Raw genomic sequence first — 56,499 nt, 5'->3', positions numbered from 1 at the left:
GGATGCGTATATTACGCTTTCCTCTTTCAGAGTCAAGCGTTTATTTTCGCTTTTCATCTGGCTGACAAGCCGGTTTGTAAGCCGTTGTGCCGTGTCAGTGGAGGCGCAGTATAGGGATTTTCTGGAAGCTGACAACCCCTATTTTCAATTTTTATTTCAACCGTCGATTTTTTATTCGAAATCGCTACAAACAGCCAGTTTTTCAAGCCTTGGGAAGCCATAACGCTGCAAAACGGGTGCTAATTGTGCAATCTCAGGCGTAAGCCCCATACAGAACGCAATGTTCTCATCAGAAGATAATGCTTTCGGAGATTCATGCTCTAAAAGCCATACGGTACGGCGAGCAATCGCAGCACCTGAATCAATCAGCCTGGTGCCTTCCGGCAGGACTTGCAGTAACTCTTCTTCTAATAGAGGGAAATGAGTGCAGCCTAATACAACTGTATCAGGTGGCTCTTTCATTCTTAGCCATGGACGAAGGATCTTACGCAGTTCTTCAAGGTCGACAGGGTACCCGTGTAATTTGGCCTCTGCTAACTCCACCAGCTCTGCCGAACCGAGCATTTCGATTTTGCATTCTGACGCAAAGCGCGCAACCAGCTCGTGAGTATAAGGACGGCGAACCGTACCGCGCGTTGCAAGCAAACCGACAACACCGTTAGTCGTCAGACGCGCAGCAGGTTTAATAGCAGGGACAACGCCTACGACAGGGAAAGCGAATTTTTCACGTAGCGCAGGAAGCGAAACGGTACTCGCCGTATTACAGGCGATGATGGCGAGCGCGAGTGGGTAACGTTCCTGAACCGCAGTAACAATTTCAACTACGCGCTCAACAATGAACTCTTCGCTTTTCTCACCGTAGGGAAATGCCACGTTATCGAAGGCATATATATAGTGCAGGTCAGGCAAAAGCTGCCGGACTTCGTCATACACAGAAAGCCCACCGACACCGGAATCGAAAACCAGTACGGTGGGACGTGTATTAGAAGGTATAGCTGCCAGTGAGGTAGTATTCCCGTCCTGGGGTTTGATAGCCATAAACCGTCTCGTAATCTTTATCGAACAGGTTGGCAATTCTACCACGAACGGTTAGCTGTGAGGTGACAGGATATGATGCGGAAACATCAACAGTGCTGTAACTCGGCAAAACCTGCTGAGTCGGGCTGTACGAAGAAGTATTGTTATCGTAGCGTTTGCCGTAGTACTGCCACGCAACATCCATATCGACATTAAACATACTCCAGTCGAGCTGATACTTCGCCTGACGTTTGGCGCGACGAGCCAACACCTCATCAGTCTGGTCATCACGCGGGTCCATATACTGAAGCGTCACTTTATGGGTAAAGATGCCGGTATCAACGCTGCCCGTCCATTCCAGCCCTTTGATGGTCGCGGACTTGATGTTGTCGTAATTCCCTTCGAAAGATCCCGGGGCAGAATAGTAGGTAATGAGGTTTTCTATCTGGTAATGATAAGCCGACAAGCGCCAATCTACTGGCCCTGTCAATCCTTCAAGTCCGGCTTCCCATTGTTTAGACTCTTCTGGCTTCAGGTTTGGATTTGAGTCGATACCAAAACGTGTCGAACCAAACTGCTGCCCAAGCGATGGCGCGAGGAACCCGGTACCATAAGAGACCGTCGCACGATAACCTTCAACAAATTCCCAGCCAGCGGCCGTCTGCCATGTGCCGTGCCAGCCAAATTGTTCGTCATTATCTTCACGACCAGAGGCTTCCAGCGTCACATCACCAAACTGCTGCTGACCGCTGAGGTAAACACCCGTGTTATCGCGCTTATAGGTATCAGACATCGCAGTGTCTGAAGACGTCAAGCGCTGCTGCTGCCAATCAACGCCTGCACTGACTGAGCCATTTCCTACAACAAAGTTATTACCCCACTGAATGTTACGCTGGGTCATATTGTCGAGAGTGGTACCGTCGTTATAGCGGCCATTCACGCTGCTATAGTTGTAGTCTTTTACTTTTTGATAGCTAGCCAACAACTGGGAAGAGTAAAGGCCAGAATGGAAGCGCATGCCCGCATCGAATGTCTGGTTGTAAAGTTGCTCTTCATCGCCACCACCGGCATACCCATACGACCCCTGGTCGTAATCAGTATTGTTGGTATAACCGTAACCACGGAAGAAACCATCAAACTCGTCACTGAACTTATGCTCAAGCCCACCCCAGAAAGATTTGCTGCGATAGCCATCACGATCGCTATCGCCGCTATAAGGTGAGTCCGGCAAGACGTTGAAGCCTTTGGTCGTTTCATACGAACCAGCCACCGTCGCCACGGTGTCGCCAAAGCGATGACGCAAAGTACCGTCGTATTGCTGATAGCCGTTCGAGCCTACACCCGCATTGATTTGCGATTTATCTTCATCGGTTTGCGTGATGATATTCACCACACCGCCAATTGCGCCCGATCCATAAACAGCTGAGCGAGGGCCGCGAATGTATTCGACGCGTTGCACCAATGAAAGGGGGATTTGATTGATATCAGCAGTGTTAGAGATTCCTGGACGAGCGATAGGAATACCATCTACCAGCACTAACACATGGCTTGCATTGGTTCCGCGAATAAACATAGAAGAACCTTGCCCAATACCGCCGTACTGCGCGATATCCACGCCAGGCAAACGACGCATCACATCGTTAAGCGATTTTGCCTGCCATTGGTCAATATCTTCCCGGGTAACAACATCAGTCGGAGCCAACACCGTATTAACCGGTTGCTGAAAACGATTTGCCGTCACCACCAGGTTTTCTTCAGAATTGCTGTCTTGCGCCCAGCCAGAAAAAGCCGTTACGGACAACGCCGTAAGCAGCGAAAGTTTTTTTAACTTCATTTAAATAAGCATCCGCTTTTAAATCAAGGATGCCGCAGACATAACCGATAGCACGCGATAGTTATGACAAATTGCGACGTATACCGGCAGGTCTTCGGGCTTGGATGTGTTTTATTTACGGATGATGACTTCCCACTTTATTAAGCAGTGTCTGCACATGGCGTTCATCCCACTATTCCTTACCGCTGCGCGTCAGCCCCAGAATTGCACTGGGTTCCCTTTTAACTCATGTAAAAAGGCCGGAAACGCTATGCTACGATTTTGTTAATAAGCTTGTCTATAAGCATCAAAATGCAACAGCGCTGGACATCACGAGCCTAATCCCTACAATCGCCGCGTAGTTTGACTTTATTAACAGGTAGCCGCTTATGACTCCAGAACATCTCCCGATAGAACTTTACGACGCGCAACTGGCCGAAAAAGTCGCCCGATTGCAAAGCATGATGGCCCCTTTTGCAGCTCCCGCGCCGGAGGTGTTCCGTTCGCCAGTCAGCCATTACCGGATGCGCGCTGAATTCCGCATCTGGCACGATGAAGACGACCTGTACCACATCATGTTTGACCAGGAAACTAAGCAACGTATTCGGGTCAATAGTTTCCCGGCAGCAAGTGAACTTATCAACGCACTAATGCCAGCAATGCTCGATGGTGTGCGCGATATTCCCGCCCTGCGTTTTAAGCTTTTCCAGATTGATTATCTGACTACCATGAGCAATCAGGCTGTGGTTTCGTTGCTTTATCATCGCAAGTTGGGTGAAGAGTGGCAGCAACACGCTGAAGCATTGCGCGATAATCTGCGTGCTCAGGGTTTCAACGTTCATTTAATTGGACGCGCGACCAAAACCAAGATCGAACTGGATCAGGATTTTATTGATGAGCGTTTAACCGTTGCCGGTAAAGAGATGATTTATCGCCAGGTTGAGAACAGCTTCACTCAGCCAAACGCGGCAATGAATGTTCATATGCTGGAATGGGCACTGGATGCAACTCAGGGTTCCAGGGGCGACCTGCTGGAATTGTACTGTGGTAACGGTAACTTCTCGCTGGCGCTAGCACGTAACTTTAACCGTGTACTGGCGACTGAAATCGCCAAGCCGTCTGTCGCTTCCGCGCAATACAACATTGCAGCGAATGAAATCGACAACGTGCAGATTATCCGCATGTCAGCAGAAGAGTTTACTCAGGCGATGAATGGCGTGCGTGAATTCAGGCGTCTGGAAGGGATCGACTTGAAAAGCTATCAGTGCGAAACCATTTTCGTCGATCCACCGCGCAGCGGTCTGGATGCAGACACGGTGAAGATGGTGCAGGCATACCCACGTATTCTCTATATTTCCTGCAACCCGCAGACCCTATGCGAGAATCTGGAAGTATTAAGCGAAACCCATAATGTTTCGCGCCTGGCGCTCTTCGACCAGTTCCCGTATACGCATCATATGGAATGCGGCGTGTGGCTGACACGCAAATAGCAAAACGGACGCCTCGGCGTCCGTTATTATTTCTGGCTAAGAATACTATTCAGTTACCTGCGCTTTACGGGCGCGAACTTTGAAACCAATCCAGAACAGCAATGCAACTGAAAGCACCGCAGGCAAGAAGTTAGAACCAATCACCGGATACTCAGCCCGCACAACTGCGCTATATAACAAGACACCTAGCACAAAGCACGCCGCAGCAATACTTGGCAGGCCAACAGGCATCGTGCGGTTCAGGTAGCGTTGATGCAAACAGTACACCGTCAGCACCAGCGTGATCATCGGGAAAATGGAAAACGGCACAACCGAGCTAAATAGCGCGGCAAACGTGCCGTTAATTGCCAGGCCTGCAATAAACGCCAGCCCGAGCGTACCTCTCTCTTGTAACTGTTTCATTGCTCTTCCTTTACTCACTCTTCAGATATTTGAGCTAATGCCACTTTTTCTTGCTCCCGGCGATACCAGTAGTACGCACCTTTTGAAATCATGCGCAACTGGAGTACCAGGCGCTCTTCAAGCTGACGACGCTGATCGGCATCAACGTCCAGCGCTTCGGCACCAGCACTAAAGACAATCGTAACCATCGCTTCTGCCTGCGCTTCAGTAAAACTACGCGGCATGCGATTTTCGAGTTCAAGATAGTCAGCAAGTTCCGCAATAAAGTGCTGAATTTCACGGGCGACAGCGGCACGAAATGCGGCAGATGTTCCAGAACGCTCACGTAACAACAAACGAAATGCGTTGGGATTATTACCGATAAATTCCATAAATGTTGAGACAGAAGTACGAATTACGCTCCCGCCTTTGGCAATTCGCTGGCGAGCCTGGCGCATTAACTGGCGCAGCATCAGGCCGCTTTCATCAACCATCGTTAAACCCAGTTCGTCAACATCACGAAAGTGGCGATAAAACGATGTTGGCGCTATACCAGCCTCACGGGCGACTTCGCGCAAACTCAGGCTGGCAAAACTTCGTTCAGCACTTAACTGGCTAAACGCGGCTTCGACCAGAGAACGCCTGGTTCTTTCTTTTTGTTGCGCTCTTACACCCATCATATTGCCTGAATCTCTTAATCGAACTCGCACTATACCAGAGAATAACTTAACTGGTTTTATACAGGATTGTGAATGATTGTTTACGCGAGCCGCTTCGCGTAAAGCAGCAAAAAGCACAAGGATAATTGGGTTATCCCGCTGTTGATGTTACCATTGTGTTGCTTTTATGTATAAGAACAGGTAAGCCTTACCATGTCACACACCTACGATTATGACGCAATAGTAATTGGTTCCGGTCCTGGCGGCGAAGGTGCCGCAATGGGGCTGGTGAAACTCGGAGCAAGGGTAGCCGTTGTTGAGCGCTACCATAACGTGGGTGGCGGTTGCACTCACTGGGGAACCATCCCCTCAAAAGCGCTGCGCCACGCAGTCAGCCGCATTATCGAATTTAACCAAAACCCTTTATACAGCGACCACACACATCTCCTCCGTTCATCCTTCGCCGATATTCTTAATCACGCTGATAGCGTCATTAACCAACAAACTCGCATGCGCCAGAGCTTTTATGAGCGTAACCGCTGCGAAATGTTGCAGGGCGACGCACGCTTTGTAGATGCACATACTATCTCGCTGGAATGTCACGATGGCTCGGTGGAGATGATCACCGCAGAGAAATTCATTATTGCTTGCGGCTCGCGCCCTTATCGTCCGCCAGAAGTCGATTTCAGCCATCCGCGGGTGTACGACAGCGATTCCATTCTTAACCTCCACCATGAACCACGCCACGTCATTATTTATGGTGCAGGGGTGATTGGTTGCGAGTATGCGTCGATCTTCCGTGGCATGAACGTCAAAGTTGATTTGATTAATACCCGCGATCGCCTGTTGGCGTTTCTCGATCAGGAGATGTCCGACTCGCTCTCTTACCACTTCTGGAATAGCGGCGTCGTTATTCGCCACAACGAAGAGTTTGAGAATATCGAAGGCGTGGAAGATGGTGTCATTGTGTCGTTAAAGTCTGGCAAAAAAGTGAAAGCTGACTGCCTGCTTTATGCGAACGGGCGCACGGGTAATACCGATTCGCTGTCACTGGAAAATGTTGGGCTGGAAGCAGATGGCCGTGGTCTGTTGAAGGTCAACAGCATGTACCAGACTGCACAACCGCATATTTATGCCGTTGGCGATGTGATTGGTTACCCGAGCCTGGCATCTGCGGCTTACGATCAGGGCAGAATCGCGGCCCAAGCTCTGGTTAAAGGCGAAGCAACGGCGCATCTGATTGAAGATATTCCGACAGGTATTTATACCATTCCGGAAATCAGCTCCGTCGGGAAAACCGAGCAGCAGTTAACGTCGATGAAAGTGCCGTATGAAGTGGGCCGGGCGCAGTTCAAGCACCTTGCGCGCGCGCAAATCGTTGGCATGAACGTAGGCACGCTAAAAATTCTCTTCCATCGTGAGACGAAAGAGATTTTAGGGATCCACTGCTTTGGTGAGCGTGCGGCCGAAATTATTCACATCGGCCAGGCAATTATGGAGCAGAAAGGGGGTGGTAACACGATTGAGTACTTTGTTAACACCACCTTTAACTACCCGACCATGGCGGAAGCCTATCGAGTAGCGGCTTTAAACGGCTTGAACCGCTTGTTTTAACTCTGGCTCAAAATGGCCATCCATATGCGTGCGGATGGCCTCAGCGAGTTGCTCATAGCGACCACGCAGTGGAGAACCCGGACGATAAACCAGACCGATAGTACGACGCGGCTCTGGTTTATAACATGGCAGGTAAACCACACCGTCCCGGCAGCGCTCGTTTGGAACTGCCAGCGCAGGTAACAATGTTATCCCACTTCCGGCTGCCACCATGTTACGCAGCGTTTCAAGGCTGGTTGCACGGAAATGCGTGTCTTCTTCCGCTCCCGCTTGAAAACAGAAACCTAATGCCTGATCGCGCAGGCAGTGCCCGTCTTCCAGCATCAATAGCTTTTCACCTGCAAGATCCGATAATGGAACGCGATCACGGTCCGCCCACGGGTGGTCCTGGTAAATCGCCAGCATCATTGGCTCATCAAACAGCGGCACTTCAATAAAGGCTTCACTCTCTTTCACTAAAGCGAGAATCGCACAGTCGAGTTTTCCGCTATCAAGCTGCGCTAACAACTGATGGGTCTGCGCCTCGTGCAGGTACATTTCTAGTTTCGGGAAAGTTTTATGCAGCATCGGGATAATCTGCGGCAGCAGATAAGGCCCAACGGTTGGGATCAAACCGATGTGCAGCGGCCCGGACATTGCCTCGCCCTGCTGACTCGCCATCTCTTTAAGGACTTTTACTTCTCGCAGCACAGTGCGAGCCTGGTCCACCAGCAACAAACCCGCCTGAGTGAACAACACTTTACGGCTAGTGCGTTCAAGCAACATCACGCCGAGTTCATCTTCAAGTTTACGAATCTGACCGCTAAGCGTTGGCTGACTGACATGGCAGGCATCCGCTGCCCGACGAAAGTGACGATGCTCAGCCAGCGCCACCAGGTATTCTAGATCACGAATATTCATTCTCTATCCTCCGTCGCCATGATAGCCCATGGCGATAGAAATCATAGCAACGAACGATTATCCCTATCAACCATTGATAATGAATAATAGTCATCAACAGCACAAACCATCCATGACCCGGTTGTGCCGTAGGGGGAAACCCCTTGTTCTCCGAACAAAAACTGAAGCCAACTTGAATTATTTAGCGGACATTATGTCCGCTCTTTTTTTATCCGCTAAAACAAAAAAGCCCGGCACAAGGCCAGGCTCATTTTATGTGGCAAAGCTTCTACACCAGACGCTGCTTCGCGTCGGCAATCGCCAGCGCAACCTGCTGTGGAGACACGCCGCCTTTGGCTGAACGCTTATCCAGGCAAGATTGCAGCGACAAAATCGGGTAAACATCATCCCCGATGGTGGCGCTGAATTTCTGCAAATCAGCCAGCGCCAACGCTTCCAGCGCTTTGCCCTGACGAATCGCCTCGACCACCGCTTCGCCCACGATATGATGCGCTTCGCGGAACGGTACACCTTTGGCGACCAGATAATCAGCCAGCTCAGTGGCGTTGGCGTAACCCTGCTCAGCCGCTTCTTTGCAGCGCGGGCGTTTCACCTGAATACCATCGAGCACCAGCACGGACATATGCAGGCAATCCAGCCAGGTATCGAGCGCGTCGAACAGGCCTTCTTTGTCTTCCTGCATGTCTTTGTTGTAAGCCAGCGGTAAGCCTTTCAGCGTCATCATCATGCCGGTCAATGCACCCTGTACACGGCCACATTTACCGCGAATCAGCTCCAGCGCGTCCGGGTTTTTCTTCTGCGGCATCAATGACGAACCAGAAGTCACACGGTCAGACAACTCAACAAAACCCGCTTCACCGGTATTAAAGAAAATCAAATCTTCAGCAAATCGAGAAAGGTGAACCATGCCGATGGACGCATCGGAAAGCAGTTCCAGGACGTGGTCACGGTCAGACACGCTATCCAGACTGTTGCGAGTCGCCGAAGCAAAACCTAACCAGCCGGCCAGTTGCTCACGATCGATTTCATACGCCGTACCCGCCAGTGCGCCGCTGCCCAACGGGCTAACGTCGAGGCGCTCAAGCGTGCTGTGCAAACGGCTTTCATCACGCGCCAGCATTTCAACGTAAGCCAGGCACCAGTGCGCAAAAGTCACCGGCTGCGCACGTTGCAGGTGCGTGTAACCCGGCATCACTGCATCCTGGTTATTTTCAGCGGTTTCAACCAGCGCATGTTGCAGTTGGCGAGTCGCACCCAACAATTCACTGATTTGCATTTTGCACCACAGTTTAAGATCGGTAGCAACCTGGTCATTACGGCTACGGCCAGTGTGGAGTTTTTTACCCAACGCACCGACTTTGTCAATGAGTTTGCCTTCCACCCAGCTGTGAATATCTTCCGCATCGCTCTCAAGGATCGCCTGCGGATTGGCATGCACTTCTTCCAGCAGGAAATTCAATGCCTGCTCAAGTTCGACCTGCTCAGCAACAGTCAGAACACCCACGGTAACCAGCGCTTTGGACCAGGCGACAGAACCCACAATGTCTTGCTCCGCCAGTCGGTAATCAAAGCGTAATGAGTCATTGAACGATTTGAACCGCTGATCTGCTGCCTGAGTAAAACGTCCACCCCAAAGTGCCATAGTGATGCTCCATTGATTAAATGATTCGACTACCGTCAGGCGTTATCGTCGAAGGCAGTTTGGACACGGCCAGCGCGCAGGAACCGTAGCGTACATGAAGTACGTGAGGATTATGCGCTTCGCTTACCCCTTCGGGGCCGACCTTTGGTCGTTCAAAACACAGAGTGTTTTGTCCAAGCACTGCCCGGGTTCAAAATGACAAGTAAGATAGCCTGATTACTTCTTAAGTTCGTTTAAAGCACGAATACGTGATGACAAAGAGAACAGACGGATAAAGCCGCCCGCGTGGCTGTGGTCATACACTTCGTCTTCGCCGAACGTTGCGAACTCTTCGCTATAAAGGCTGTTCGGAGATTTTTTCTGCTTCGCAGTGACATGGCCTTTATACAGCTCAATAATCACTTCACCGTTCACTTCTTCTGCCAGCGATTCCGCAGATGCCTGCAGAGATTTACGCAGTGGTGCGAACCAACGGCCGTCATAAACTACGTAGGACATTTCCAGGCCCAGTTGTTCACGCCATTTGAAGCTATCGCGATCCAGAACCAGCTGCTCAACGCCACGCAGTGCAGCCATCATAATGGTGCCCCCTGGAGTTTCGTAGCAGCCACGGGATTTAATCCCTACCAGACGGTTTTCGACGATATCAATACGACCGATGCCGTGCTTAGAACCAATCTTGTTCAACGTTTCCAGGCACTGGAACGGCGTCATCGCTTCGCCGTTAACGGCAACGACTTTGCCTTTCTTAACCGTAACGGTAACTTCTTCAGCCTGATCTGGTGCTTCTTTAGGATCAACAGTCCAGACCCAGCAATCTTTGTTCGGTGCATTCCACGGGCTTTCCAGCACGCCGCCTTCGGTAGAGATGTGCCATGCGTTTTCGTCACGGCTGTAGATTTTCTCAAGAGAAGCGGTAGTCGGGATGTCACGCTCTTTCAGGTAATCAAGCAGTGCTTCACGGGAACGCAGGTTCCACTCACGCCATGGCGCAACCACTTTCAGATGTGGTGCCAGTGCCGCCCATGCGGATTCGAAACGTACCTGGTCGTTACCTTTACCGGTCGCACCGTGGCACAGCGCATCTGCGCCCACTTTATTTGCCACATCAACCAGCGCTTTAGCGATAAGCGGACGCGCCATAGAAGTACCCAGCAAATAGGTGCCTTCGTACAGTGCGCCGGTCTGCAATACCGGATAAACGTAATCACTGATGAACTCTTCACGCGCATCGACGACGTAGCACTCAGTTGCACCGGAGCGCAGTGCTTTTTGCTCAACGCCTTTCAGGTCTTCACGGTCCTGGCCGATATCCACCACACATGCGACCACTTCACAGCCGCCGTAGTTTTCCTTCAGCCATGGAATAATGGCTGAAGTATCAAGGCCGCCAGAGTATGCGAGAACGATTTTTTTGATGCCGTGATTTTGCATTGTCTTATCCTTCAAAAACTTATTTTAAAATTAAGCTAAGATCCGGGTGCCAATGGCTACACCGTTAAATAATGATGGTAACTGCTCCGCGTGACGCCAGGATGCGATATCCACCGGGCGACCCAGCGTGCGTGCTGCATCCAGCGCCGCGTTAACTTTCACTATCATGCCGTCGGTAATAATGCCCTGAGCGATTAACTGCTCAGCTTTCGCCGCCGTCATTTCTGCAATACGTTGCCCTTTGCCATCCAGAATGCCGCTGACATCTGACAGCAGAATCAAATCCGCACCAAGCGTTGCGGCCAAAGCGGTCGCCGCCTGGTCAGCATTCACGTTCATCAACTCACCTTCAGCAGTGACGCCAATAGAGCTGACAATCGGCAGGAAACCAGAATCTAAAAGCGTGGTAATCAGCTTAGCCGAACCCGGTTTTGCAAGCCCTACATGGCCCAGTTCTTCATCCAGTTTTGTGACCGTCACACTGTCGCCATCACCGAGACAAAGACCCACACCATTGATGCCATGCTTTTTCGCCCACGCCAACAAGGTTTTATTCGCCGTCCCAGCAAGCGCACCAGTAATGATGTCAATCTGGTCAGCAGGCGTGACACGCAGGCCGTTTTTCTTTGTCACTGGCAACGAGAGCTTTTTCATCAACTCGTCCACCAGGCAACCGCCACCGTGCACAATCACCAGCGGGCGTTGGTGGGATTCGCGATAGTTCACCAGCGCCGTAAATAGGCGCTCGAGCGCTTCTTCGCTATCGAGCAGTACGCCGCCTAATTTGATAATTAATGGATTCATCATGTCACCCGGCATCAATTAAATAAGAGACTGCGTTTCGGCAAAGCCAAAACGAATATTCAGGCATTGCACAGCCTGAGCTGATGCGCCTTTCAGAAGATTGTCTTCCGTGGCGACGACAATCAGATGCTCACCCTGCACCGCAAAACCGATATCGCAGAATGGCAACCCAACCACATTTTTCAGTGCCGGCACACCTTTGTCATACAGGCGCACTAACGGTTTATTCTGGTACGCCTGATTAAAAACATCGGCGATTTGTTGCTGCGTCACACCGGCGTTCAGACGGCAGGTGATGGTTTCCAGAATCCCACGCGGGAAATTGCCCAGGTGAGGTGTGAAAATCACCGGAGTACCAAGATGCGTCGAAATTTCTGGATGATGGCGATGGTTAAAAATGCCATACGGTTGCAGGCTCACTTCGCAGAAGCTGTTGGAAATCGGGGCCTTACGCCCTGCACCACTGACCCCGCTGGTTGCGTTAATCACTGGCCATTGCGTCAAATCCAGCAACCCGGCATCAATCAGCGGTTTTAACGCCAGTTGCGCCGCCGTCGGGTAGCAACCTGGGACTGAGATCAAACTAGTTTCTTTCAGTTTGTCGCTCTGCCATTCAGCAAGGCCATACACCGCCTGCTCCAGTAGTTCCGGATGTTGATGGGTAAAACCGTAATAGCGCTGATAGAACTCAGCATCGTTAACGCGGAATGCACCAGAAAGGTCGATAACAACACAGCCTTTTGCCAGGAATTGTGGCGCCAGATCGTGACTCACTTCGTGTGCCGTGGCGAGGAACACCACATCGACGCCGTCAGTAAATTCGCTGATATCCGACATCGCCTGTAACGGCATGTCGACAATACCTTTTAATTGCGGATGCAATTCAGATATCAATTTTCCTGCGTCATTACTTTGCGCTGAAACCGTCAAAGCGGTTATGTTCATATGAGGATGGCGATTCAAATAGTTCACAAGCTCTGCGCCTGCATAACCGCTGGCACCAACAATCAGCGTATTCAACATCTCGGCTGTACACCTTCTTAGGTTGTGTCTGCTAAAGGTGTCAGCTGGTAAGCCATCACCCAACGTGCAATTACGTGGTTAAATCTACCGGAACATGGGGTTCCCTTACGGCAGTTAATATTGTATTTTTATTCAATATAAATGCATGATTATGTATACCAACCCGAGCTAAGGCCTGTCAACAGTGAAGATGAAATTACCTCCTTTTATCGAGATTTACCGCGCGTTGATCGCGACTCCTTCCATCAGCGCTACCGACAGCGCGTTGGATCAGAGCAATGAGTCTTTAATCAATTTATTGGCTGGATGGTTCCGCGACCTGGGCTTCAATGTTGAAGTACAATCGGTTCCTGGTACGCGCAATAAATTCAATATGCTGGCGAGTACCGGAAACGGTGCCGGTGGCTTACTGCTGGCAGGGCATACCGATACGGTGCCGTTTGATGATGGCCGCTGGACACGCGACCCGTTCACGCTGACTGAGCACGAAAACAAGCTGTACGGTCTCGGCACTGCCGACATGAAAGGCTTCTTTGCCTTTATTCTTGATTCATTGCGCGATGTGGATGTGACGCAGCTTAAAAAGCCACTCTATATTCTGGCGACAGCTGATGAAGAAACGACGATGACGGGCGCTCGCTATTTCTCTGAGACCACCCATATTCGCCCGGACTGCGCAATCATTGGCGAACCGACATCATTGCAGCCCGTCCGTGCGCATAAAGGCCATATCTCTAATGCGATTCGGATTCTTGGCCAGTCCGGTCACTCCAGCGATCCTGCTCGCGGTGTGAATGCAATCGAACTGATGCACGATGCTATCGGCCACATCATGTCGCTGAAGAACACCCTGAAAGAGCGTTATCACCATGATGCCTTCACCGTGCCGTATCCAACACTAAACCTCGGTCATATCAGCGGTGGCGATGCCGCCAACCGTATTTGTGCTTGTTGTGAATTGCATATGGATATTCGCCCGCTGCCGGGTCTTACGTTAAACGACCTGAACGGTTTGCTTAACGAAGCACTGGAGCCGGTTAGCCAGAAATGGCCTGGCCGCCTGACGATTTCTGAGCTTCACCCACCGATTCCGGGCTATGAATGCGCCAAAGACCACCAGTTAGTACAAGTCGTTGAGAAACTGCTGGGTGCGCAAACCGAAGTCGTGAACTACTGCACCGAAGCGCCATTTATTCAGACGCTTTGCCCAACGCTGGTTCTTGGCCCGGGTTCTATCAACCAGGCGCATCAGCCAGACGAATACATCGAAACGCGGTTTATTGAGCCAACGCGCAAACTTATTACCCAGGTTATTCATCATTTTTGTTGGCATTAAAAATAGCGATTCAGGGGGTTTTGCCCCCTTTTTACGCTGCTTTTTAGCGGATCCTCATAAGAAACGCTTATCCACGAAGTTAGTAATTAAATTTCATGAATTAGCGCAATTTATTCGTTTGCTGAAACGATTTCGTAGCAATTGACGAATGAGGACTTACGTGGCTTTATAAAGACGGTGTTGAACCTTCACGGGTGAAATTAAATTACATATCAGATTGGATAGGGTGTCTGGGGTCATATGAACGAACAGTATTCCGCTTTGCGAAGTAATGTCAGTATGCTCGGCAAGTTGCTCGGGGATACCATCAAGGATGCGTTAGGTGAAAACATTCTTGACCGCGTAGAAACAATCCGCAAATTGTCAAAGTCTTCACGGGCTGGCAATGAGGCAAACCGCCAGGAGCTGCTAACCACGTTACAGAACCTATCTAACGATGAACTACTCCCTGTAGCCCGTGCATTCAGCCAATTCTTGAATCTGGCCAACACCGCCGAGCAATATCACAGCATTTCAGCCAATGGCGAAGCCGCCAGCAATCCCGAAGTTATCGCTAAGACACTCCAAAAATTAAAAAATCAGCCGGACCTTAGTGAAGCTGCCATTCGTGATGCTGTTGAGTCTTTGTCACTGGAATTAGTTCTGACCGCACACCCAACCGAAATCACCCGTCGCACCCTGATTCACAAACTGGTTGAAGTAAATAGCTGCCTCAAGCAACTCGACCACAGCGACATCGCCGATTACGAACGTAACCAGATTATGCGCCGTCTGCGCCAACTGGTCGCTCAGGCATGGCACACCGATGAAATCCGTAAGCACCGCCCTTCCCCTGTAGATGAAGCAAAATGGGGCTTTGCGGTAGTAGAAAACAGCCTGTGGGAAGGGGTTCCAAACTACCTGCGTGAGCTGAACGAGCAACTCGAAGACAACCTGAATTACAAACTGCCTGTCGATTTTGTTCCGGTACGTTTCACTTCATGGATGGGCGGCGACCGCGACGGCAACCCGAACGTGACTGCTGATATTACCCGTCACGTTCTGCTGCTAAGCCGCTGGAAAGCAACCGACCTGTTCTTGCGCGATATTCAGGTACTGATTTCCGAACTCTCGATGGTGGAATGCACGCCAGAGTTGAGTGAACTGGCCGGCCCAGACGCTGCACAAGAACCGTATCGCTGCATTATGAAAGGTATTCGTCAGCAATTACTGGCGACACAAGCCTGGCTAGAAGCTCGCCTGAAAGGCCAGCGCCTGCCAAAACCTGAAGGTTTGTTAACCCAAAACGAACAGCTTTGGGATCCGCTCTACGCGTGTTACCAGTCGCTGCAAGCGTGCGGAATGGGCATTATAGCCAACGGTCAGTTGCTTGATACCCTGCGCCGCGTGAAAAGCTTCGGCGTGCCATTAGTGCGCATTGATGTGCGCCAGGAAAGTACTCGTCATACCGAAGCACTCGGCGAAATGACGCGTTACCTGGGCATTGGCGATTACGAAAGCTGGTCTGAAGCCGACAAACAAGCATTCCTTATCCGCGAACTGAATTCCAAGCGCCCTCTGCTGCCACGCCAGTGGGAGCCGAGCGATGACACCCGCGAAGTGCTGGAAACCTGCAAAGTGGTTGCCGAAGCACCGCGTGGTTCTATCGCCGCGTATGTTATCTCCATGGCGAAAACACCTTCTGACGTGCTGGCCGTTCATCTGCTACTCAAAGAAGCTGGCTGCACCTTCGCTCTGCCGGTTGCGCCGCTTTTTGAAACCCTCGATGACCTGAACAACGCCGACGACGTCATGACTCAGTTGTTGAATATCGACTGGTACCGCGGCTTTATTCAGGGCAAACAGATGGTCATGATTGGCTATTCTGACTCTGCGAAAGATGCAGGCGTGATGGCGGCATCTTGGGCGCAATACCAGGCTCAGGACGCACTGATCAAAACCTGCGAGAAAGCCGGAATCACCCTGACGCTGTTCCACGGACGTGGTGGTTCTATCGGCCGTGGCGGTGCGCCTGCGCACGCAGCTCTGCTTTCTCAACCGCCGGGCAGCCTGAAAGGCGGCCTGCGTGTGACTGAACAAGGCGAGATGATTCGCTTTAAATACGGTCTGCCAGAAATCACTATCAGCAGCCTGTCGCTCTACACCAGTGCGATTCTCGAAGCCAACCTTCTTCCACCGCCAGAGCCGAAGAAAGAGTGGAAACATATCATGGAGGATCTGTCTGTAACCTCGTGTGATATGTATCGTGGATATATTCGCGAAAATGAAGACTTCGTGCCGTACTTCCGTTCGGCAACGCCTGAGCTGGAACTGGGTAAACTGCCGCTGGGCTCACGCCCTGCGAAGCGTAAACCTAACGGTGGCGTTGAGTCTCTGCGTGCTATCCCATGGATCTTCGCCTGGACGCAAAACCGCCTGATGTTGCCAGCCTGGCTGGGTGCCGGTGCTGCGCTACAAAAAGTGGTCGAAGATGGCAAACAAGACGTGCTGGAAACCATGTGCCGCGACTGGCCATTCTTCTCGACTCGCCTTGGCATGCTGGAAATGGTGTTTGCAAAAGCTGACCTGTGGCTTGCGGAATATTACGATCAGCGCCTGGTGAAACCAGAGCTGTGGGGGCTCGGCACACAATTGCGTGACCAACTGGAAGCTGATATCAAAGTGGTTCTGGATATCGCCAACGATTCGCACCTGATGGCTGACCTGCCATGGATTGCCGAGTCTATCCAGTTACGTAACATCTACACCGACCCATTGAACGTGTTGCAGGCTGAATTGCTGCATCGTTCACGTCAGTTGGAAGATAAAGGTGAAGAGCCAAATGCGCAGGTGGAACAAGCATTGATGGTGACGATTGCAGGTGTTGCAGCAGGTATGCGTAACACTGGTTAAGCCTCATAAAAAAATCCCCGCATCAGCGGGGATTTTTACGTCTGATACCGCCTTACTTCAGGTCGAAGCGATCCAGATTCATCACTTTCACCCATGCCGCAACGAAGTCTTTCACAAACTTCTCTTTAGCGTCACCGCAGGCATAAACTTCCGCCAGTGCACGCAGCACAGAGTTGGAACCGAAGACCAGATCCGCGCGTGTCGCTGTCTGCTTCACTTCGCCGGTTTGACGGCAACGGCCTTCAAACAGTTCTGAAGAGTCATCAGTCGCCTTCCATTCCGTGCCCATATCCAACAGATTGATAAAGAAATCGTTACTGAGCACACCTAAACGCTCGGTGAATACGCCATGCTTGCCGCCATCAAAATTCGCACCCAGCACACGCATACCACCAACCAAAACGGTGAGTTCCGGTGCAGTCAGCGTAAGTTGCTGTGCTTTATCAATCAGCAGGGATTCTGTTGTCGCCGCATCCACACGAGCACGGTAGTTACGGAACCCATCGGCTGCAGGCTCCATCAGGTTGAACATCTCGATATCTGTCTGATCCTGGCTGGCATCCACACGCCCAGGAATAAACGGCACGCGAACGCTGATACCAGCCGCTTCCGCCGCCTGTTCAACACCCACAATACCCGCCAGCACGATGATATCGGCCAGTGACGCTTTACCAGACGCTTTCTGAATTGCTTCTAACGCAGGCAATGCACGCGCCGCTAAAGCATTCACATCCCAGTTGCGCTGAGGTGCCAGTGCCAGGCGTGCGCCATTGGCTCCGCCACGTTTATCGCCGCCACGGAAAGTCGACGCCGACGCCCAGGCTACAGAAATCAATTCACTGACAGAAAGGCCAGAATGGGCAATTTCTGCTTTCAGGTGATCGATATCAGCAGGCGTTGGGCTGAATGTCGCTTTCGGCAACGGGTCCTGCCAAATCAGTTCTTCTTTTGGCACTTCCGGGCCGATGTAACGCGCAATTGGCCCCATATCGCGGTGGGTCAATTTGAACCATGCGCGGGCAAAAGCTTCATTGAAAGCTTGTGGATCATTGAGGAAGCGACGGGAAATTTTCTCGAATTCCGGATCGAAACGCAGCGTCAGGTCGGTGACCAACATTGTCGGTTTACGTTTTTTCGATGGATCAAACGGATCAGGGATAATTTCAGGCGCATCGACCGCTTCAAACTGAATTGCACCGGCAGGGCTACGTGTCTGGAGCCATTCGAATTTGAACAAGTTCTCGAAGAAGTAGTTACTCCACTGGGTTGGTGTTTGTGACCAGACAACTTCCAGGCCAGATGTAATTGCATCTGCACCGGCACCACTGCCGTAGCTGCTCGTCCAACCTAAGCCTTGCGCTTCAATCTGTGCCGCTTCCGGGTCAACACCCACATGGGTTGCTTCTGCTGCACCGTGAGTTTTGCCCAACGTATGACCGCCAGCGATAAGCGCTACAGTCTCTTCGTCGTTCATCCCCATATTGCCGAAAGTAGCACGAATGGCAGCAGCGGCAGAGAGTGGTTCACCGCTGGCGTTTGGCCCTTCAGGGTTAACATAAATCAGCCCCATCTCGGTCGCGGCTAATGGGCGTTTAGCAAGTGCCTCCGGGTCGCGATGTTCCAACCAGGCTTTTTCATTACCCCAGTTCACATCCAGATCTGGCTCCCAAACATCTTCACGCCCGGCACCAAAACCAAAGGTGCGGAAGCCGGAGTTTTCCAGCGCTACGTTCCCCGCCAGTATAAACAGGTCGGCCCAGGATATTTTCTGTCCATATTTCTGTTTGATAGGCCACAGCAGGCGGCGAGCTTTATCAAGGCTTACGTTATCTGGCCAGGAGTTAAGTGGAGCAAAGCGTTGCTGACCACGACCTGCGCCACCACGTCCGTCCAGGGAACGGTAAGTGCCGGCACCATGCCAGGCCATACGAATAAATAGCCCGGCATAGCTGCCCCAATCGGCAGGCCACCACGGCTGGGAATCAGTTAGTAATGCTTTTAGGTCGCCTTTCAGCGCGGAATAATCGAGTTTGCTGAATTCTTTGCGGTAATCAAAATCTTCGCCGAGGGGGTTAGAGCGGTTTGAGTGCTGATTGAGGAGATCAACACGGAGTTGTTTCGGCCACCAGTCCCGCGTGCTTGTTCCGGCTCCTGCACTCACATCATGACTGCCCTGATGAAACGGGCACTTCCCTGCTGACAACGTATTATGATCGTTTTCGTTTGTGCTCATCTTCCTGCTCCCTTCATTATTTTAATACCAGGATATACAGCTCTGCAGATAAGTTATAGATGAAAAAAACTACAGATTTGATAGTTATTTCCTGCTGGCTAATGAGCAACATAGCAAAAGTCTTTCGAAGAAACGTCGACAGCAACATAAACTTTCAAAACTTAACATTACAAATGAAATGGGTATTGTGAGGGGGGAGTGGATCCAGAGGGCAAAGTCATGGCCCTTGCGGGCCATTATCAGAATTAAACTGCCGGGCGAACACCCAGAGTGTGGCAAATCGCATAGCTCATTTCGGCACGGTTAAGCGTGTAGAAATGGAAGTCTTTCACACCTTCACGGCTGAGGATTTTCACCATATCCATCGCAATATTGGCGCCGACCATTTTGCGAGTTTCTGCATCGTTATCCAGCCCTTCAAACATTTGTGCCATCCAGTGCGGAACACGCACGTTGGTCATGGTCGCAAACTTATGCGCCTGTTTGTAGTTACTCACTGGCAAAATGCCTGGCACGATTTCGACATCGATACCCGCAGCGGCACAACGGTCACGGAAGCGCAGGTAACTTTCCACATCGAAGAAGAACTGTGTGATTGCACGGTTTGCACCAGCGTCAATCTTGCGCTTCAGGTTAATCAAATCAGCCTGTGCACTTTTCGCTTCCGGGTGAACTTCCGGGTAAGCCGCAACGGAAATATCAAAGTCACCGACATCTTTAAGCAGTGTGACCAAGTCAGAAGCATACATATCTGGCTTGCCACCACCGGGAGGTAAATCACCGCGCAGAGCGACGATATGACGGATACCGCTATTCCAGTAATCCTGCGCAATAGTACGCAACTCGTCGGGAGAGGCATCAATACAAGTCAGATGCGGTGCAGCTTCCAGACCTGTACGGTCTTTAATACCTTTGATGATGCTATGGGTACGGTCACGCTCACCGGAGTTTGCGCCGTAAGTTACGGAGACAAATTTAGGTTTCAGGCTACTCAGTCGATCAATTGAGCTCCACAGGGTCTGTTCCATTTCACTGGTGCGCGGCGGGAAAAACTCAAAGGAAACGTTAATTTGCCCGGCGACTTCGGCCAGACTCTGATTTAGTGCTTCCCGCTGGTTGGCGTGAAAAAAGCTCATACCCTTACCTCATTAATCGCATTTTATTATGTGATGTTGTGTTTTGTTGCTATCCAGACGTTTAGACGTCCAGATAGCAAGATGAAGGAAAAGCATGATTCCGTCAACTGAAAATTCAACACAAGAAATGAGGAATTCTCACCCAAATTGAATTTTCCTCATGTTCGATTGAAAAGAATAAAAAAAGGCCAGCAATCGCTGGCCTCAGTATTTTTGTGTTTCAGCGAGTTATAGCAATTGCGCCAGACGATTGAGATCCGACTGAATAGCACCGGCTGTGACATCACGCCCGGCACCAGGCCCACGAATAACCAGCGGGTTATCGCGATACCAACGGCTTTCGATAGCAAACACGTTGTCGCACGGTAGCAGCGAAGCCAGTGGATGCTCAGTGCGCACAGCTTCCACACCGACACGCGCTTTACCATTCGCATCGAAACGCGCGACATAACGCAGAACCAATCCCATTTCCTGAGCCGCTTCAAAACGCTGAAGCATCTGGTCATTCAACTCATCACCATTTTCAAAGAAATGGTCAATTGAGCCAGTCTCACTGCCGTTTGTAACCAGCGACTCAACACGAACCTGATCCGGCTCGATGTCGTAACCTGCTTCGCGAGCCAGGATCACTAGCTTGCGCATCACGTCTTTCCCGGAGAGATCGACGCGCGGATCAGGTTCTGTTAGCCCTTGCTGCCAGGCCTGGTCCACCAGCTCGGTAAATGGCACCGTGCCATCGAATTGCAAGAACAGCCATGAAAGCGTACCGGAGAAAATACCGCTGATAGCCAGAATGGAGTCGCCGCTTTCGCGTAAATCACGAACGGTATGGTTTACCGGCAAACCAGCGCCCACGGTGGCGTTATACAGCCAGTGGCGGCCCGTCTTGGTAAAAGCGTTACGAATTTCACGGTACTTCTGGCTATTACTGGCGCCCGCAAGTTTATTGGCGCTGATAACGTGGAAACCGTGGCTGGCAAAATCGAGGTATTGATCAGCCAGTTGTTCACTCGCAGTCACATCCAGAACCACCAAATCATCATAAGGATGCGCACGCATCCATTGGAATAGTGATTCTTCATCCTGTTCTACCGCTTCGTCGTTGAAGAAAGCGAGAGCACGGCTGGCATCCAGACCTTCATAATTCAGCAAGCTGCGGCTGCTATCTACTACACCTGAAAGCACGAATTCAAAACCGGTTCGTGCAGAGATAGTTTCTTGCTCGCGGGCAAACAGCTCCAGCCAGCGTGAACCAATGTTCCCTTTGCCGAACAGAACCAGACCAATACGTTTTTCAGCACGGAACAGTGACTTATGCAGACCCTTAATGAGATTTTCTGTTGGGCCAACACGTAGTACCGCAACCAGGCTAATACCATCTTCGGACTGCCAGATAAACTCAACAGGCTGATCTTTCAATTGCTGCCAGAAACGATGGCTGTGAAGTGGGTTACGGCAAACGCCCGCACCAACCATTGCCACCAGAGCTAAGCCTTCACGCAGACGTAAATCGCCCGGAAGAGCTGCTTCCTGAAGAGTTTGTAGTGCGCTGCCAGCAACTTCTGAAGTGTAGCAAAGCTGAAGCAGGTTTCGGTCAGGATGAACGCCAATCGACAACGGGCGAATCTGAGCGCGGTTTAGCAGGGTATCTAGCTCTTTGTGAGCCAGCTTGAAATCTTGCTGTGGAGCAACCTGAAGTTCGATCAGGCAAACATCATCGTGGCTGGTAACGATTCGCGCACCAGTACCAGAAGCCAACACTCGTTCGATACGAGTTGACCCTTGTTCTGGTGAATAGCTACAACGCAGTTGCAGATCGATATCGCTACCAGAAACAGGCTGCAAAGTACGAGCGTGCAGCACTGGGGCGGCAAGACGGGCCAGTTCACTGGCTTCATCCAGACGCAGCAGCGGCAGCAAGCAAGCATCTTTCACTTTACGCGGGTCAGCACTGTAAACCCCGGCAACGTCACTCCAGATGGTCACGCGGGAAACCCCAGCCAGTGCACCAATTTGAGTTGCGGAATAGTCAGAACCGTTACGGCCCAGCAGAACCGTTTCGCCCGCGTCGTTACGGCAGATAAAACCGGTAACCACGAGGCGTTTGTTCGGATGCTGCGCCATAAGCTCTTGTAGCAGCGGCCAGGATAAACCTTCATTGACTTGTGGCTGAGCTGCACGCTCTGCACGCATAAATTCGCGTGCATCCAACCATGCAGCCGGGTGACCTAACTGATTCAGCACCGCAGACATCAGGCGTGCAGACCAAATTTCACCATGGCCTACAACTTCGGAATACACTGCGTCGGTCATTTTGCCATCCAGCAAACCCGCCAGACGCTCAAGATCGTGAATAAATTGACCGATTAAAGTATCAGCAACATCAGGTGCAACAAGGCCACTAATCAGCTCGCTCTGATAACGGCGCAGTGCTTGCTGAACCTGATGGGCAGAAAGGCGATCGCTTTGGCTTAATTTTAACCAGTTAATCAACTGATTAGTGGTACTACCCGCTGCGGAAACAACCATCATGTCGCCAGGTTTTGAATACTCGGCCATGATCCCCGCAACGCGTAGATAGCACTTCACATCTGCCAGACTACTGCCACCAAATTTATGCAGCTGACGACCCGACGCCCCTGCTGGTGCTGAAACACTCATGCTTACCCCTCGGCTGCAACCCGGAACGCATTTTCCAGGTCAGCAATTAAATCTTCGCTATCTTCAATGCCAGTCGAAATACGCAACAAGGTTTCAGAGATCCCCGCTGCAGCACGCGCTTCTGGCGCCATGCCCGCGTGGGTCATCGTCGCCGCGTGTGAAATCAAACTTTCTACTCCACCCAGCGATTCCGCCAGCGTGAAGAGAGTCAGGCTACTCAGGAATCGACGCAGCGTTTGCTCGTCGCCGTTAAATTCAAAACTTAGCATCGCGCCAAAACCTTTTTGCTGACGAGCAGCAATTTCATGGCCCTGGTTTTCAGGCAGCGAAGGATGATACAGCTTTTTCACCAGCGGTTGAGTTTGCAGGAAATTAACAATCGCCTGCGCGTTGCGTTGCGCCACTTCCATACGTGGTGAAAGCGTGCGCAAACCGCGCAATAGCAAATAACTATCGAAAGCACCGCCAGTCACGCCAATGTTATTTGCCCACCAGGCAAGCTCAGTGACAGTTTCGGCATCTTTCGCAATCACTACGCCCGCAACAACATCTGAGTGACCATTCAAATATTTGGTACATGAGTGCAGAACCAAATCCGCACCCAATGCCAATGGGTTTTGCAAAGCCGGGCTCAAGAAGGTGTTATCCACCACACTGATTGCCCCAACTTCACGCGCGGCGGCGCAGATTTTCGCAATATCTACCACTCGTAACAAGGGATTACTTGGGCTTTCGACCAGCACGAGTTTTGGTTTTTCGTTAAGTGCCGCAGTTAAAGCCGCTTCATCTCCTTGATCGACAAACAAAACGCGATAGGCGCCGCGTTTTGCCAGGCTATCAAACAAACGGTAGCTGCCGCCGTAACAGTCATGCGGAGCCACTAACAGGTCGCCAGGCTTAAGGTAAACGGTGGTTACCAGATGGATTGCCGACATACCGGTATTCGTCAGCACAGCGCCAGCTCCGCCTTCCAGCTCTGCCAGTGCGCGCTGAACAACATCACGCGTAGGATTGCCACGACGCGAATAGTCATGCGCGCGCGGTTCGTTAAACCCGGTGAAATTATAAGTACTGGAGAGATGGATTGGCGGTACAACGCAGCCGTATTGCTCGTCATCGTTCAAACCGCTACGTACTGCGATAGTTGCCTGTTTGCGCGTCATGGCTCTCGAATCCTTGCTGGTCGAATAAAGGTCAGGCACCAGAGTAAACACTGCCGAGTTAGACGTCAATACATCTGGACATCTAAACTTCTTTGCGTATAGATTGAGCAAACACGCAATAGCCGTTAAAATTATACGCTTTAGGGTGATAGCGTCGCAGACCGCGAATCAATAAACGCTTACACTACGACCAGATAATCGCTTCTGCCGCGCATATTACCGGTGGAAGCCTAAATACATTGATTAAGAGGATTAAGTATCTCATGGCTGAATGGAGCGGCGAATATATCAGCCCTTACGCTGAGCACGGGAAGAAGAGTGAGCAAGTAAAGAAAATTACGGTGTCCATTCCTCTGAAGGTGTTAAAAATCCTCACCGATGAGCGTACCCGTCGCCAGGTGAATAACCTGCGTCACGCAACAAACAGTGAGCTCCTGTGCGAAGCATTCCTGCATGCGTTTACCGGCCAACCACTGCCAAATGATGCAGATCTGCGCAAAGAGCGTAGTGATGAGATTCCTGAAGCGGCGAAGGTGATTATGCGCGAGTTGGGGATTGATCCAGAGACGTGGGAATACTAATTACAGAATTATCCTTATTCCCTATAGCATTCGAGTCGTAGGTAGGCGGCAAGGGAACAAATCCCCGGGAGCTTACTGAAGTAAGTGACTGGGGTGAGTGAGTGCAGCCAACACCTCTACGGCTTGAATGATGACGGGAATAACAAAAAAGGCGCCGTTAGGCGCCTTTTTCTTACTACCGTCGGCGAAAAATTACTTCTTCGCGCCTGGAACGCTGAAACGCTTGTTGAAGCGGTCAACGCGGCCACCGGTAGCAACATCACGCTGCTTGCCAGTGTAGAACGGGTGGCATTCGCCACATACGTCCAGGTTCAGATCATGACCCACGGTAGAGCGAATCTTGATAACATTACCGCATGAGCAGTTTGCAGTAACTTCTGCGTAGTTCGGGTGAATATTCTTTTTCATGGAAAACCTCTGTATAAGGCCGCGTCGCTCTTCCAGCCCTAACGCCAGACACCACGCGAAGTTGATAAATTAGGTTTTTTGATACCAAAAACTGCGCATCAAAGGCGGCGAATCATACAGAACCCCGCCAACGTATGCAAACTGATCCGCATTTTCTGGAGTACACAGTGTACACTATCTCGTCATTTTTATCAGTTCGGAAATATTGATGCCTGTCGCCCACGTCGCTTTGCCGGTTCCCCTTGCCCGTACTTTTGACTACTTCGTTCCTGAGGGAATGCAGGTGGAGTCAGGCTGTCGCGTCATGGTGCCGTTTGGTAAACGCCAGGCTGTTGGGATTGTCGTCACTGTTAGCGAGCACAGCGAATTGCCGATTAATGAGCTAAAGCCAGTTGCTGAAGTTCTGGATGGCGCTTCGTTGTTTCCTGTGTCTCTGTGGCGCGTTCTGCTGTGGGCGGCTGAGTATTACCACCATCCGCTTGGCGATGTCCTCTTCCACGCCCTACCAGGTTTGCTTCGCGAAGGGAAACCCGCGCACCATGCGCCGTTGTGGTACTGGTTCGCTACAGAAGAAGGCAAAGCTGTAGACCTCAACAGCCTGAAACGCGCACCGAAGCAGCAACAAGCATTGGCGGCGGTACGGCAAAATATCATCTGGCGTCACCAGGTGAGCGAAATGGAAATCAGCGAGCCTGGATTACAAGCGCTGCGGGCCAAAGGTTTATGTGACCTGAAAAGTGCCGCCCCTGCGACGACGGACTGGCGCGATAGCTATTCCGTTGAAGGAGAGCGCTTACGGCTGAACACCGAGCAGGCTACTGCTATCGGTGCTATCCACAGTTCTGCCGACCATTTTGCGGTCTGGTTACTTGCGGGTATTACCGGTTCAGGCAAAACGGAAGTTTATCTTAGCGTGCTGGAAAACGTGCTGGCACAAGGTAAACAAGCGCTAGTTCTGGTCCCTGAAATTGGCCTGACGCCACAAACCATTGCCCGTTTCCGTGAACGTTTTAACGCTCCGGTCGAAGTGCTGCACTCCGGGCTTAATGACAGTGAGCGTCTTGCTGTGTGGTTAAAAGCTCGTAGCGGCGAAGCAGCGATTGTGATTGGCACCCGCTCGTCACTATTCACACCGTTTTGCCGACTTGGCGTCATTGTTATAGATGAAGAGCACGACAGCTCTTACAAGCAGCATGAAGGCTGGCGTTATCACGCTCGTGATTTAGCCGTATACCGTGCACATGCGGAAGATATTCCCATCATCCTTGGTTCAGCGACCCCCGCCCTCGAAACATTGCACAACGTTCAACTGGGGAAATATCGCCAGCTACGCCTGACAAAACGCGCCGGTAATGCGCGCCCGGCAACACAGCAAGTGGTGGACTTAAAAGGCCAGCCACTGAAATCCGGCCTGGCGCCTGCGCTTATCAAAAAAATTGGCCAGCATCTTAAAGCTGACAACCAAGTGATCCTGTTTCTTAACCGCCGCGGGTTTGCTCCCGCTCTGCTGTGCCATGAATGCGGCTGGATAGCGGAGTGCCCGCGCTGCGATCACTACTACACCTATCATCAGGGCCAGCGTCATTTACGTTGCCACCATTGTGACAGCCAAAGAGCTATTCCTCAGCAATGCCCACATTGTGGCTCCACCAATCTGGTTCCTGTCGGTATGGGAACGGAACAGCTCGAACATAGCCTGACACCGGAGTTCCCGGGCGTGCCGATTTCGCGTATTGACCGCGACACCACCAGCCGTAAAGGTGCGCTTGAGCAGCAACTGGCAGAAGTCCATCGCGGCGGTGCTCGTATTCTGATTGGTACACAGATGCTCGCGAAAGGCCACCACTTCCCGGATGTGACTCTGGTAGCTTTACTCGATGTCGATGGCGCACTGTTTTCGGCTGACTTCCGCGCAGCGGAGCGTTTTGCACAACTTTATGTCCAGGTGTCTGGCCGCGCCGGACGCGCCGGTAAGCAAGGCGAAGTCATGCTGCAAACTCACCATCCTGAGCATCCTTTATTACAAACGCTTCTCTCCAAAGGTTATGACGACTTCGCAAACCAGGCACTGAAAGAGCGCCAGGCGGTATTCTTGCCGCCGTTTACCAGCCACATCATGTTCCGCGCAGAAGACCAAAATAACCATCAGGCGCCGCTCTTCTTGCAGCAGTTACGAAACCTGCTTGAGTCCAGCCCGTTACGAGATGATCAGCTCTGGGTTATGGGTCCGGTGCCATGCTTGCAACCCAAACGCGGTGGGCGTTTCCGTTGGCAAATTCTGCTGCAACACCCTTCGCGCGCGCGTCTGCAACGCCTGGTCAGTCATTCGTTGAAGCTGGTCAATACTTTACCGGAATCACGCAAAGTGAAGTGGACGCTGGATGTTGATCCAATAGACGGCTAGCACAAAGCCCTTTGGTTATGCGAAGCGGATCGAAAATTTCAACAACCATCACACTTTTAATGAAATAACTGTAACCAACGAACATCAATTTCTGCTAAGAATGTGGACATGGTCAGACACCACGGACGTTGTCAGCACCTGTACAGTGCACGCGAGGAGAAGAAGTTGAAGCCGAAGAATCAGGTTGCCAATGCAACCATGAAAGATGTTGCCGTTCAGGCGAAAGTCTCAACTGCAACGGTGTCCAGGGCATTAATGAACCCGGACAAAGTATCGCAAAGCACTCGTAATCGTGTGGAACAAGCGGCAATAGCCGTAGGTTATTTACCCCACTCCCTGGGGCGAAATCTAAAGCGTAATGAATCACGCACCATTCTGGTTATTGTCCCGGATATCTGCGACCCCTTCTTTAGCGAAATCATCCGCGGTATCGAAGTGACGGCTGCCGAACAGGGCTACCTGGTGCTGATTGGCGATTGCGCCCACCAAAATCAGCAGGAAAAAACCTTCATTAATCTGATTATCACCAAGCAGATTGATGGCATGCTGCTGCTCGGCTCACGCCTTCCCTTTGATGCCAGCATTGAAGAACAACGCAATTTACCGCCGATGGTAATGGCAAACGAATTTGCTCCTGAGCTGGAACTGCCTACGGTTCATATTGATAACCTTACGGCCGCATTTAATGCTGTTTATTATTTACAGCAGCTCGGCCATCAAAAAATTGCCTGTATTGCAGGCCCAGAAGAGATGCCGCTTTGCCACTATCGCTTGCAGGGGTATATCCAGGCATTGCGTCGTACGGGTGTAGTAATTGATCCGCACTACATTGCGCGTGGTAACTTTACCTATGAAGCCGGTGCCGCTGCATTGTCGCAACTGCTGGCACTGCCAAATCCGCCGACTGCGGTGTTCTGCCATAGCGATGTGATGGCGCTGGGCGCACTGTCTCAGGCCAAGCGAAATGGCTTACGCGTGCCGGAAGACTTATCGATTATGGGCTTTGATGACATCGCACTTTCACAGTTCTGTGACCCACCGCTCACCACCGTAGCTCAACCCCGTTTTGATATCGGGAGGGAAGCTATGCTGTTGTTATTGGATCAACTTAACGGGCACACCGTGAGTAGTGGTTCGCGTTTGCTGGACTGTGAACTCATTGAACGAGGCTCCACCAGCGCACCTGGCAGTAGAAAATGACCCGCTTTAGGACACTGGATTCTGGTCAAAGGGATATCCATTAAGTAACATGGCGGGCTGATAAACGAATAAAATATAGCGAATCAATAGTGGCACAACGAGATTATGTACGCCGCGGGCAATCGGCAGGTACGCGGCGTAAGAAAAGTAACACCCGCAGTAAGCAACGCAGCCTACCATCTGTCTCGCCGACAATGGTCGCAATTGCGGCCGCCGTTCTGGTGACCTTTATTGGTGCTCTCTACTTCATTACTCATCATAAAAAAGATGAAAGCGAAACCCTGCCTGGCCATAAAGTCACAGGAAATGGTCTGCCACCTAAACCGGAAGAGCGCTGGCGTTATATCAAAGAACTGGAAAATCGCCAGACGGGTGTGCGTGCCCCAACCGAACCATCTGCCGGTGGTGAAGTGCAGAATAAAGATCAGCTCACCAGCGAACAGCGCCAGTTACTGGAGCAGATGCAGGCGGACATGCGCCAGCAACCAACCCAACTCAATGAAGTTCCGTGGAACGAGCAGACGCCGGAACAGCGTCAGAGCACCTTGCAGCGCCAAAAAATTATTCAGCAGCAGCAAGCCCAACAGCAACAATTCAATACTCAATCTGTTACGGCACAACCGCGGCCTGTTCAGCAATCACAGCCTGTAGCACAGCAGCCACGCCCGGTGCAGCAGCAACAACGCACCACGGCATCTCAGCAGCCGTATCAAGATTTGCTGCAAACACCGCCGCATACTCAACAGCGTGCAGCGGCGCAAACCGCTCAACCAGCAGCGCCGATTACCCGTGAAGAAGTGGTCAAACAGGCTCCGGCACCTCAGGACAAGCCGAAAGATGAGAAACGCTGGATGGTACAGTGTGGCTCCTTCAAGGGTGCCGAACAGGCAGAAACTGTCCGTGCGCAGCTTGCTTTCGAAGGTTTTGATTCGCGCATTACCACCAACAATGGCTGGAACCGCGTCGTCATTGGCCCAATCAAGGGCAAAGAGAAAGCTGACGGTACAATTAGCCAGTTGAAGATGGCAGGCCACTCTAACTGTATTCGTCTTGGCGCTGGGGGTTGAAACCCCCAAAATCCCCCCCATCTATAATTGCATTCAACCCCAAACACATTTTGGGGATCATATTTCTACCCTAAATAATTCGGGTTGAAGGAAGGCGGCAAAAGAAGGAGTCCCGATGAGCTTACTCAAGTAAGTGATTCGGGTGACTGAAAGCAGCCAACGCACCTGCAACTTGAATTATGACGGGTATAGCTGATGCAATAAGGGGTCTGCTCGTGACAACAATAGTAAGTGTGCGCCGTAACGGCCATGTCGTAATCGGTGGTGATGGTCAGGCCACGCTCGGCAATACTGTAATGAAAGGCAACGTTAAAAAAGTACGTCGCTTATATAACGACAAAGTGATTGCCGGTTTTGCTGGCGGCACTGCGGATGCCTTTACCCTATTCGAACTGTTTGAGCGCAAGCTAGAAATGCACCAGGGCCACCTGGTGAAAGCTGCGGTTGAACTGGCAAAAGACTGGCGTACCGATCGCATGCTGCGCAAGCTCGAAGCGTTGCTTGCCGTCGCCGATGAAAATTCATCTCTTATCATCACCGGTAATGGTGATGTGATTCAGCCAGAAGATGATCTGATTGCAATTGGTTCAGGTGGCCCGTATGCGCAGGCAGCGGCACGTGCACTTCTTGATAACACCGAACTGGGTGCTCGTGACATCGTAGAGAAATCGCTGGGGATTGCCGGTGATATCTGTATCTACACCAACCATTTCCATACTATTGAAGAATTAGCGTCTAAGGCGTAAGGAATCCCCATGTCTGAAATGACTCCACGCGAAATTGTCAGCGAACTGAATAAACACATCATTGGCCAGGACAATGCCAAGCGTTCCGTGGCGATTGCGCTGCGCAACCGCTGGCGCCGTATGCAGCTGAATGAAGAGCTGCGCCATGAAGTTACGCCAAAAAACATTCTGATGATCGGCCCAACCGGTGTCGGTAAAACCGAAATCGCCCGTCGTCTGGCAAAACTTGCCAACGCACCGTTCATCAAAGTCGAAGCCACCAAATTCACCGAAGTGGGTTATGTTGGTAAAGAAGTTGATTCTATCATCCGCGATCTGACCGATTCTGCGATGAAAATGGTTCGCCTGCAATCCATCGAGAAAAACCGCTACCGCGCCGAAGAAATGGCCGAAGAGCGCATTCTTGATGTGCTGATCCCACCAGCTAAGAACAACTGGGGCCAAAACGAAACGGCACCTGAGCCATCTACCGCGCGTCAGTCTTTCCGTAAGAAATTGCGTGAAGGCCAGTTAGACGATAAAGAAATTGAAATCGATCTCGCTGCAGCACCGATGGGCGTTGAAATCATGGCTCCTCCTGGCATGGAAGAAATGACTAGCCAGTTGCAGTCTATGTTCCAGAACCTGGGCGGCCAGAAGCAAAAACCACGCAAGCTGAAAATCAAAGAGGCGATGAAACTTCTGATTGAAGAAGAAGCCGCGAAGCTTGTGAACCCGGAAGAACTGAAGCAAGACGCCATTGATGCCGTCGAGCAACACGGTATCGTGTTCATCGATGAGATCGACAAGATCTGTAAGCGTGGTGGCAACAGCTCCGGCCCGGACGTTTCCCGCGAAGGCGTTCAGCGTGACTTACTGCCACTGGTTGAAGGCTGCACCGTTTCGACTAAACACGGTATGGTCAAAACTGACCACATCCTGTTTATCGCATCTGGCGCATTCCAGGTGGCAAGTCCGTCAGACCTGATCCCTGAATTGCAGGGTCGTCTGCCAATTCGCGTGGAACTTCAGGCACTGACTGTTGAAGATTTCGAGCGCATTCTGACTGAGCCGAACGCGTCTATCACCGTGCAATACAAAGCATTGTTGGGCACCGAAGGTGTGAATATCGACTTCACCGAAGACGGTATTCGCCGCATTGCTCAGGCTGCATGGCAAGTGAACGAGTCCACCGAAAACATTGGTGCGCGTCGTCTGCACACTGTTCTGGAACGCCTGGTTGAAGACATCTCCTACGATGCCAGCGAAATGAACGGCCAATCCATTCTGATTGATGGCGAATATGTGAGTAAGCATCTGGATGAGTTGGTAGCAGATGAAGACTTGAGCCGTTTTATCCTATAATCGCGCTCAACGTATTTTCTTCATTTGAAATGGAGGGCTTATGCCCTCCATTTTTTTATATCTAACAGAGAGAACTATGAGCGAATCGCACTCTGTAAGCACGACTCAAGCCTGGCTTGAAAGCTTGCGCCCACGCACATTACCACTGGCATTTGCCTCTATCATCTGTGGGTCTGCGTTGGCTTTCTGGCAAGGCGTGTTCAACCCCGCAATTGCATTGCTGGCACTGCTGACTGCTGGGTTACTGCAAATCCTCTCAAACCTGGCGAATGACTACGGTGATGCGGTAAAAGGGAGCGACAAAGAAGACAGAATCGGGCCATTGCGCGGAATGCAAAAAGGCGTGATTACCCAGGCGCAGATGAAAAAGGCGCTGATTATCACAGTGGTATTAATCTGCGTTTCTGGCCTGGCGCTGGTCGCGGTTGCTTGTCGTACGCTGGCAGATTTTCTCGGTTTCCTGGTCCTCGGTTTGTTGGCTATCATCGCGGCGATTACCTACACCGTCGGAACTCGTCCGTATGGTTACATGGGCCTAGGGGACATTTCAGTACTGGTCTTCTTTGGCTGGCTAAGCGTGGCGGGGACCTGGTATCTTCAGGCTCATGCTCTCGCCCCGTTAGTGTTTTTACCCGCGACAGCTTGCGGATTACTGGCAACAGCTGTGCTGAACATCAATAACTTGCGTGATATCGATAGCGACCGTGAGAACGGTAAAAACACACTGGCTGTTCGCCTGGGCCCAGTACTTGCCCGTCGCTATCATGCCTGCCTGCTAATGGGTGCTCTGGCGTGTCTTGCGGTGTTTAACCTGGTGTGGCTGCAAAGCCTCTGGGGATGGCTGTTCGTACTGGCAGCACCGTTGCTGATTAAGCAGATGCGTTTTGTGTTACGCGAGAAGGAACCTGTTGCGATGCGCCCAATGCTTGAACGGACAGTAAAAGCCGCATTGCTTGCTAACGTATTGTTTGCGGTAGGAGTTGTGCTCAGCACGGTGTCGCTTTAGCTGACAAATATCAATTAACAATTGATGATTTTGCCAACAGTTGAGATTAAGCGATATACTGACAACTCATGCAGCAACAGAACCTTAATCCTATGAAATATGATACTTCCGAGCTTTGCGACATCTACCAGGAAGATGTCAACGTCGTTGAACCGCTGTTTTCCAACTTCGGTGGGCGGTCGTCCTTTGGCGGGCAAATCATCACGGTGAAATGTTTCGAGGACAACGGATTGTTGTATGATCTGCTCGAACAAAATGGCCGTGGCCGAGTGCTGGTCATCGATGGTGGCGGCTCTGTTCGCCGTGCTTTGATTGACGCAGAACTTGCCCGTCTGGCGACTCAAAATGAGTGGGAAGGCATCGTGGTATACGGTGCAGTACGCCAGGTAGATGACCTTGAAGAACTGGATATTGGTATTCAGGCAATTGCCGCCATTCCGGTAGGTTCAGCAGGCGTTGGCGTTGGCGAAAGTGACGTGCGCGTTAACTTTGGCGGCGTGACATTCTTCTCCGGCGACCATCTGTATGCGGATAACACCGGCATTATCCTTTCCGAAGATCCCCTCGATATTGAATAACCCAATCGAATAACAAAACGGGCGCCCTAAGGCGCCCGTTCTTTTTCTGGTCGAATAAATCGATACCCTAAAAAATTCAAGTTGCAGGACAAAAGGCTTCAGCCTTTTGAACAGCGCTTGCGCTGGCCCCACCGGGGCGAGGCTCAGCCGAGTAACGCGGCAATTGAGTGAATCCCCAGGAGCTTACTAAAGTAAGTGACTGGGGTGAACGAAAACAGCCAACGCCCCTGCAGCTTGAAGTATGACGGGTATTAGACTTCTTCCATCTTACCCAGCAGCGCATGCAGACGATCCTGCCAAACGTGCTGCTGTTCTTTCAGAGAATTGTTTTCGCGCACTAATTCTTCATGGTTGCTCTGAGACTGCTGAACTTGCTGAGACAAATTGTTGTTGGTCTCTTTCAGCTCTTCAATTTCCATTTGCAGCAGGGTAATGGTATCAATCGCCTGCTGTACTTTTGCTTCCAGTTTCTCAAACACTTCAAATGACATTTCTGAACCTCTTCTGAATTGCAAGGCGTTGATGGATGTCTATACCCGTTAGCATTCGAGTTGCAGGTAGGCGGCCAGGGAGCTTATCCCGATGAGCTTACTTCAGTAAGTGATTCGGGTAAGTGAGCGCAGCCAGCGCCCCTGCAGCTTGAAGGATGATGGGTATAAATCCCCGTTCCGGATATTCCCCGAAGACACCTTATGAATATATGCGCTCCACGCAGCGTGTCTCGATTGTAAGTAGCGTAAGTAGCCGTGTCCAGCGAGTTCAAGCGCTCTTTGCATAACATAACGTTTTTCAGCATATGCCGAATGACCATGAGCGCTAAAATCACTATTTGTTAACGCATTGATTACTTCCATGAGCGTTTGCGTTGTCTTTTCTGGGTGATAATGCGCACACTTCAGCGCGAAATCGCTCATTTTTATGACGAACAACACAAATTTAAAGTTCGATATTTCTCGTTTATGTTCGTTAACGATAAATTAACACTATGCCTACATGGCACCTGCGCGGCAGGGAAGCCCGAACAAACAATAATCATTAATTTTGCCTTCAGGACCCTACTATGAGTCAGACAGCTCCATCAACCTTGAAAGGTCAGTGCATCGCCGAGTTCATGGGTACCGCGTTGTTGATTTTCTTTGGTGTCGGATGTGTCGCCGCCTTAAAAGTCGCGGGCGCAAGCTTCGGGCAGTGGGAAATCAGTATCATCTGGGGTTTGGGAGTAGCTATGGCTATCTACCTGACTGCAGGAGTTTCCGGTGCACATCTTAACCCGGCGGTGACTATCGCACTTTGCCTGTTCGCATGCTTCGATAAACGCAAAGTGGTGCCGTTTATTCTTTCGCAAGTTGCAGGTGCGTTCTGTGCCGCAGCTTTGGTCTATGGCCTGTATTACAATTTATTCCTCGATTATGAGCAGACGCACCACATGGTACGCGGCAGTGTGGAAAGCCTGGATTTGGCAGGTATCTTCTCAACCTACCCTAACCCACACATCAATCTTGTGCAGGCGTTTGCCGTAGAGATGGTGATCACAGCCATTCTGATGGGCGTTATTCTGGCGCTGACTGACGATGGCAACGGCATCCCGCGTGGCCCGTTAGCACCATTGCTGATTGGCTTACTGATTGCGGTAATCGGTGCCTCAATGGGTCCGTTGACCGGATTTGCGATGAATCCAGCACGTGACTTTGGCCCGAAACTTTTCGCCTGGTTAGCTGGCTGGGGCGATGTCGCCTTCACCGGTGGCCGCGATATTCCTTACTTCCTGGTGCCTGTATTTGGCCCGATTGTAGGCGCGGCTCTAGGTGCGTTTGGTTACCGTAAACTGATTGGCCACCATTTACCTTGTGATGTTTGTGTTGAAGATGAAGAAAAATCCAGCACATCCACACAACAAAATGCTTCTTTGTAAGACTGACTTCAGGACAAAATTATGACCCACGAAAAAAAATATATTGTCGCACTCGATCAGGGTACAACCAGCTCCCGCGCCGTCGTCCTGGATCATGATGCCAACGTTGTTAGCGTGTCACAGCGCGAGTTTCAGCAAATCTATCCAAAAGCTGGATGGGTAGAGCACGACCCAATGGAGATCTGGGCAACACAAAGCTCCACGCTTGTAGAAGTACTGGCTAAAGCGGACATCAACTCCGACCAAATCGCCGCAATAGGTATCACTAACCAGCGTGAAACCGCGATTGTCTGGGAAAAAGAGACCGGCAAACCAATTTATAACGCCATCGTCTGGCAGTGCCGTCGTACCGCAGAGATCTGCGAGCAGCTCAAACGCGACGGCCTGGAAGAGTACATCAAATCAGCAACCGGGCTGGTTGTTGACCCGTATTTCTCCGGCACCAAAGTGAAGTGGATTCTTGATCACGTTGAAGGTTCCCGCGAACGCGCGCGCCGTGGCGAATTGCTGTTTGGTACGGTCGATACCTGGCTTATCTGGAAAATGACTCAAGGGCGCGTGCACGTTACTGACTACACCAACGCCTCCCGTACCATGTTGTTTAACATCCACGATCTCACCTGGGATGACCGCATGCTCGAAGCGCTGGATATCCCACGCGAGATGCTGCCAGAAGTGCGTAAATCCTCCGAAGTTTACGGCCAGACCAACATCGGTGGTAAAGGCGGTACGCGTATTCCTATCGCCGGGATCGCCGGTGACCAGCAGGCGGCACTCTTCGGCCAGCTGTGCGTGAAGGAAGGGATGGCGAAAAACACCTACGGCACCGGCTGCTTTATGCTGATGAACACCGGAACTCAGGCGGTTAAATCGACTCACGGTTTGTTGACGACGATTGCTTGCGGTCCACGCGGTGAAGTGAACTATGCGCTGGAAGGCGCAGTATTCATGGGCGGCGCGTCTATCCAGTGGCTACGCGATGAGATGAAACTGATTAGCGACGCGACTGATTCCGAGTACTTTGCAACGAAAGTCAAAGACACCAACGGCGTATATGTCGTCCCTGCGTTTACCGGTCTGGGAGCTCCTTACTGGGACCCGTATGCCCGTGGCGCTATCTTCGGTCTGACTCGTGGCGTCAATGCAAACCATATTATCCGCGCAACACTTGAGTCCATCGCTTATCAGACGCGTGACGTACTGGAAGCGATGCAGGCTGATGCTGATATTCGCCTGCACGCTCTGCGTGTGGACGGTGGTGCGGTGGCGAACAACTTCCTGATGCAATTCCAGGCCGACATTTTAGGTACACGCGTTGAGCGCCCTGAAGTGCGTGAAGTCACGGCGTTAGGTGCTGCTTATCTTGCAGGCCTGGCCGTTGGTTTCTGGCAGAACCTGGATGAAGTCAGCGAGAAAGCGGTTATCGAAAAAGAGTTCCGCCCGGGTATCGAAACCACCGAACGTAACGTCCGTTATGCTGGCTGGAAAAAAGCAGTTAAGCGTGCGCTGGCGTGGGAAGACCACGACGAAAGTTAAGTTCTGACACCACCAACCTACTCTCTCCCTATTCCGGGAGAGAGTAGGGGTGAGTGAGTTCTGAATTCACGGCAACACTCCGCCTTCCCCGACGATTCCTCACCTGTGCTAAAATGCGTCGCAATTAAGCTTCTTAAAATGAGTGTGCGATGAGACGAGAACTGGCGATTGAATTTTCCCGCGTAACTGAAGCCGCAGCACTGGCTGGTTATAAATGGTTGGGCCGTGGCGATAAAAATACAGCGGATGGCGCAGCCGTTCACGCCATGCGTATCATGCTTAATCAGGTCAATATTGATGGCCAGATTGTGATTGGTGAAGGAGAAATCGACGAAGCGCCGATGCTCTACATTGGCGAAAAAGTCGGGACCGGCCAGGGTGATGCAGTAGATATCGCGGTTGACCCGATTGAAGGCACCCGCATGACCGCCATGGGTCAGGCCAACGCGCTGGCGGTGCTGGCTGTGGGTGACAAAGGTAGTTTCCTCAACGCCCCAGACATGTACATGGAAAAACTGATTGTTGGCCCTGGCGCTAAAGGCATTATCGACCTCAATCTGCCGCTGGCTGAAAACCTCTATAACATCGCCGTTGCGCTCAACAAGCCACTGAGTGAACTCACCGTAACTATTCTCGCCAAACCGCGCCACGACGCTACCATTGCCGAATTGCAAAAGCTTGGCGTACGCGTTTTCGCCATTCCTGATGGTGATGTTGCGGCATCTATTTTGACCTGTATGCCTGATAGCGAAGTCGATGTGATGTACGGGATAGGCGGTGCACCTGAGGGCGTGATTTCCGCAGCAGTTATTCGCGCGTTGGATGGCGACATGCAAGGCCGCTTGTTAGCTCGTCACCACGTCAAAGGCGATAGCGAAGAAAACCGTGTGATGGGTGAGAAAGAACTTGAGCGCTGCAAAGCGATGGGCATTGAAGCGGGTGTAGTATTGAAACTCGACGATATGGCGCGTAACGACAACGTGATTTTCTCCGCGACCGGTATCACCAAAGGTGATTTGCTGGATGGCATTACCCGTAAAGGGAATATGGCGACCACTGAAACATTGCTGATCCGTGGTAAATCGCGCACCATTCGCCGTATCAAATCTATTCACTATCTCGACCGCAAAGATCCAGACGTACAAACGCATATTCTGTAAGACTGCCGTTTGTCTGAATGAGCTTTCCAGCTTTAACCGGCTGGAAATCTCACAGTTTTCTGGTGAAGATAGGACAATAGACACAGAGGGGAATGAACATCATGGCGGAATGGGTCAAAGGTAAAGTCATCCAGATTGAAAACTGGACGGACGCTCTATTTAGTCTCACTGTGCATGCACCTGTCGCCCCTTTCACTGCCGGGCAATTCACCAAGCTTGGGATGGAAATTGACGGTGAACGCGTGCAGCGCGCCTATTCCTACGTCAATGCGCCGAACGATCCTAATCTTGAGTTTTATCTAGTCACCGTGCCTGAGGGCAAACTCAGCCCACGCCTGCATGCTCTGCAACCCGGCGATGAAATTATGCTGGTGAGCGAAGCCGCGGGGTTCTTTGTACTGGATGAAGTCCCGGATTGCCAGACGTTATGGATGCTAGCGACAGGCACAGCATTAGGGCCCTATCTTTCGATTTTGCAGGAAGGCAAAGACCTGGATCGTTTCGAGAATATCGTTTTGCTTCATGCCGTGCGTTATGCGCAGGATTTGAGTTATTTGCCATTGATGCAAAAACTCCAGCAGCAATACGAAGGGAAATTACGGATTCAGACAGTGGTCAGCCGGGAATCAATTCCGGGTTCATTGACCGGACGCGTGCCCGCACTTATCGAGAGCGGTGAACTGGAAGCGGCTGTAGGTCTGCTGATGAATACCGAAACTAGCCATGTGATGTTGTGCGGCAACCCGCAGATGGTACGTGACACGCAGCAGTTACTGAAAGATACCCGGCAGATGACCAAACATTTGCGCCGCCGACCGGGCCATATGACAGCTGAACACTACTGGTAGTGTTAGCGGTACTTCACTTCGCTTGTATCTTTACCAAAGCGATTCTCGCCCTGGGTGCCAACAAATGCACCCAGGTCCATAATGACCATCACCAGAATCAAGGTTGGGATAAAACGCCCAAGTCCCCACTGCGCTAATGTGCCGAATGTTTCCCAATTACCGGCAAGCAACAGCCAGGCCGGAATAAACAGTAGCGCCCACCAGCCTTTCTTATTGCGATCGTGCAGACGCTTCACAATCACAGCGGCAGTCGGAATCAAAGAACCCGATAAGAAGAAACCGGCGGTGGAATAAGGCATAATTTCAGCACCCGCTAGGGTGAAGAGAATGATCAGCGCGATTAACCAAACGCCAATCCAAATCCAGAAGTCACGGCGTCCAATACGTCCGTTAAAAGAGAACAGCCATTGCTGTATGGTCATGGTAAGGTCCATTTTATTGTTTAGCGCCGTAGTGTACCCTGGCTATGCCGGGTTTTGACAAGCCAACGGAATGCCGATTTAATCGGGAAGCAGAATTCACAGGAGAATTTGTCAATGAGACATCTGTTTGCAGCTCTGGCTTTACTGATGCTACCCGCTGCGGTGGTGTGGGCCGACCCGCCTTCAGACTCCACCTCCCCACTGCAAGCCGCTCCATATTTACTGGCCGGTGCACCAACATTTGATATGAACATTACGCAGTTTCGGGAAAAATTCACCGCAGAAAACCCGTCTTTGCCGATAAATGAATTTCGCGCTATCGACTCCAGCGCCGATGAAGTAAATCTGATGCGCGCTGCCAGTAAAATAAACGAAAATCTCTACGCTTCCACAGCGCTTGAACGCGGTACGTTGAAAATAAAGTCGATGCAGATAACGTGGTTGCCGATTCAGGGCCCGGAGCAAAAAGCGGCGCGCTCGAAAGCCTCTGAATACATGTCCGCACTGATTCGCACCTTTACCCCGTCGCTTTCAAAACCGCAAAGCGTGGCAAAACTCACCAAATTACTTAGCGATGGAAAGAACAAACGTTATTACGCACAAACCGATGGCGCTATTCGCTATGTTGTTGCGGATAACGGTGAAAAGGGACTTACCTTCGCAGTTGAACCGATTAAGCTGACGCTATCTGAAACGCTTAACACCAATTAATATACCCGTTAGCATTCAAGTTGCAGATAGGCGGCAAGGGAGCTTACGTCGATAAGCTTACTTTAGTAAGTGATTCGGGTAAGTGAGTGCAGCCAACACCCCTGTGGCTTGAAGGATGATGGGTATATATGACGAAAAGCAAAGCCTTTAGGCGGTTGAGTCTCTATACTGTTTCACAGACCATGCTGCCCTGAGCGGCAGCGATTCTTTTATTAGTTTGACCTTGTGGAGAATTAAGATGCGACATCCTTTGGTGATGGGTAACTGGAAACTGAACGGCAGCAAGCACATGGTACACGAGCTGATTGCTGGCTTACGCAAAGAACTGGCTGGCGTTGCTGGCTGTGGCGTTGCTATCGCTCCTCCAACAATGTACCTGGATCTGGCTAAACACGCCGCTTCTGGCAGCCACATCATTCTTGGTGCTCAGAACGTTGACCTGAACCTGTCTGGCGCATTCACTGGCGAAGTTTCCGCAGAAATGCTGAAAGATGTTGGTGCTAAATACATCATCATCGGTCACTCAGAGCGTCGTACTTACCACGCAGAGTCTGACGAACTGATCGCTAAAAAATTCGCTATCCTGAAAGAAGTTGGCCTGATCCCAGTACTGTGCATCGGTGAAACTGAAGCAGAAAACGAAGCTGGCAAAACTGAAGAAGTTTGCGCACGTCAAATCGACGCAGTTCTGAAAACTCAGGGTGCTGCGGCATTCGAAGGCGTTGTAATCGCTTACGAACCAGTATGGGCAATCGGTACTGGCAAATCAGCAACCCCAGCTCAGGCTCAGGCAGTTCACAAATTCATTCGTGACCACATTGCTAAAGCTGATGCGAAAGTTGCTGAGCAAGTGATCATCCAGTACGGCGGTTCCGTAAACGACAAAAATGCTGCAGAGCTGTTTGCTCAGCCGGACATCGACGGTGCCTTGGTTGGCGGCGCATCTCTGAAAGCTGACGCATTCGCAGTTATCGTTAAAGCTGCTGCAAAAGCGAAACAAGCGTAAGTATTCTCGCTTGAAAATATTAAGGCTCTGCTCCGGCAGGGCCTTTTTTATTTCAATATTCCGCAATCGTGATCTTGTAGCTGTTCGGCAGAAGCCAGATTCAGACGCAGTAAATTCCGCTCCGTCGCCAACGCTATCCACTCCCCACCTGGCAATTTCGCCATCGCCAGACTGTAACGCCCCATATGTTTGCGAGCTTGTGAAACCTGAGATGCCAACATAATAAACGGACCACGTTGTGAAAATTCAGCCGCGCTGACTTTTCTGGCGATGTATGCGTTTCCAGCCAGCGCCACCGGGAATGCCTGCCATTCGGTGTTCAACGTATTCGCATATTGATCCAATTGCCCACGCACATCCTCCCGTAAGCAAGAAATATGGATGTGTAATTGATTCTGGGTACGCCCGGAGGTGGAGTTAATGGTAAGGGAAATGGCGTTATCAGGAACTTGAGTTCCCCGACGCTGGCTCATCACATTGCGTTCTTGCCAGGCAAGCCAGAAGAAGTTAGCGGTTTTTGGCTGCAATAAATCGGGGCTTTCCATGCCTTTCATTTTTACCGTCGGCATTAGCAGATATTGAAGTGGCCCGTTGATATCTTTCAGCAATACGAAACCCGATTGCAAATCCACTTTGGCGCAAGGCGCCGGGTTATGGTTGTCGCGTTGATTGGGAACACACTGCTGGCTGACGATACGCCACAAAGCATCCGGGTGATGCAGATATTGCCGGAGACTAAACCCACACACCGCGACAACAGCTAACAAAAGGATAAAGAGAATTATCGTACGACGGCGCAGCAGCATACAAAACCTCAGATACAGTGAGAGGGCTGTTCAGCGTAACGCATACTCTGGGATCTCAAAAGCAAAACGGCCCCTTTCGGGGCCGTTGTAAAACTTAACGCTGACTAATCTGGTCGAAGGTCCCGCCGTTGGCGAAGTGCTCTTTCTGGGCTTTCGCCCAACCGCCAAACTCTTCATCAATGGTGAACAATTTAAGTTTAGGGAAGACGTTTTCATACTTCTTCGCCACTTCAGCATTGCGTGGGCGATAGTAGTTTTTCGCTACAATTTCCTGACCTTGCGGGGAATAAAGGTATTTCAGGTACTCTTCAGCCACTTTCTGAGTGCCTTTCTTCTCTGTCACTTTATCTACGACTGAAACAGTAGGCTCAGCAAGAATCGACTCGCTCGGCGTGACGATTTCAAACTTGTCTTTACCCAACTCGTTGGTCGCCAGGAACGCTTCGTTTTCCCATGCAATCAGCACGTCGCCGATACCACGCTCAACAAAAGTACTGGTTGAACCGCGAGCACCTGAATCCAGCACTTCAACGTTCTTATACAGCGCTTTCACGAAATCCTGCGCTTTAGCTTGATCGTTGTTGTTGTGATGCAGGGCGTAACCCCACGCTGCCAGATAGTTCCAGCGCGCACCGCCTGAGCTTTTCGGGTTCGGGGTAATAACTGAAACGCCCGGTTTAATCAGATCGTTCCAGTCATGAATTTGTTTCGGGTTACCTTTGCGTACCAGGAAAACGATGGTTGAAGTGTAAGGCGCGGAGTTGTCTGGCAGACGTTTAATCCAGTTTTTGTCGATACGACCGCGTTCAGCGATGGCATCCACGTCGTAGGCCAGAGCCAAAGTCACCACGTCAGCTTCGATACCGTTGATAACGGATGTCGCTTGTTTGCCTGAGCCGCCGTGAGACTGGCGAACCACCACGTTATCACCGGTTTGTTGTTTCCAGTGAGCACTGAACGCCTTGTTATACTCGTCATAAAGTTCGCGAGTGGGATCGTATGAGACGTTAAGTAACTGAATATCTTTAGCCAGTACGCTGGTTGACGCCAACAGTAATGTAAGTCCAACTCCCCACTTATTCATCGTTCGCTCTCTTTAATCAGATTTGATGAAAGCAGCGTGCCAGAAATTTAACCATTCATTAAAGAATAAAAAAAGATTGGCTATAACAATCGAGCATATACCCAAAATAATTCGAGTTGCATCGCGGTGGCAAGAGAACGAGTCCCGATGAGCTTAGTAAACTAAGTGATTAGGGTGAGTGAACGTAGACAACAAAGATGCGGCTTGAAGTATGACGGGTATATAACAGACAACAAAAAGCCGGGTCTCCCCGGCTTCAACATTCACACTGTGTGAATTAGTAAAGTTTCTTGGCGCAATCCAGCCAGTCACCTTTGAACGGACGCTTCATGCTTTCGATAGCGTCGATGATGTCGTGGTGAACCAGTTTCTCATTCTGAATGCCTACGCAACGACCACCGTGGCCTTGCAACAGCAGTTCGATGGAGTAAGCACCCATGCGGGAAGCCAGAATGCGATCGTAAGCAACCGGCGAACCACCACGCTGAATGTGGCCCAGGACGGTGGCGCGAGTTTCGCGTTTGGTTTCCGTCTCGATATATTGAGCCAGCTCATCGATGTCGCAGATGTGCTCGGTAATAGCGACGATTGCGTGTTTTTTACCTTTAGCGATGCCCGCTTTGATTTCTTCAACCAGGTCTTCGCGATTAAACTCAACTTCTGGCAGCACAACAAACTCACAGCCACCAGCAATTGACGCAGCTAAGGTCAAATCGCCACAGTAACGGCCCATCACTTCCACGATAGAAATACGCTGGTGAGAAGAAGAGGTATCACGCAGGCGGTCGATTGCTTCCACGACTGTTTCCAGTGCGGTGAAGAAACCGATAGTGTAATCGGTGCCTTTGATATCGTTATCAATGGTGCCTGGCAAACCGATGCATGGGAAGCCCATTTCGGTCAGGCGCATTGCACCCATATAGGAGCCATCACCGCCGATAACAACCAGCGCATCGATACCGCGTTTTTTCAAATTCTCGATAGCCACTTCACGGATTTTCTCATCACGAAACTCCGGGAAACGAGCGGAACCCAAGAAGGTACCACCGCGGTTAATCATATCAGACACGCTATAACGGTCCAGATTCACCATGCGGTCTTCATACAGACCCAGATAGCCGTCATAAACACCCACGACTTCCAGACCTTCCGACAATGCTGCACGGACAACACCACGAATCGCGGCGTTCATACCCGGCGCATCACCGCCACTCGTCAACACACCAATTTTTTTGATCATGACTACCTCTGAACTTTTGAATGCAAATTAATCCTGTTGCCGGAAACGGCCTGCGGCATGCCGAGGCGTCGACTCTGCTACAAATAGTATAACAACCGCTTCTTGCTGAATTGATTCAGGTCAGGCCATAAGTCGTACTTTATCCAAAAAACATCGACTACGTCTGACTTTTATAACGAATATTTAAAGCTCAAAATAGCCTTGCTGCTGCGTCGGAACAACCGAGCAGGGGTCCTGGTGAATAATGACATCTGACCCAGGGAAACGACGTAAAATCGCTTGTTCCACTTGTTCGGCAATCACATGCGCCTGAACCAGCGGGAGATTGTCTTCCATTTCGATATGAACTTGAATAAAGCGGGTCGGCCCTGACTGCCGCGTACGTAAATCATGCGCCCCTTTCACACCGGGCCATGCATTGATGATATCAATAATTGCCTGACGTTCGTCATCGGGTAATGCACGGTCTAGCAGAGACTGCACTGCCTCATGCCCCATACGAATCGCGTTATATAAAATATAGACGCCGATCCCTAACGCAAATATTGAATCTGCACGGTGCCAGCCATACCAGGACAGTGCCAGAGCAACCAGAATCGCTCCGTTCATCATAACATCAGACTGATAATGAAGCATATCTGCCCGGACTGCCTGGCTTTGTGTCTTCCGAACTACCCAGCGCTGGAAAGTCACAAGTATCAACGTGCTGAATAATGCAATGACCGTGACTACGACGCCAACTAAAGGTTGTTTCATCTGTGAGGGTTCAGCTAAATGCTGGAATCCAGTCAAGAACAGGAACAGCGCTGAGCCAGAAATAAACATACTTTGCGCGAGTGCTGCCAGCGATTCCGCTTTTCCATGGCCAAAGGTATGTTCTTCATCCGCCGGTTGCAGTGAGTAGCGTACGACAAGAAGGTTAGTCAGCGACGCAGCAATGTCCACCAGCGAATCCACCAATGCCGCCAGAATACTGACCGAACCGGTATACCACCAGGCGAAAATCTTGATCAAAAGTAACAATGATGCCATTACCGTTGCGGCGATGGCTGCACGGCTGACCAGTTTCCCATATTGTTGATTCATAGGGGCTCCAGCAAATGATTGCTGGCTAGTATAGCGGATTCACCTGAACCTTCAGGCAAAAAAAACCCGCCGGTTAAGGCGGGGAAGACAGGGATGGTGTCTATGGCAAGGAAAACAGGGTTTGTTACTGGTTACTATGCTTACTGCTATTACTCAGTGCCTGCATCGAAGACATCTGTTGCAGGTCCGCCAGTTCACGGAATTGATCCATGCGCTGTTGGTGTTTGTCATTTAAAACGGCCTGTTGCTCAGGACTTAACAAGCGGTACATTTGGTTGCGTACTTTCGCCATTTCAACTTGGCGAGCCACTTGTTCTTGTGCCATTTTTTCAGCCTGGACACGCACTGCCGTTTCATCAAAATTATCTGCGGTGACCAGATTATGCATGGTCTCCATTTCGCTTACATTCACGGGTGGGCTATCATGCCGTGCTCGTTGCATTAGATCGCGCATTTGTTGGCGCTGTTGTTCGGTAAGGTTTATCCCATCGAACATATGGCTCTGAAGGTGATTACGCTTTACTAAACCTTCACCGCCCTGGTACCAGTTATCGCTGGCCGGTAAGTCTCTGGCCTGGCAAGCCAAGGTTACCAGAGTCAATGTAGAGGCCATGACGGCAGCGGTAACATTGCGCATCACTTGCTCCTGATATCATCTGTGCTGCGATTCAACGAGATTCAGTCTACGATTCCCGCTGCAAACTAGCGTCAGGGGGTGTAAAACAACGTAAAGTCATAGATTAGCTCGCCTTGATGACGTAATTTCTGCCTCGGAGGTAATTTAACAATGAATAAAATTCTGCTAGTTGATGATGACCGAGAGCTTACTTCCCTGTTAAAGGAACTGCTCGACATGGAAGGTTTTAACGTAATTGTTGCCCACGACGGCGAACAAGCGTTGGAGCTCCTTGATGACACCATTGACCTTTTATTGCTCGACGTGATGATGCCGAAGAAAAATGGCATTGATACGTTGAAAGAGTTGCGTCAATCACACCAGACCCCAGTCATTATGCTAACAGCGCGAGGAAGTGAGCTCGATCGCGTGCTGGGCCTTGAACTCGGTGCAGATGACTATCTGCCTAAACCATTCAACGATCGTGAACTGGTGGCCCGTATACGCGCTATTTTGCGTCGTTCACACTGGAGCGAGCAGCAACAAAACAGTGACAGTGGCTCACCGACTGTCGAAGTCGACGGTTTAAGCCTGAATCCTGGACGTCAGGAAGCAAGCTTTGATGGGCAAGCGCTGGATTTGACCGGTACCGAATTCACCCTGCTCTACTTGCTGGCACAGCATCTGGGCCAGGTGGTTTCACGCGAACATTTAAGCCAGGAAGTTCTGGGTAAACGCCTGACACCTTTTGACCGCGCAATCGACATGCATATTTCCAATTTGCGTCGTAAATTGCCGGACCGTAAAGATGGGCATCCGTGGTTTAAAACATTACGTGGCCGCGGCTACCTGATGGTGTCTGCTTCATGATAAGTAGCCTTACCGCGCGTATTTTTGCCATCTTCTGGTTGACGTTGGCGTTAGTGCTGATGCTAGTGCTGATGCTGCCTAAACTGGATTCGCGTCAAATGACCGAATTGATGGAGAATGAGCAACGTCAAGGCATCATGATTGAACAGCATGTCGAAGCGGAACTTGAAAACGATCCACCCAACGACCTGATGTGGTGGCGTCGTTTGTTCCGGGCCATTGATAAATGGGCACCACCGGGGCAGCGTTTATTACTTGTGACCAGCGAAGGGCGAGTGATTGGCGCCCAGCGCAATGAAATGCAGATCATTCGTAACTTTATCGGCCAGTCCGATAACTCGGATCATCCGCAAAAGAAAAAATATGGTCGTGTCGAATTAGTAGGGCCATTCTCCGTACGAGATGGCGAAGATAACTACCAGCTCTACCTGATTCGCCCTGCAAGTAACTCCCAATCTGATTTTATTAACCTGCTGTTTGATAGACCTTTACTGTTACTCATCGTCACAATGCTGGTCAGTTCACCGCTGCTATTATGGCTGGCGTGGAGCCTGGCAAAACCAGCGCGCAAGTTGAAAAATGCTGCGGATGAAGTAGCCCAGGGGAATTTGCGCCAGCACCCTGAACTCGAATCCGGGCCGCAAGAATTTCTCGCAGCCGGCGCCAGCTTTAACCAGATGATTACCGCGCTGGAAAGAATGATGACAAGCCAGCAACGGCTGTTGTCCGATATCTCTCACGAATTGCGTACCCCATTGACGCGCCTGCAATTAGGCACAGCATTGCTGCGACGTAAAACCGGTGAAAGCAAAGAACTGGAGCGTATCGAAACCGAAGCTCAGCGTCTGGACGGTATGATCAACGACCTGTTAGTGATGTCCCGCAATCAGCAAAAAAATGCGCTGGCGAGTGAGACAATGAAAGCCAATCAGATCTGGTCTGAAGTGCTGGATAACGCGGCTTTCGAAGCGGAGCAAATGGGTAAATCACTGGAAGTGACCTACCCGCCTGGCCCGTGGCTGATGTACGGCAACCCGAACTCACTGGAAAGTGCGCTGGAAAATATTGTCCGTAATGCATTACGTTATTCGCACACGAAAATTGCCGTTAATTTCTCCGTGGATAATCAAGGCATTACTGTCACGGTAGATGATGATGGCCCAGGCGTGAGCCCGGAAGATCGTGAACAAATATTCCGTCCTTTCTACCGCACAGATGAAGCGCGCGATCGTGAATCTGGTGGTACCGGTCTGGGGTTAGCGATTGTCGAAACTGCCGTTCAGCAACATCGTGGCTGGGTGAAAGCCGATGACAGCCCGTTGGGCGGATTGCGGTTAGTGCTTTGGCTGCCGCTTTATCATCGTTAATTTTTCGCCATAAAGAACAGGTCCTTCGGGGCCTGTTTTCCTTCCTGCCATAAATTGATATTCTGCGCGCCAGGTCTTATGGGGGCAGTATGCTAAATATCGTTTTGTTTGAACCAGAAATCCCACCCAATACCGGGAATATTATTCGTCTATGCGCCAATACCGGCTTCCGGCTGCATATCATCGAGCCGACAGGCTTTGGCTGGGACGATAAGCGACTGCGCCGTGCTGGTCTGGATTATCATGAGTTTGCAGCCGTGAATCGCCATCACAACTATGACGCATTTTTAGCGGCGGAAAACCCACAGCGAATTTTTGCATTAACCACAAAGGGTACGCCTGCGCACAGCGCAGTAAGCTATCAGGATGGGGATTATTTGGTGTTTGGCCCGGAAACACGCGGCCTGCCAGCAACGATTCTTGATGCTTTGCCTGCTGAGCAAAAAATCCGTATTCCGATGATGCCGGACAGCCGCAGCATGAATTTATCGAATGCAGTATCGGTGGTGGTGTATGAAGCGTGGCGCCAGCTTGGTTACCCCGGCGCCGTGCTGAGAAGCTAGATTCCGTCGCCGTATTCGAAACCATTGTTAGCACCGTTAAAGTGCTGATCCATATCAATGGCAGGCATATCGCTTTCAGGCTTGCCAACAATTCGCGCAGGAACGCCAGCCGCCGTGGTATGAGGCGGCACTGGCTGTAACACTACAGAGCCTGCGCCAATTTTTGCCCCACGCCCAATTTCAATGTTGCCGAGGATTTTCGCCCCGGCACCAATCATCACGCCTTCACGAATTTTCGGGTGGCGGTCGCCGCTGGTTTTGCCCGTACCGCCCAGGGTAACAGACTGCAAAATCGACACATCGTTTTCAACGATAGCGGTTTCACCGATCACAATGCCGGTTGCGTGATCGAGCATGATCCCACAGCCAATTTTCGCCGCCGGATGAATATCTACCTGAAATGAAACCGAAACCTGATTTTGCAGGAATATCGCCAGAGCCCTGCGTCCCTCTTTCCACAGCCAATGGCCGATACGGTAGGACTGCAAAGCATGAAAACCTTTCAGGTATAACAGCGGAGTGGAATATTTATCGACTGCCGGGTCACGGGTGCGCACTGCCTGAATATCGCAGGCAGCGGAAGCAATCATTTGTGGTTCTGCCGCGTATGCCTCTTCGACAACTTCACGAATCGCAATGGCAGGCATAATCGGGGAGGCTAGCTTATTGGCGAGCATGTAGCTCAGCGCGCTGCCGAGGTTTTCGTGCTTGAGGAGAGTTGCGTGGTAAAAACTGGCCAACATTGGTTCACAATCGGCAAGCGCTCGTGCTTCGGCTTTAATGTTGTTCCACACCAGATCCAGTTCTTCAGACGACATTGATCTCTCCAGACAGAAAAACAGCGCCCGGCACAAAGTACCGGAACGCTTCAGTTATTGCGGTTGTGTTGTTCCATCAATTGTAGTGATACCCAAAATAATTCGAGTTGCATCGCGGCGGCAAGAGAACGAGTCCCGATGAGCTTACATAAGAAAGTGATTCGGGTGAGTTCTCGCAGCCAATAAAGATGCAGCTTGAAGTATGAAGGTATTAACTACCGCTCCGCTCATCCTTGCGAGTACGACCAAGCAAAGTCAATGCTGCCTCGCGCGCGTTTTTTCCGCAATACAATACCTGATAAATTTCCTCGGTTATTGGCATTTCAACGCCAAAACGCGCCGCCAACTCCCGAACTTCTTTGGTATTACGGTAACCTTCAACCACCTGGCCAATTTTCTGCTGCGCCGAATCCACATCCGCACCCTGCCCCAGCGCCATGCCGAAGCGACGGTTACGAGATTGGTTATCGGTACACGTCAATACCAGGTCGCCCAGGCCAGCCATTCCCATGAACGTTTCAGGGTCAGCGCCTAAAGCAGTGCCAAGACGTGTCATTTCCGCAAGGCCGCGAGTGATTAGAGCCGTACGAGCATTCGCACCGAAGCCAATACCGTCAGACATACCCGCACCAATCGCAATCACGTTCTTCACCGCACCGCCCAACTGCACGCCGATGAAATCCGGGTTGCTGTAAACACGGAAGCTTTTGCCGCAGTGCAGCAATTGCTGGAGATCCTGAGCGAAAGTTTCGTCAGTTGCCGCGAGAGCAATTGCCGTTGGTAAACCAGCTGCCAGCTCTTTGGCAAACGTAGGGCCGGAAATCACCGCCAGAGGAATATCATCCCCTAACGCTTCACGCGCCACGTCTTGCAACAGACGACCGGTTTCCGCTTCCAGACCTTTAGTCGCCCAGACGATACGAGCATCTGCACGCATCAGCGGTTTAATTTGACGCAGCACTTCGCCAAATACATGGCTCGGCACCACTACCAGAATATTACGGCTGGCCGCCAAAGCTTTCGCTAAGTCGCTTTCAAGGTGAAGAGTGTCAGGGAAAGGTACGTCAGGAAGAAATGCGGCATTACAGCGATCGGCCTGCAATACAGCAAGGTGTTTAGGGTCATGGCCCCACAGTACAACGTGGTGACCATTACGCGCCAGGGTGATGGCAAGAGCGGTGCCGTACGAGCCGGCACCGATCACAGTCATTGAAGCATTAAGGCTGTTCATCAGGCATCCTGATGGTTTTCAGCACCTTCGCCTTCGCCAGATTGCTGCTGCAGGTAGCTCATGAACAGCGCATCGAAGTTAACCGGTGCAAGGTTCAGCTGCGGGAAGGTGCCACGAGAAACCAGGCTAGTGATTGCTTCACGTGCATAAGGGAACAGAATGTTCGGGCAGTACGCACCCAGGCAATGTGCCATCTGCGGACCTTCGATCCCACCGATGGAGAAGATACCAGCCTGCTGAACTTCACACAGGAACGCAGTGTCTTCGCCCAGTGTTGCGGTCACGGTTACACGCAACACAACTTCATAAACGTCGTCTGCCAGTTGGCTTGAAGCGGTATCGAGATCCAGCTTCACTTCAGGCTGCCAGTCTTTCTGGAATACGTGCGGTGCATTTGGTGCTTCGAAAGAGATGTCCTTGGTGTAGACACGCTGAATCTGGAAAGCCATTTCTGTGTTGTTTTGTTCTGACATTGTTAAACCCTTAAAAAATTAATACGTCCTTTAAACGGCAGTAAGCGACAAAGGAACTGCACTAGCGCAGCAGAGGATCGAGTCCACCACGAGCGTCGAGTGCATACAAGTCATCGCAACCACCAATGTGCTGCGCATCAATAAAAATCTGCGGCACTGTGGTTCGCCCACTGCGTTTAATCATCTCTTCACGCTTAACAGCATCGCCATCAATCGCTAATTCCTGAAACTTGACCCCTTTGCTTTGCAGCAGGTCTTTTGCACGGTGGCAAAATGGACAGGTTGCTTTAGTGTAGATTTCAATATTCGCCATGGTTTTACCCCAGTGTGCGTAGCATTATTTACCGCGAACTAATGGCAGGTTTTCCCCGCTCCAGCCAGCAATACCTTCTTTCAGCAAAGTCACCTTTTCAAAACCAGCTTTCGTCAATAACGCCGCTGATTCCTGAGAGGAAATACCATTACCACAAACAACGATCACAGGCTGCGCTTTATGTTTTTCCAACTCACCGAAGTTGCCACTTTTAATATCAGCGGTCAGTACATTCAATGAGTTAGCGATATGTCCTTTACGGTAATCATCACGCGAACGCACGTCGACGACAACGGCGTCTTCTTTGTTGATAAGGCGTGTTGCTTCACCACGGGTGATGACCTTAACTTTAGAGGTCAAACCTTTAAAGGTCATGAAAAGTACGGCGGCCAGTAAGCCAACCCACGCCAGACTAAGTATGGGATGGCGACTCACGAATTGCATAATTTCTTGCATGGGGGGGTGTAACTCCCGACTAAGTAATATGAAAAAACCAGGTGAGGAGTATACATTTGCGTTGTGCCAAATACAGCCAGTCTGCGCCAGGTAATGTAGATTCTGCGGACTGTTACGAAAAAAATTACCGCAACGACGTAAAACCGATCACAATCCAGCCTCTTTCTTTGATCTTCTGCGGCTATTTACCCCGCAGCCTGTAGTAAAATTACGCAAATTTTGTCTTTGACTTAGAGGTTGTCGCAATGTCAGTTACTAAAAAACCTATGGTTCTGGTGATTCTTGATGGTTATGGTCACCGCGAAGAGCAGCAGGATAACGCTATTCTGAATGCAAAAACCCCGGTTATGGATAGCCTGTGGGCTCAGCGTCCACATACTTTGATCAACGCATCTGGCCTGGAAGTCGGTCTGCCAGAAGGCCAAATGGGTAACTCCGAAGTTGGCCACGTAAACCTCGGCGCAGGCCGTATTGTTTACCAGGATTTGACTCGTCTGGACGTTGAAATTAAAGAACGTACTTTCTTCGCAAACCCTACGCTGACTGCGGCAGTAGACAAAGCTGTTGCTGCTGGTAAAGCAGTACACATAATGGGTCTGGCTTCAGCCGGTGGCGTTCACAGCCACGAAGAACACATTCTGGCAATGATTGAGCTGGCTGCTGAACGAGGTGCTGAAGCAATCTACCTGCACGCATTCCTGGATGGCCGCGATACACCGCCACGCAGCGCTGAATCCTCTCTGAAGAAGTTTGCCGACAAGTTTGCCGCACTGGGCAAAGGCCGCGTTGCGTCTCTGATTGGCCGTTACTACGCTATGGACCGCGACAACCGCTGGGATCGCGTTGAACTGGCTTACGACCTGCTGACTCTGGCTCAAGGCGAATACCAGGCAGAATCCGCTATTGCGGGTCTGGAAGCCGCATACGCTCGCGATGAGAACGATGAATTCGTTAAACCAACTGTTATTCGTGCTGAAGGCGAAGCAGACGCAGCAATGAACGATGGCGATGCGCTGATCTTCATGAACTTCCGTGCTGACCGTGCTCGTCAAATCACCCGTACTTTCGTTAACGCTGACTTCGACGGTTTTTCCCGTAAGAAAGTGGTTAACTTCGGTGATTTCGTGATGCTGACTGAATATGCAGCGGATATCAAAGCCGCTTGTGCTTACCCACCAGCTTCACTGAGCAACACCTTCGGTGAGTGGATGGCGAAGCATGACAAAACCCAGCTGCGTATTTCCGAAACTGAAAAATATGCTCACGTTACCTTCTTCTATAACGGTGGCGTTGAAGAACCATTTGCTGGCGAAGACCGCATTCTGATTAACTCCCCGAAAGTTGCTACTTACGATCTGCAACCAGAAATGAGTTCTGTAGAGCTGACCGAAAAACTGCTGGCAGCGATCAACAGCGGCAAATACGACACCATCATTTGTAACTATCCAAATGGTGATATGGTCGGGCATACCGGTGTTTACGAAGCAGCTATCGCAGCTATCGAAGCGCTGGACCAGTGTATTGCTCAGGTTGTTTCCGCCGTTGAAAACGTAGGTGGGCAGTTGCTGATCACCGCTGACCACGGTAACGCAGAGCAGATGGCTGACCCGGCTACTGGCCAGGCGCACACCGCGCATACCAGCCTGCCTGTTCCATTGATTTATGTGGGCGATCGTAGTGTGAAAGCGGTAGAAGGCGGCAAGCTTTCTGATATCGCACCGACTATGTTGAGCCTGATGGGTATGGAAATCCCGCAAGAGATGACTGGCAAGCCGCTGTTCATCGTGGAATAATCCCTCCCCATGAGGGGAAAGGCGATTTTTTCAATAACATGGGCCGTGAAAACGAAACTGTTTTCAGTCAGGCCTGTGATGTACGCCAGCGTGTTAAGCGCTGGCGTATTGTTATGCCCCATGATCAGCCATGCCGACGATCGCGCCGAGTTAAAATCTATCCAGCAGGATATTGCTACTCAAGAACGTGCGGTACGTCAGCAACAGCAACAACGTTCAACATTACTCGCCCAACTCCAGGCACAAGAAAAAGCCATTGCCGAAGCCAGCCGCAAGCTGCGCGACACGCAAAACACGCTTGCCGAACTCAACAGCCAAATCGACACCATGAATGCTTCACTCGCGAAACTGCAAAAGCAGCAGGCTTCGCAGGAACGCAACCTGGCCGCTCAGCTCGATGCTTCTTTCCGTCAGGGCCAACATACCGGTATTCAGCTGATTTTAAGCGGCGAAGAGAGCCAGCGTGGGCAACGTTTACAGGCTTACTTTGGTTACCTGAATGCTGCACGCCAGGAAACGATTGAAGGGCTGAAGCAAACCAAAGCGGAAGTGGCGACGCAAAAAGAGAGTCTGGAATCCAAGCAAACCGAACAGCAAACGTTGCTTTACGAACAACAAGCTCAGCAAACTCAGCTTGAAAGCGCGCGTAACGAGCGCAAGAAAACACTGTCGACGCTCGAATCCTCTTTGCAGCAAGATCAGCAAAAGCTGAGTGAAATGCGCCAGAACCAGTCGCGTCTCCAGGGGCAGATTGCCCGTGCGGAAGCCGCTGCGAAAGCAAGAGCAGAAAAAGAAGCGCGTGAAGCTGAGCAAGTTAAAATTCGCCAAAAGGAAGCAACCAGCAAAGGCAGCACCTACAAACCAACAGAAAGCGAACGCTCACTGATTTCGCGTACAGGTGGTCTCGGCGCTCCACGCGGCCAAGCATTCTGGCCGGTACGCGGTTCAATCCTGCATCGCTATGGCGAACAACTCCAGGGTGAGCTACGTTGGAAAGGTATTGTTATCGCCGCAGGTGAAGGCACTGAAGTTAAAGCCATCGCTGATGGGCGTGTGATCCTTGCCGACTGGTTGCAGGGTTACGGCCTCGTTGTTGTAGTTGAACACGGCAAAGGCGATATGAGTTTGTACGGTTACAACCAAAGTGCGTTGGTTAACGTTGGAACACAAGTTCGCGCCGGCCAGGCTATCGCTCTGGTGGGTAACAGTGGTGGTCAGGGCCGCCCGTCACTTTATTTCGAAATTCGTCGCCAGGGCCAGGCAGTCAATCCACAACCGTGGTTGGGAAGATAAGTTTTGCTTCAATTCCGTCGTGTGTTTTTCTCTTTCGTCAGCACACTCATGCTGGCAACCCCTGTTTACGCTGGAAAGCTGGCAATCGTTATAGATGACTTCGGTTATCGCCCCGCGCAAGAAAATCAGGTTATCGCTCTGCCCTCTAATATTTCCGTGGCTGTTTTGCCCAACGCTCCTCACGCCCGCGAAATGGCAACCAAAGCGCACAATGCCGGGCATGAAGTGCTGATCCATTTACCGATGGCTCCGCTCAGCAAGCAGCCTCTGGAAAAAGACACGCTGCGTCCGGATATGAGCAGTGGTGAAATCGAACGAATTATCCGTGAAGCCGTGAATGATGTTCCCTATGCCGTGGGGTTGAATAACCACATGGGTAGCGCGATGACATCCAGCCTGTTTGGCATGCAGAAAGTGATGCAGGCGCTGGGGCAATATAATCTCTATTTCCTCGATAGCATGACGATAGGCAATAGCCAGTCGATGCGAGCTGCCGCCGGAACGAATGTCAAAGTTATCAAGCGCAAAGTGTTCCTGGACGATACTCAGAATGAAGCTGATATTCGTTTCCAGTTTAACCGTGCTGTAGAACTTGCGCGCCGAAATGGCTCTGCGATAGCCATCGGTCACCCGCATCCAACAACCGTGCGCGTATTGCAACAGATGGTGTACAACTTACCTTCAGATATTACGTTGGTCCGCCCGAGCAGCTTGTTGAACGAACCGCAGGTTGATACCTCGAAGCCAAACAATACTCGCCCTGTAGTGCCCGGCAAACCGACGGAGCAACCGCGTAATCCATTTAAAGGCATTAGTCTGTGCAAACCGAAACAGCCTTTGCAGCCTGTCTATGCCACTACGTTCTTTACTGTGTTGAGTGAAAGCATCAGCCAGAGCCAATTAATGCAATATATGCAGCATCAATGGCAGGGTTGGGGTAAACGCGTTCAATAAGATAAAAGCTGTCAGATTTTTCTGGCAGCTTTTATCACAACATTGGATTAGCTACTCTTCATAGAAAAATATAGTCTAATTAATAGCCAAAACTGTTTAAAAGTGCTTGCGCCGAGAAATAAATCAATAAAACTAATTTTCTCTAAGAATAATTTTTTGACGGCTTTTTTATCTGATACTCTTTTACGGAACAAACCTAAAAAGTGTCGACATTCGTGAGATGCATGTTTCAGAAGTGCTTTTTTTATTCCTGGTTTTTTATTTTCTTTGGCATAAGCGATAAGCTTGCTGATTACTTCAATATAGCTATAAGCACGACGATCAAAGTACTTACTGCTATTTGTAATTGAGTGTGGATTTTTTACATAGAAGTAGTCAGGTTTTTCCGATATGTAAAGCTGACCATTAA

General features: G+C 50.8%; 51 protein-coding genes and 1 riboswitch (1 of these 52 cut by a window edge). Of the genes, 24 read left to right on the top strand and 27 right to left on the bottom strand.

What is annotated here, in order from left to right; translation table 11 throughout:
- Nucleotides 1-171: 171 nt before the first annotated feature.
- Together murI and btuB are read right to left on the bottom strand one after the other, a co-directional pair.
- A complete protein-coding gene (gene murI / locus M977_RS11615) occupies nucleotides 172-1,038 on the bottom strand; it encodes a glutamate racemase (RefSeq protein WP_074392023.1) in 867 nt (288 codons plus the stop codon).
- Nucleotides 983-2,851: a TonB-dependent vitamin B12 receptor BtuB gene (gene btuB / locus M977_RS11610; protein ID WP_064515120.1), complete on the bottom strand. Its 1,869-nt coding sequence runs from the start codon at nucleotides 2,849-2,851 to the stop codon at nucleotides 983-985. The genes murI and btuB overlap by 56 nt, the downstream gene beginning before the upstream one ends.
- A 68-nt stretch (nucleotides 2,852-2,919) precedes the next feature.
- Nucleotides 2,920-3,110: riboswitch (cobalamin riboswitch) on the bottom strand.
- A gap of 109 nt (nucleotides 3,111-3,219) precedes the next feature.
- On the opposite strand from btuB, the gene trmA reads away from it, so the two are divergent.
- Nucleotides 3,220-4,320, top strand: coding sequence for a tRNA (uridine(54)-C5)-methyltransferase TrmA (trmA, locus tag M977_RS11605; protein ID WP_064515118.1), 1,101 nt, complete (start codon nucleotides 3,220-3,222; stop codon nucleotides 4,318-4,320).
- 45 nt (nucleotides 4,321-4,365) lie between these two features.
- Here trmA and M977_RS11600 read toward each other — a convergent pair whose 3' ends face one another.
- Nucleotides 4,366-4,722 carry a YijD family membrane protein gene (locus M977_RS11600; protein WP_064515116.1) on the bottom strand — a complete coding sequence of 119 codons (357 nt, stop codon included), beginning with the start codon at nucleotides 4,720-4,722 and terminating at the stop codon, nucleotides 4,366-4,368.
- Nucleotides 4,723-4,736: 14 nt separating this feature from the next.
- Nucleotides 4,737-5,381 carry an HTH-type transcriptional repressor FabR gene (gene fabR / locus M977_RS11595; RefSeq protein WP_115631628.1) on the bottom strand — a complete coding sequence of 215 codons (645 nt, stop codon included), beginning with the start codon at nucleotides 5,379-5,381 and terminating at the stop codon, nucleotides 4,737-4,739.
- A gap of 192 nt (nucleotides 5,382-5,573) precedes the next feature.
- Between fabR and sthA the strand changes: the two genes are divergently transcribed.
- Complete coding sequence (gene sthA / locus M977_RS11590) at nucleotides 5,574-6,974, top strand: Si-specific NAD(P)(+) transhydrogenase (protein ID WP_034461384.1); 1,401 nt, start codon at nucleotides 5,574-5,576, stop codon at nucleotides 6,972-6,974.
- Here the strand turns inward: sthA and oxyR are convergent.
- The 5 genes from oxyR to argC form a co-directional block, all read right to left on the bottom strand.
- On the bottom strand, nucleotides 6,948-7,874 hold the full coding sequence (gene oxyR, locus M977_RS11585; RefSeq protein WP_064515114.1) for a DNA-binding transcriptional regulator OxyR: 927 nt from the start codon (nucleotides 7,872-7,874) through the stop codon (nucleotides 6,948-6,950). The two genes, sthA and oxyR, sit on opposite strands and share 27 nt — an antisense overlap.
- A gap of 268 nt (nucleotides 7,875-8,142) precedes the next feature.
- Nucleotides 8,143-9,516: an argininosuccinate lyase gene (gene argH, locus M977_RS11580; RefSeq protein ID WP_064515112.1), complete on the bottom strand. Its 1,374-nt coding sequence runs from the start codon at nucleotides 9,514-9,516 to the stop codon at nucleotides 8,143-8,145.
- Nucleotides 9,517-9,732: 216 nt separating this feature from the next.
- Nucleotides 9,733-10,950, bottom strand: a complete 1,218-nt coding sequence (locus tag M977_RS11575; RefSeq protein ID WP_064515111.1) for an argininosuccinate synthase — start codon at nucleotides 10,948-10,950, stop codon at nucleotides 9,733-9,735.
- A gap of 30 nt (nucleotides 10,951-10,980) precedes the next feature.
- Nucleotides 10,981-11,757, bottom strand: a complete 777-nt coding sequence (argB, locus tag M977_RS11570; protein WP_120066756.1) for an acetylglutamate kinase — start codon at nucleotides 11,755-11,757, stop codon at nucleotides 10,981-10,983.
- 15 nt (nucleotides 11,758-11,772) lie between these two features.
- Nucleotides 11,773-12,777: an N-acetyl-gamma-glutamyl-phosphate reductase gene (gene argC, locus M977_RS11565; protein ID WP_064515107.1), complete on the bottom strand. Its 1,005-nt coding sequence runs from the start codon at nucleotides 12,775-12,777 to the stop codon at nucleotides 11,773-11,775.
- 184 nt (nucleotides 12,778-12,961) lie between these two features.
- On the opposite strand from argC, the gene argE reads away from it, so the two are divergent.
- Complete coding sequence (gene argE, locus M977_RS11560) at nucleotides 12,962-14,113, top strand: acetylornithine deacetylase (protein ID WP_064515104.1); 1,152 nt, start codon at nucleotides 12,962-12,964, stop codon at nucleotides 14,111-14,113.
- 240 nt (nucleotides 14,114-14,353) lie between these two features.
- Nucleotides 14,354-17,005 carry a phosphoenolpyruvate carboxylase gene (gene ppc, locus M977_RS11555; RefSeq protein ID WP_064515102.1) on the top strand — a complete coding sequence of 884 codons (2,652 nt, stop codon included), beginning with the start codon at nucleotides 14,354-14,356 and terminating at the stop codon, nucleotides 17,003-17,005.
- 52 nt (nucleotides 17,006-17,057) lie between these two features.
- Here ppc and katG read toward each other — a convergent pair whose 3' ends face one another.
- The 4 genes from katG to metB all read right to left on the bottom strand — a co-directional run bounded on the left by katG (nucleotide 17,058) and on the right by metB (nucleotide 24,198).
- Nucleotides 17,058-19,238, bottom strand: a complete 2,181-nt coding sequence (gene katG, locus M977_RS11550) for a catalase/peroxidase HPI (protein ID WP_064515099.1) — start codon at nucleotides 19,236-19,238, stop codon at nucleotides 17,058-17,060.
- Nucleotides 19,239-19,483: 245 nt separating this feature from the next.
- Entirely contained in the window at nucleotides 19,484-20,374 is an 891-nt protein-coding gene (gene metF / locus M977_RS11545) for a methylenetetrahydrofolate reductase (protein ID WP_064515096.1), read from the bottom strand.
- 228 nt (nucleotides 20,375-20,602) lie between these two features.
- Entirely contained in the window at nucleotides 20,603-23,035 is a 2,433-nt protein-coding gene (locus M977_RS11540) for a bifunctional aspartate kinase/homoserine dehydrogenase II (RefSeq protein ID WP_064515090.1), read from the bottom strand.
- 2 nt (nucleotides 23,036-23,037) lie between these two features.
- Nucleotides 23,038-24,198 (bottom strand): cystathionine gamma-synthase, encoded by a 1,161-nt coding sequence (metB, locus tag M977_RS11535; RefSeq protein ID WP_064515089.1) that lies wholly within the window; start codon nucleotides 24,196-24,198, stop codon nucleotides 23,038-23,040.
- 263 nt (nucleotides 24,199-24,461) lie between these two features.
- Here metB and metJ point away from each other — a divergent pair, with 263 nt between their 5' ends.
- Nucleotides 24,462-24,779, top strand: a complete 318-nt coding sequence (gene metJ, locus M977_RS11530) for a met regulon transcriptional regulator MetJ (RefSeq protein WP_034461414.1) — start codon at nucleotides 24,462-24,464, stop codon at nucleotides 24,777-24,779.
- Between the two features lie 192 nt (nucleotides 24,780-24,971).
- On the opposite strand, the gene rpmE is transcribed toward metJ, so the two are convergent.
- Nucleotides 24,972-25,187 (bottom strand): 50S ribosomal protein L31, encoded by a 216-nt coding sequence (gene rpmE, locus M977_RS11525; protein WP_034461415.1) that lies wholly within the window; start codon nucleotides 25,185-25,187, stop codon nucleotides 24,972-24,974.
- Between the two features lie 208 nt (nucleotides 25,188-25,395).
- Between rpmE and priA the strand changes: the two genes are divergently transcribed.
- The 7 genes from priA to rraA all read left to right on the top strand — a co-directional run bounded on the left by priA (nucleotide 25,396) and on the right by rraA (nucleotide 33,532).
- Nucleotides 25,396-27,591 (top strand): primosomal protein N', encoded by a 2,196-nt coding sequence (gene priA, locus M977_RS11520; protein WP_064515087.1) that lies wholly within the window; start codon nucleotides 25,396-25,398, stop codon nucleotides 27,589-27,591.
- Between the two features lie 165 nt (nucleotides 27,592-27,756).
- Nucleotides 27,757-28,791: a DNA-binding transcriptional regulator CytR gene (gene cytR, locus M977_RS11515; protein WP_064515085.1), complete on the top strand. Its 1,035-nt coding sequence runs from the start codon at nucleotides 27,757-27,759 to the stop codon at nucleotides 28,789-28,791.
- Between the two features lie 89 nt (nucleotides 28,792-28,880).
- A complete protein-coding gene (gene ftsN, locus M977_RS11510; RefSeq protein ID WP_064515083.1) occupies nucleotides 28,881-29,858 on the top strand; it encodes a cell division protein FtsN in 978 nt (325 codons plus the stop codon).
- Nucleotides 29,859-30,073: 215 nt separating this feature from the next.
- Nucleotides 30,074-30,604 (top strand): ATP-dependent protease subunit HslV, encoded by a 531-nt coding sequence (gene hslV, locus M977_RS11505; protein WP_064515081.1) that lies wholly within the window; start codon nucleotides 30,074-30,076, stop codon nucleotides 30,602-30,604.
- 9 nt (nucleotides 30,605-30,613) lie between these two features.
- Nucleotides 30,614-31,948: an ATP-dependent protease ATPase subunit HslU gene (hslU, locus tag M977_RS11500; protein WP_064515079.1), complete on the top strand. Its 1,335-nt coding sequence runs from the start codon at nucleotides 30,614-30,616 to the stop codon at nucleotides 31,946-31,948.
- Nucleotides 31,949-32,024: 76 nt separating this feature from the next.
- Complete coding sequence (menA, locus tag M977_RS11495; protein ID WP_064515077.1) at nucleotides 32,025-32,954, top strand: 1,4-dihydroxy-2-naphthoate polyprenyltransferase; 930 nt, start codon at nucleotides 32,025-32,027, stop codon at nucleotides 32,952-32,954.
- Between the two features lie 92 nt (nucleotides 32,955-33,046).
- Complete coding sequence (gene rraA, locus M977_RS11490) at nucleotides 33,047-33,532, top strand: ribonuclease E activity regulator RraA (RefSeq protein WP_034500052.1); 486 nt, start codon at nucleotides 33,047-33,049, stop codon at nucleotides 33,530-33,532.
- Nucleotides 33,533-33,783: 251 nt separating this feature from the next.
- Here the strand turns inward: rraA and zapB are convergent, their stop codons facing one another.
- A complete protein-coding gene (gene zapB / locus M977_RS11485; protein WP_034461423.1) occupies nucleotides 33,784-34,023 on the bottom strand; it encodes a septal ring assembly protein ZapB in 240 nt (79 codons plus the stop codon).
- Nucleotides 34,024-34,592: 569 nt separating this feature from the next.
- On the opposite strand from zapB, the gene M977_RS11475 reads away from it, so the two are divergent.
- From M977_RS11475 to fpr, 4 genes are all read left to right on the top strand, one after another.
- Nucleotides 34,593-35,444, top strand: a complete 852-nt coding sequence (locus M977_RS11475; protein WP_064515073.1) for an MIP/aquaporin family protein — start codon at nucleotides 34,593-34,595, stop codon at nucleotides 35,442-35,444.
- A 21-nt stretch (nucleotides 35,445-35,465) separates the two neighbouring features.
- Nucleotides 35,466-36,980, top strand: coding sequence for a glycerol kinase GlpK (glpK, locus tag M977_RS11470; protein ID WP_064515068.1), 1,515 nt, complete (start codon nucleotides 35,466-35,468; stop codon nucleotides 36,978-36,980).
- Nucleotides 36,981-37,129: 149 nt separating this feature from the next.
- Nucleotides 37,130-38,140, top strand: a complete 1,011-nt coding sequence (gene glpX, locus M977_RS11465; RefSeq protein WP_064515066.1) for a class II fructose-bisphosphatase — start codon at nucleotides 37,130-37,132, stop codon at nucleotides 38,138-38,140.
- 101 nt (nucleotides 38,141-38,241) lie between these two features.
- Nucleotides 38,242-38,988, top strand: a complete 747-nt coding sequence (gene fpr, locus M977_RS11460) for a ferredoxin--NADP(+) reductase (RefSeq protein ID WP_064515064.1) — start codon at nucleotides 38,242-38,244, stop codon at nucleotides 38,986-38,988.
- A gap of 2 nt (nucleotides 38,989-38,990) precedes the next feature.
- Here fpr and M977_RS11455 read toward each other — a convergent pair whose 3' ends face one another.
- Nucleotides 38,991-39,410, bottom strand: a complete 420-nt coding sequence (locus tag M977_RS11455) for a DUF805 domain-containing protein (RefSeq protein WP_034500043.1) — start codon at nucleotides 39,408-39,410, stop codon at nucleotides 38,991-38,993.
- A 147-nt stretch (nucleotides 39,411-39,557) separates the two neighbouring features.
- Here M977_RS11455 and M977_RS11450 point away from each other — a divergent pair, with 147 nt between their 5' ends.
- Together M977_RS11450 and tpiA are read left to right on the top strand one after the other, a co-directional pair.
- Complete coding sequence (locus M977_RS11450; RefSeq protein WP_413499631.1) at nucleotides 39,558-40,121, top strand: DUF1454 family protein; 564 nt, start codon at nucleotides 39,558-39,560, stop codon at nucleotides 40,119-40,121.
- 238 nt (nucleotides 40,122-40,359) lie between these two features.
- Nucleotides 40,360-41,127 carry a triose-phosphate isomerase gene (gene tpiA, locus M977_RS11445; protein ID WP_064515060.1) on the top strand — a complete coding sequence of 256 codons (768 nt, stop codon included), beginning with the start codon at nucleotides 40,360-40,362 and terminating at the stop codon, nucleotides 41,125-41,127.
- Nucleotides 41,128-41,174: 47 nt separating this feature from the next.
- Here the strand turns inward: tpiA and M977_RS11440 are convergent, their stop codons facing one another.
- The 5 genes from M977_RS11440 to cpxP all read right to left on the bottom strand — a co-directional run bounded on the left by M977_RS11440 (nucleotide 41,175) and on the right by cpxP (nucleotide 45,980).
- Nucleotides 41,175-41,933, bottom strand: coding sequence for a CDP-diacylglycerol diphosphatase (locus tag M977_RS11440; protein ID WP_064515058.1), 759 nt, complete (start codon nucleotides 41,931-41,933; stop codon nucleotides 41,175-41,177).
- A 94-nt stretch (nucleotides 41,934-42,027) separates the two neighbouring features.
- Complete coding sequence (locus tag M977_RS11435) at nucleotides 42,028-43,017, bottom strand: sulfate ABC transporter substrate-binding protein (protein WP_064515056.1); 990 nt, start codon at nucleotides 43,015-43,017, stop codon at nucleotides 42,028-42,030.
- 277 nt (nucleotides 43,018-43,294) lie between these two features.
- Nucleotides 43,295-44,257, bottom strand: coding sequence for a 6-phosphofructokinase (gene pfkA, locus M977_RS11430; protein WP_064515054.1), 963 nt, complete (start codon nucleotides 44,255-44,257; stop codon nucleotides 43,295-43,297).
- 183 nt (nucleotides 44,258-44,440) lie between these two features.
- Nucleotides 44,441-45,343, bottom strand: a complete 903-nt coding sequence (gene fieF, locus M977_RS11425) for a CDF family cation-efflux transporter FieF (RefSeq protein WP_064515052.1) — start codon at nucleotides 45,341-45,343, stop codon at nucleotides 44,441-44,443.
- 124 nt (nucleotides 45,344-45,467) lie between these two features.
- Nucleotides 45,468-45,980 (bottom strand): cell-envelope stress modulator CpxP, encoded by a 513-nt coding sequence (cpxP, locus tag M977_RS11420; protein WP_064515050.1) that lies wholly within the window; start codon nucleotides 45,978-45,980, stop codon nucleotides 45,468-45,470.
- Between the two features lie 150 nt (nucleotides 45,981-46,130).
- Between cpxP and cpxR the strand changes: the two genes are divergently transcribed.
- The 3 genes from cpxR (at nucleotide 46,131) to trmL (ending at nucleotide 48,759) form a co-directional block, all read left to right on the top strand.
- Nucleotides 46,131-46,829 carry an envelope stress response regulator transcription factor CpxR gene (gene cpxR / locus M977_RS11415; protein ID WP_034461436.1) on the top strand — a complete coding sequence of 233 codons (699 nt, stop codon included), beginning with the start codon at nucleotides 46,131-46,133 and terminating at the stop codon, nucleotides 46,827-46,829.
- A complete protein-coding gene (cpxA, locus tag M977_RS11410; protein ID WP_064515048.1) occupies nucleotides 46,826-48,196 on the top strand; it encodes an envelope stress sensor histidine kinase CpxA in 1,371 nt (456 codons plus the stop codon). The genes cpxR and cpxA overlap by 4 nt, the downstream gene beginning before the upstream one ends.
- A gap of 89 nt (nucleotides 48,197-48,285) precedes the next feature.
- Entirely contained in the window at nucleotides 48,286-48,759 is a 474-nt protein-coding gene (trmL, locus tag M977_RS11405) for a tRNA (uridine(34)/cytosine(34)/5-carboxymethylaminomethyluridine(34)-2'-O)-methyltransferase TrmL (RefSeq protein WP_064515046.1), read from the top strand.
- Here trmL and cysE read toward each other — a convergent pair.
- The 5 genes from cysE to M977_RS11380 all read right to left on the bottom strand — a co-directional run bounded on the left by cysE (nucleotide 48,756) and on the right by M977_RS11380 (nucleotide 52,050).
- Complete coding sequence (cysE, locus tag M977_RS11400; protein WP_034500031.1) at nucleotides 48,756-49,577, bottom strand: serine O-acetyltransferase; 822 nt, start codon at nucleotides 49,575-49,577, stop codon at nucleotides 48,756-48,758. The two genes, trmL and cysE, sit on opposite strands and share 4 nt — an antisense overlap.
- Before the next feature lie 211 nt (nucleotides 49,578-49,788).
- Nucleotides 49,789-50,808: an NAD(P)H-dependent glycerol-3-phosphate dehydrogenase gene (gpsA, locus tag M977_RS11395; RefSeq protein WP_064515044.1), complete on the bottom strand. Its 1,020-nt coding sequence runs from the start codon at nucleotides 50,806-50,808 to the stop codon at nucleotides 49,789-49,791.
- Nucleotides 50,808-51,281 carry a protein-export chaperone SecB gene (secB, locus tag M977_RS11390; RefSeq protein WP_034461441.1) on the bottom strand — a complete coding sequence of 158 codons (474 nt, stop codon included), beginning with the start codon at nucleotides 51,279-51,281 and terminating at the stop codon, nucleotides 50,808-50,810. Before secB ends, gpsA begins: the two co-directional genes overlap by 1 nt.
- A gap of 61 nt (nucleotides 51,282-51,342) precedes the next feature.
- On the bottom strand, nucleotides 51,343-51,594 hold the full coding sequence (grxC, locus tag M977_RS11385; protein WP_064515041.1) for a glutaredoxin 3: 252 nt from the start codon (nucleotides 51,592-51,594) through the stop codon (nucleotides 51,343-51,345).
- Nucleotides 51,595-51,618: 24 nt separating this feature from the next.
- On the bottom strand, nucleotides 51,619-52,050 hold the full coding sequence (locus tag M977_RS11380; protein ID WP_064515039.1) for a rhodanese-like domain-containing protein: 432 nt from the start codon (nucleotides 52,048-52,050) through the stop codon (nucleotides 51,619-51,621).
- Nucleotides 52,051-52,295: 245 nt separating this feature from the next.
- Here M977_RS11380 and gpmM point away from each other — a divergent pair, with 245 nt between their 5' ends.
- The 3 genes from gpmM to M977_RS11365 are packed head-to-tail and all read left to right on the top strand — an operon-like array spanning nucleotide 52,296 to nucleotide 56,090.
- Nucleotides 52,296-53,843 (top strand): 2,3-bisphosphoglycerate-independent phosphoglycerate mutase, encoded by a 1,548-nt coding sequence (gene gpmM / locus M977_RS11375; RefSeq protein WP_064515037.1) that lies wholly within the window; start codon nucleotides 52,296-52,298, stop codon nucleotides 53,841-53,843.
- A gap of 9 nt (nucleotides 53,844-53,852) precedes the next feature.
- Nucleotides 53,853-55,136 (top strand): murein hydrolase activator EnvC, encoded by a 1,284-nt coding sequence (gene envC, locus M977_RS11370; protein WP_064515035.1) that lies wholly within the window; start codon nucleotides 53,853-53,855, stop codon nucleotides 55,134-55,136.
- Between the two features lie 3 nt (nucleotides 55,137-55,139).
- A complete protein-coding gene (locus tag M977_RS11365; RefSeq protein ID WP_064515033.1) occupies nucleotides 55,140-56,090 on the top strand; it encodes a divergent polysaccharide deacetylase family protein in 951 nt (316 codons plus the stop codon).
- Nucleotides 56,091-56,137: 47 nt separating this feature from the next.
- Here M977_RS11365 and M977_RS11360 read toward each other — a convergent pair whose 3' ends face one another.
- On the bottom strand, nucleotides 56,138-56,499 hold the end of the coding sequence (locus M977_RS11360; RefSeq protein ID WP_064515129.1) for a glycosyltransferase. It continues 592 nt past the right edge of the window; 362 of the gene's 954 nt are visible here — the last part of the coding sequence; the start codon falls outside the window, past its right edge; the stop codon is at nucleotides 56,138-56,140.

It is taken from the genome of Buttiauxella gaviniae ATCC 51604 (assembly GCF_001654835.1).
In the GTDB taxonomy this organism is placed as follows: Bacteria; Pseudomonadota; Gammaproteobacteria; order Enterobacterales; family Enterobacteriaceae; genus Buttiauxella; species Buttiauxella gaviniae.
This window is presented reverse-complemented; position numbering and strand designations above follow the sequence as displayed.

Excerpts from the sequence above, each read along its gene's own strand:
- murI (WP_074392023.1), bottom strand. The coding sequence starts at position 1,038 with ATGGCTATCAAACCCCAGGACGGGAATACTACCTCACTGGCAGCTATA.
- btuB (WP_064515120.1), bottom strand. The coding sequence starts at position 2,851 with ATGAAGTTAAAAAAACTTTCGCTGCTTACGGCGTTGTCCGTAACGGCT.
- trmA (WP_064515118.1), top strand. The coding sequence starts at position 3,220 with ATGACTCCAGAACATCTCCCGATAGAACTTTACGACGCGCAACTGGCC.
- M977_RS11600 (WP_064515116.1), bottom strand. The coding sequence starts at position 4,722 with ATGAAACAGTTACAAGAGAGAGGTACGCTCGGGCTGGCGTTTATTGCA.
- fabR (WP_115631628.1), bottom strand. The coding sequence starts at position 5,381 with ATGATGGGTGTAAGAGCGCAACAAAAAGAAAGAACCAGGCGTTCTCTG.
- sthA (WP_034461384.1), top strand. The coding sequence starts at position 5,574 with ATGTCACACACCTACGATTATGACGCAATAGTAATTGGTTCCGGTCCT.
- oxyR (WP_064515114.1), bottom strand. The coding sequence starts at position 7,874 with ATGAATATTCGTGATCTAGAATACCTGGTGGCGCTGGCTGAGCATCGT.
- argH (WP_064515112.1), bottom strand. The coding sequence starts at position 9,516 with ATGGCACTTTGGGGTGGACGTTTTACTCAGGCAGCAGATCAGCGGTTC.
- M977_RS11575 (WP_064515111.1), bottom strand. The coding sequence starts at position 10,950 with ATGCAAAATCACGGCATCAAAAAAATCGTTCTCGCATACTCTGGCGGC.
- argB (WP_120066756.1), bottom strand. The coding sequence starts at position 11,757 with ATGATGAATCCATTAATTATCAAATTAGGCGGCGTACTGCTCGATAGC.
- argC (WP_064515107.1), bottom strand. The coding sequence starts at position 12,777 with ATGTTGAATACGCTGATTGTTGGTGCCAGCGGTTATGCAGGCGCAGAG.
- ppc (WP_064515102.1), top strand. The coding sequence starts at position 14,354 with ATGAACGAACAGTATTCCGCTTTGCGAAGTAATGTCAGTATGCTCGGC.
- katG (WP_064515099.1), bottom strand. The coding sequence starts at position 19,238 with ATGAGCACAAACGAAAACGATCATAATACGTTGTCAGCAGGGAAGTGC.
- metF (WP_064515096.1), bottom strand. The coding sequence starts at position 20,374 with ATGAGCTTTTTTCACGCCAACCAGCGGGAAGCACTAAATCAGAGTCTG.
- M977_RS11540 (WP_064515090.1), bottom strand. The coding sequence starts at position 23,035 with ATGAGTGTTTCAGCACCAGCAGGGGCGTCGGGTCGTCAGCTGCATAAA.
- metB (WP_064515089.1), bottom strand. The coding sequence starts at position 24,198 with ATGACGCGCAAACAGGCAACTATCGCAGTACGTAGCGGTTTGAACGAT.
- metJ (WP_034461414.1), top strand. The coding sequence starts at position 24,462 with ATGGCTGAATGGAGCGGCGAATATATCAGCCCTTACGCTGAGCACGGG.
- rpmE (WP_034461415.1), bottom strand. The coding sequence starts at position 25,187 with ATGAAAAAGAATATTCACCCGAACTACGCAGAAGTTACTGCAAACTGC.
- priA (WP_064515087.1), top strand. The coding sequence starts at position 25,396 with ATGCCTGTCGCCCACGTCGCTTTGCCGGTTCCCCTTGCCCGTACTTTT.
- hslU (WP_064515079.1), top strand. The coding sequence starts at position 30,614 with ATGTCTGAAATGACTCCACGCGAAATTGTCAGCGAACTGAATAAACAC.
- menA (WP_064515077.1), top strand. The coding sequence starts at position 32,025 with ATGAGCGAATCGCACTCTGTAAGCACGACTCAAGCCTGGCTTGAAAGC.
- rraA (WP_034500052.1), top strand. The coding sequence starts at position 33,047 with ATGAAATATGATACTTCCGAGCTTTGCGACATCTACCAGGAAGATGTC.
- zapB (WP_034461423.1), bottom strand. The coding sequence starts at position 34,023 with ATGTCATTTGAAGTGTTTGAGAAACTGGAAGCAAAAGTACAGCAGGCG.
- M977_RS11475 (WP_064515073.1), top strand. The coding sequence starts at position 34,593 with ATGAGTCAGACAGCTCCATCAACCTTGAAAGGTCAGTGCATCGCCGAG.
- glpK (WP_064515068.1), top strand. The coding sequence starts at position 35,466 with ATGACCCACGAAAAAAAATATATTGTCGCACTCGATCAGGGTACAACC.
- glpX (WP_064515066.1), top strand. The coding sequence starts at position 37,130 with ATGAGACGAGAACTGGCGATTGAATTTTCCCGCGTAACTGAAGCCGCA.
- fpr (WP_064515064.1), top strand. The coding sequence starts at position 38,242 with ATGGCGGAATGGGTCAAAGGTAAAGTCATCCAGATTGAAAACTGGACG.
- M977_RS11455 (WP_034500043.1), bottom strand. The coding sequence starts at position 39,410 with ATGACCATACAGCAATGGCTGTTCTCTTTTAACGGACGTATTGGACGC.
- M977_RS11450 (WP_413499631.1), top strand. The coding sequence starts at position 39,558 with ATGCTACCCGCTGCGGTGGTGTGGGCCGACCCGCCTTCAGACTCCACC.
- tpiA (WP_064515060.1), top strand. The coding sequence starts at position 40,360 with ATGCGACATCCTTTGGTGATGGGTAACTGGAAACTGAACGGCAGCAAG.
- M977_RS11440 (WP_064515058.1), bottom strand. The coding sequence starts at position 41,933 with ATGCTGCTGCGCCGTCGTACGATAATTCTCTTTATCCTTTTGTTAGCT.
- M977_RS11435 (WP_064515056.1), bottom strand. The coding sequence starts at position 43,017 with ATGAATAAGTGGGGAGTTGGACTTACATTACTGTTGGCGTCAACCAGC.
- pfkA (WP_064515054.1), bottom strand. The coding sequence starts at position 44,257 with ATGATCAAAAAAATTGGTGTGTTGACGAGTGGCGGTGATGCGCCGGGT.
- fieF (WP_064515052.1), bottom strand. The coding sequence starts at position 45,343 with ATGAATCAACAATATGGGAAACTGGTCAGCCGTGCAGCCATCGCCGCA.
- cpxP (WP_064515050.1), bottom strand. The coding sequence starts at position 45,980 with ATGCGCAATGTTACCGCTGCCGTCATGGCCTCTACATTGACTCTGGTA.
- cpxR (WP_034461436.1), top strand. The coding sequence starts at position 46,131 with ATGAATAAAATTCTGCTAGTTGATGATGACCGAGAGCTTACTTCCCTG.
- cpxA (WP_064515048.1), top strand. The coding sequence starts at position 46,826 with ATGATAAGTAGCCTTACCGCGCGTATTTTTGCCATCTTCTGGTTGACG.
- trmL (WP_064515046.1), top strand. The coding sequence starts at position 48,286 with ATGCTAAATATCGTTTTGTTTGAACCAGAAATCCCACCCAATACCGGG.
- cysE (WP_034500031.1), bottom strand. The coding sequence starts at position 49,577 with ATGTCGTCTGAAGAACTGGATCTGGTGTGGAACAACATTAAAGCCGAA.
- gpsA (WP_064515044.1), bottom strand. The coding sequence starts at position 50,808 with ATGAACAGCCTTAATGCTTCAATGACTGTGATCGGTGCCGGCTCGTAC.
- secB (WP_034461441.1), bottom strand. The coding sequence starts at position 51,281 with ATGTCAGAACAAAACAACACAGAAATGGCTTTCCAGATTCAGCGTGTC.
- grxC (WP_064515041.1), bottom strand. The coding sequence starts at position 51,594 with ATGGCGAATATTGAAATCTACACTAAAGCAACCTGTCCATTTTGCCAC.
- M977_RS11380 (WP_064515039.1), bottom strand. The coding sequence starts at position 52,050 with ATGCAAGAAATTATGCAATTCGTGAGTCGCCATCCCATACTTAGTCTG.
- gpmM (WP_064515037.1), top strand. The coding sequence starts at position 52,296 with ATGTCAGTTACTAAAAAACCTATGGTTCTGGTGATTCTTGATGGTTAT.
- envC (WP_064515035.1), top strand. The coding sequence starts at position 53,853 with ATGAGGGGAAAGGCGATTTTTTCAATAACATGGGCCGTGAAAACGAAA.